This window comes from Acidovorax sp. GW458-11-26-14-TSB4, from assembly GCF_059423865.1.
The window spans coordinates 55,768-111,600 of sequence record NZ_JBWKYR010000009.1; the positions used below are offsets into that span (position 1 = coordinate 55,768).

Annotated in this window: 52 protein-coding genes (2 of these 52 cut by a window edge); 28 read left to right on the forward strand and 24 right to left on the reverse strand. The window is 68.7% G+C overall.

What is annotated here, in order from left to right; all coding sequences use genetic code 11:
- The 6 genes from AC07X5_RS18890 to AC07X5_RS18915 all read left to right on the forward strand — a co-directional run.
- Positions 1–157, forward strand: the 3' portion of a protein-coding gene (locus AC07X5_RS18890) for a hypothetical protein (protein WP_007853534.1). It extends 14 nt beyond the left edge of the window; the window shows 157 of its 171 coding nt (coding positions 15–171); its start codon lies off the left edge, out of view; its stop codon occupies positions 155–157.
- Between the two features lie 161 nt (positions 158–318).
- On the forward strand, positions 319–1,005 hold the full coding sequence (locus AC07X5_RS18895; RefSeq protein ID WP_494771381.1) for a glutathione S-transferase family protein: 687 nt from the start codon (positions 319–321) through the stop codon (positions 1,003–1,005).
- Positions 1,006–1,270: 265 nt separating this feature from the next.
- Entirely contained in the window at positions 1,271–2,377 is a 1,107-nt protein-coding gene (gene hppD / locus AC07X5_RS18900; RefSeq protein WP_494771382.1) for a 4-hydroxyphenylpyruvate dioxygenase, read from the forward strand.
- Positions 2,374–2,685, forward strand: a complete 312-nt coding sequence (locus tag AC07X5_RS18905) for a 4a-hydroxytetrahydrobiopterin dehydratase (protein ID WP_409958468.1) — start codon at positions 2,374–2,376, stop codon at positions 2,683–2,685. Before hppD ends, AC07X5_RS18905 begins: the two co-directional genes overlap by 4 nt.
- Positions 2,686–2,705: 20 nt before the next feature.
- A complete protein-coding gene (gene phhA / locus AC07X5_RS18910; protein ID WP_494771383.1) occupies positions 2,706–3,605 on the forward strand; it encodes a phenylalanine 4-monooxygenase in 900 nt (299 codons plus the stop codon).
- Positions 3,606–3,666: 61 nt separating this feature from the next.
- Positions 3,667–4,170: a low molecular weight protein-tyrosine-phosphatase gene (locus AC07X5_RS18915; protein ID WP_409958472.1), complete on the forward strand. Its 504-nt coding sequence runs from the start codon at positions 3,667–3,669 to the stop codon at positions 4,168–4,170.
- Positions 4,171–4,176: 6 nt separating this feature from the next.
- Here the strand turns inward: AC07X5_RS18915 and AC07X5_RS18920 are convergent, their stop codons facing one another.
- The 7 genes from AC07X5_RS18920 to AC07X5_RS18950 form a co-directional block, all read right to left on the reverse strand.
- Positions 4,177–5,253, reverse strand: a complete 1,077-nt coding sequence (locus AC07X5_RS18920) for an XdhC family protein (protein WP_494771496.1) — start codon at positions 5,251–5,253, stop codon at positions 4,177–4,179.
- Between the two features lie 53 nt (positions 5,254–5,306).
- On the reverse strand, positions 5,307–6,011 hold the full coding sequence (locus AC07X5_RS18925) for an SRPBCC family protein (RefSeq protein ID WP_494771384.1): 705 nt from the start codon (positions 6,009–6,011) through the stop codon (positions 5,307–5,309).
- 22 nt (positions 6,012–6,033) lie between these two features.
- Positions 6,034–7,251, reverse strand: a complete 1,218-nt coding sequence (locus AC07X5_RS18930) for a vWA domain-containing protein (protein ID WP_494771385.1) — start codon at positions 7,249–7,251, stop codon at positions 6,034–6,036.
- A gap of 1 nt (position 7,252) precedes the next feature.
- Positions 7,253–8,161 (reverse strand): AAA family ATPase, encoded by a 909-nt coding sequence (locus AC07X5_RS18935; RefSeq protein ID WP_494771386.1) that lies wholly within the window; start codon positions 8,159–8,161, stop codon positions 7,253–7,255.
- Positions 8,162–8,165: 4 nt separating this feature from the next.
- Positions 8,166–8,957, reverse strand: a complete 792-nt coding sequence (locus tag AC07X5_RS18940) for an FAD binding domain-containing protein (RefSeq protein ID WP_494771387.1) — start codon at positions 8,955–8,957, stop codon at positions 8,166–8,168.
- A gap of 12 nt (positions 8,958–8,969) precedes the next feature.
- Entirely contained in the window at positions 8,970–11,357 is a 2,388-nt protein-coding gene (locus AC07X5_RS18945) for a xanthine dehydrogenase family protein molybdopterin-binding subunit (RefSeq protein WP_494771388.1), read from the reverse strand.
- A 141-nt stretch (positions 11,358–11,498) separates the two neighbouring features.
- A complete protein-coding gene (locus AC07X5_RS18950; RefSeq protein WP_494771389.1) occupies positions 11,499–11,969 on the reverse strand; it encodes a (2Fe-2S)-binding protein in 471 nt (156 codons plus the stop codon).
- A gap of 220 nt (positions 11,970–12,189) precedes the next feature.
- Between AC07X5_RS18950 and AC07X5_RS18955 the strand changes: the two genes are divergently transcribed.
- Positions 12,190–13,332 carry a helix-turn-helix domain-containing protein gene (locus tag AC07X5_RS18955; protein WP_494771390.1) on the forward strand — a complete coding sequence of 381 codons (1,143 nt, stop codon included), beginning with the start codon at positions 12,190–12,192 and terminating at the stop codon, positions 13,330–13,332.
- A 9-nt stretch (positions 13,333–13,341) separates the two neighbouring features.
- Here AC07X5_RS18955 and AC07X5_RS18960 read toward each other — a convergent pair whose 3' ends face one another.
- Positions 13,342–14,121, reverse strand: a complete 780-nt coding sequence (locus AC07X5_RS18960) for a TOBE domain-containing protein (protein ID WP_494771391.1) — start codon at positions 14,119–14,121, stop codon at positions 13,342–13,344.
- Positions 14,122–14,144: 23 nt separating this feature from the next.
- The gene (locus tag AC07X5_RS18965) at positions 14,145–14,780 is read right to left on the reverse strand and encodes a LysE family translocator (RefSeq protein WP_494771392.1); all 636 of its coding nucleotides are present in this window, start codon (positions 14,778–14,780) and stop codon (positions 14,145–14,147) included.
- A 93-nt stretch (positions 14,781–14,873) separates the two neighbouring features.
- Between AC07X5_RS18965 and AC07X5_RS18970 the strand changes: the two genes are divergently transcribed.
- The 7 genes from AC07X5_RS18970 to AC07X5_RS19000 all read left to right on the forward strand — a co-directional run bounded on the left by AC07X5_RS18970 (position 14,874) and on the right by AC07X5_RS19000 (position 21,645).
- A complete protein-coding gene (locus AC07X5_RS18970; protein ID WP_494771393.1) occupies positions 14,874–16,574 on the forward strand; it encodes an EAL domain-containing protein in 1,701 nt (566 codons plus the stop codon).
- Positions 16,571–17,707, forward strand: a complete 1,137-nt coding sequence (locus AC07X5_RS18975; protein WP_494771394.1) for a saccharopine dehydrogenase family protein — start codon at positions 16,571–16,573, stop codon at positions 17,705–17,707. The genes AC07X5_RS18970 and AC07X5_RS18975 overlap by 4 nt, the downstream gene beginning before the upstream one ends.
- Positions 17,704–18,072, forward strand: a complete 369-nt coding sequence (locus AC07X5_RS18980) for a DoxX-like family protein (RefSeq protein WP_494771395.1) — start codon at positions 17,704–17,706, stop codon at positions 18,070–18,072. Before AC07X5_RS18975 ends, AC07X5_RS18980 begins: the two co-directional genes overlap by 4 nt.
- On the forward strand, positions 18,069–18,548 hold the full coding sequence (locus AC07X5_RS18985; protein ID WP_494771396.1) for a DUF2269 family protein: 480 nt from the start codon (positions 18,069–18,071) through the stop codon (positions 18,546–18,548). Before AC07X5_RS18980 ends, AC07X5_RS18985 begins: the two co-directional genes overlap by 4 nt.
- Positions 18,549–18,932: 384 nt before the next feature.
- Positions 18,933–19,472, forward strand: coding sequence for a TRAP transporter small permease subunit (locus AC07X5_RS18990; RefSeq protein ID WP_494771397.1), 540 nt, complete (start codon positions 18,933–18,935; stop codon positions 19,470–19,472).
- Positions 19,473–19,585: 113 nt separating this feature from the next.
- Positions 19,586–21,127 (forward strand): TRAP transporter large permease, encoded by a 1,542-nt coding sequence (locus AC07X5_RS18995; protein WP_494771398.1) that lies wholly within the window; start codon positions 19,586–19,588, stop codon positions 21,125–21,127.
- Between the two features lie 23 nt (positions 21,128–21,150).
- The gene (locus AC07X5_RS19000; RefSeq protein WP_409958504.1) at positions 21,151–21,645 is read left to right on the forward strand and encodes a hypothetical protein; all 495 of its coding nucleotides are present in this window, start codon (positions 21,151–21,153) and stop codon (positions 21,643–21,645) included.
- Between the two features lie 348 nt (positions 21,646–21,993).
- Here the strand turns inward: AC07X5_RS19000 and AC07X5_RS19005 are convergent, their stop codons facing one another.
- The 5 genes from AC07X5_RS19005 to xseB form a co-directional block, all read right to left on the reverse strand.
- Positions 21,994–23,076 (reverse strand): TRAP transporter substrate-binding protein, encoded by a 1,083-nt coding sequence (locus AC07X5_RS19005; RefSeq protein ID WP_494771399.1) that lies wholly within the window; start codon positions 23,074–23,076, stop codon positions 21,994–21,996.
- A 356-nt stretch (positions 23,077–23,432) separates the two neighbouring features.
- A complete protein-coding gene (locus AC07X5_RS19010) occupies positions 23,433–24,515 on the reverse strand; it encodes a TRAP transporter substrate-binding protein (protein ID WP_494771400.1) in 1,083 nt (360 codons plus the stop codon).
- 164 nt (positions 24,516–24,679) lie between these two features.
- Positions 24,680–26,563 (reverse strand): 1-deoxy-D-xylulose-5-phosphate synthase, encoded by a 1,884-nt coding sequence (gene dxs / locus AC07X5_RS19015; RefSeq protein ID WP_494771401.1) that lies wholly within the window; start codon positions 26,561–26,563, stop codon positions 24,680–24,682.
- A 125-nt stretch (positions 26,564–26,688) separates the two neighbouring features.
- Positions 26,689–27,621, reverse strand: a complete 933-nt coding sequence (locus AC07X5_RS19020; protein ID WP_494771402.1) for a polyprenyl synthetase family protein — start codon at positions 27,619–27,621, stop codon at positions 26,689–26,691.
- Positions 27,618–27,860 carry an exodeoxyribonuclease VII small subunit gene (xseB, locus tag AC07X5_RS19025; protein ID WP_409957623.1) on the reverse strand — a complete coding sequence of 81 codons (243 nt, stop codon included), beginning with the start codon at positions 27,858–27,860 and terminating at the stop codon, positions 27,618–27,620. The genes AC07X5_RS19020 and xseB overlap by 4 nt, the downstream gene beginning before the upstream one ends.
- A gap of 357 nt (positions 27,861–28,217) precedes the next feature.
- On the opposite strand from xseB, the gene AC07X5_RS19030 reads away from it, so the two are divergent.
- The 5 genes from AC07X5_RS19030 to flhC all read left to right on the forward strand — a co-directional run bounded on the left by AC07X5_RS19030 (position 28,218) and on the right by flhC (position 32,553).
- The gene (locus AC07X5_RS19030; protein WP_409957622.1) at positions 28,218–29,357 is read left to right on the forward strand and encodes an aromatic ring-hydroxylating oxygenase subunit alpha; all 1,140 of its coding nucleotides are present in this window, start codon (positions 28,218–28,220) and stop codon (positions 29,355–29,357) included.
- Between the two features lie 119 nt (positions 29,358–29,476).
- Positions 29,477–30,388 carry a DMT family transporter gene (locus tag AC07X5_RS19035; RefSeq protein ID WP_494771403.1) on the forward strand — a complete coding sequence of 304 codons (912 nt, stop codon included), beginning with the start codon at positions 29,477–29,479 and terminating at the stop codon, positions 30,386–30,388.
- A 65-nt stretch (positions 30,389–30,453) separates the two neighbouring features.
- Complete coding sequence (locus AC07X5_RS19040) at positions 30,454–31,356, forward strand: sulfurtransferase (RefSeq protein WP_494771404.1); 903 nt, start codon at positions 30,454–30,456, stop codon at positions 31,354–31,356.
- A gap of 248 nt (positions 31,357–31,604) precedes the next feature.
- Positions 31,605–31,931, forward strand: coding sequence for a flagellar transcriptional regulator FlhD (flhD, locus tag AC07X5_RS19045; protein ID WP_409958733.1), 327 nt, complete (start codon positions 31,605–31,607; stop codon positions 31,929–31,931).
- A gap of 61 nt (positions 31,932–31,992) precedes the next feature.
- Positions 31,993–32,553 carry a flagellar transcriptional regulator FlhC gene (flhC, locus tag AC07X5_RS19050; RefSeq protein WP_409958731.1) on the forward strand — a complete coding sequence of 187 codons (561 nt, stop codon included), beginning with the start codon at positions 31,993–31,995 and terminating at the stop codon, positions 32,551–32,553.
- Between the two features lie 100 nt (positions 32,554–32,653).
- Here flhC and AC07X5_RS19055 read toward each other — a convergent pair whose 3' ends face one another.
- Together AC07X5_RS19055 and AC07X5_RS19060 are read right to left on the reverse strand one after the other, a co-directional pair.
- Positions 32,654–33,220: a FlgO family outer membrane protein gene (locus AC07X5_RS19055; RefSeq protein ID WP_494771405.1), complete on the reverse strand. Its 567-nt coding sequence runs from the start codon at positions 33,218–33,220 to the stop codon at positions 32,654–32,656.
- Positions 33,217–33,999, reverse strand: a complete 783-nt coding sequence (locus AC07X5_RS19060; protein WP_494771497.1) for a hypothetical protein — start codon at positions 33,997–33,999, stop codon at positions 33,217–33,219. Before AC07X5_RS19060 ends, AC07X5_RS19055 begins: the two co-directional genes overlap by 4 nt.
- 220 nt (positions 34,000–34,219) lie before the next feature.
- On the opposite strand from AC07X5_RS19060, the gene AC07X5_RS19065 reads away from it, so the two are divergent.
- A complete protein-coding gene (locus AC07X5_RS19065) occupies positions 34,220–35,542 on the forward strand; it encodes an AI-2E family transporter (RefSeq protein ID WP_494771406.1) in 1,323 nt (440 codons plus the stop codon).
- Positions 35,543–35,570: 28 nt separating this feature from the next.
- Here AC07X5_RS19065 and AC07X5_RS19070 read toward each other — a convergent pair whose 3' ends face one another.
- Both AC07X5_RS19070 and ppc read right to left on the reverse strand, forming a co-directional pair.
- Positions 35,571–37,628 (reverse strand): EAL domain-containing protein, encoded by a 2,058-nt coding sequence (locus AC07X5_RS19070; protein ID WP_494771498.1) that lies wholly within the window; start codon positions 37,626–37,628, stop codon positions 35,571–35,573.
- Positions 37,629–37,718: 90 nt separating this feature from the next.
- Positions 37,719–40,508, reverse strand: a complete 2,790-nt coding sequence (ppc, locus tag AC07X5_RS19075) for a phosphoenolpyruvate carboxylase (RefSeq protein WP_494771407.1) — start codon at positions 40,506–40,508, stop codon at positions 37,719–37,721.
- Between the two features lie 116 nt (positions 40,509–40,624).
- Here ppc and hemC point away from each other — a divergent pair, with 116 nt between their 5' ends.
- The 7 genes from hemC (at position 40,625) to AC07X5_RS19110 (ending at position 46,988) form a co-directional block, all read left to right on the forward strand.
- Positions 40,625–41,578 (forward strand): hydroxymethylbilane synthase, encoded by a 954-nt coding sequence (gene hemC / locus AC07X5_RS19080; RefSeq protein WP_494771408.1) that lies wholly within the window; start codon positions 40,625–40,627, stop codon positions 41,576–41,578.
- 4 nt (positions 41,579–41,582) lie between these two features.
- Positions 41,583–42,386 carry a uroporphyrinogen-III synthase gene (locus AC07X5_RS19085; RefSeq protein WP_494771409.1) on the forward strand — a complete coding sequence of 268 codons (804 nt, stop codon included), beginning with the start codon at positions 41,583–41,585 and terminating at the stop codon, positions 42,384–42,386.
- Entirely contained in the window at positions 42,383–43,471 is a 1,089-nt protein-coding gene (locus tag AC07X5_RS19090) for a uroporphyrinogen-III C-methyltransferase (RefSeq protein WP_494771410.1), read from the forward strand. Before AC07X5_RS19085 ends, AC07X5_RS19090 begins: the two co-directional genes overlap by 4 nt.
- Before the next feature lie 18 nt (positions 43,472–43,489).
- Positions 43,490–44,767: a heme biosynthesis protein HemY gene (locus tag AC07X5_RS19095; protein WP_494771411.1), complete on the forward strand. Its 1,278-nt coding sequence runs from the start codon at positions 43,490–43,492 to the stop codon at positions 44,765–44,767.
- A gap of 367 nt (positions 44,768–45,134) precedes the next feature.
- Positions 45,135–45,710 (forward strand): cytochrome b, encoded by a 576-nt coding sequence (locus AC07X5_RS19100; RefSeq protein WP_409957242.1) that lies wholly within the window; start codon positions 45,135–45,137, stop codon positions 45,708–45,710.
- 50 nt (positions 45,711–45,760) lie between these two features.
- The gene (locus AC07X5_RS19105) at positions 45,761–46,333 is read left to right on the forward strand and encodes a YceI family protein (RefSeq protein WP_494771412.1); all 573 of its coding nucleotides are present in this window, start codon (positions 45,761–45,763) and stop codon (positions 46,331–46,333) included.
- A gap of 67 nt (positions 46,334–46,400) precedes the next feature.
- Positions 46,401–46,988, forward strand: a complete 588-nt coding sequence (locus AC07X5_RS19110) for a YceI family protein (protein WP_409957246.1) — start codon at positions 46,401–46,403, stop codon at positions 46,986–46,988.
- Positions 46,989–47,042: 54 nt separating this feature from the next.
- On the opposite strand, the gene AC07X5_RS19115 is transcribed toward AC07X5_RS19110, so the two are convergent.
- Positions 47,043–48,761: an ABC-F family ATP-binding cassette domain-containing protein gene (locus tag AC07X5_RS19115; RefSeq protein ID WP_494771413.1), complete on the reverse strand. Its 1,719-nt coding sequence runs from the start codon at positions 48,759–48,761 to the stop codon at positions 47,043–47,045.
- A 222-nt stretch (positions 48,762–48,983) separates the two neighbouring features.
- Between AC07X5_RS19115 and AC07X5_RS19120 the strand changes: the two genes are divergently transcribed.
- The gene (locus AC07X5_RS19120; RefSeq protein WP_409957250.1) at positions 48,984–49,604 is read left to right on the forward strand and encodes a VOC family protein; all 621 of its coding nucleotides are present in this window, start codon (positions 48,984–48,986) and stop codon (positions 49,602–49,604) included.
- Between the two features lie 68 nt (positions 49,605–49,672).
- Here AC07X5_RS19120 and AC07X5_RS19125 read toward each other — a convergent pair whose 3' ends face one another.
- The 5 genes in view from AC07X5_RS19125 to AC07X5_RS19145 are tightly spaced (at most 42 nt apart) and all read right to left on the reverse strand, a layout consistent with a single transcriptional unit that may run on beyond the window.
- Positions 49,673–51,343: an ABC transporter ATP-binding protein gene (locus AC07X5_RS19125; protein ID WP_494771414.1), complete on the reverse strand. Its 1,671-nt coding sequence runs from the start codon at positions 51,341–51,343 to the stop codon at positions 49,673–49,675.
- Positions 51,343–52,179: an ABC transporter permease gene (locus tag AC07X5_RS19130; protein WP_494771415.1), complete on the reverse strand. Its 837-nt coding sequence runs from the start codon at positions 52,177–52,179 to the stop codon at positions 51,343–51,345. The genes AC07X5_RS19125 and AC07X5_RS19130 overlap by 1 nt, the downstream gene beginning before the upstream one ends.
- Positions 52,176–53,132: an ABC transporter permease gene (locus AC07X5_RS19135; RefSeq protein ID WP_184856660.1), complete on the reverse strand. Its 957-nt coding sequence runs from the start codon at positions 53,130–53,132 to the stop codon at positions 52,176–52,178. The genes AC07X5_RS19130 and AC07X5_RS19135 overlap by 4 nt, the downstream gene beginning before the upstream one ends.
- Positions 53,133–53,170: 38 nt before the next feature.
- A complete protein-coding gene (locus AC07X5_RS19140; protein WP_494771416.1) occupies positions 53,171–54,742 on the reverse strand; it encodes an ABC transporter substrate-binding protein in 1,572 nt (523 codons plus the stop codon).
- Positions 54,743–54,784: 42 nt separating this feature from the next.
- On the reverse strand, positions 54,785–55,833 hold the 3' portion of the coding sequence (locus AC07X5_RS19145; RefSeq protein WP_494771417.1) for a C45 family autoproteolytic acyltransferase/hydrolase. It continues 112 nt past the right edge of the window; the window shows 1,049 of its 1,161 coding nt (coding positions 113–1,161); the start codon falls outside the window, past its right edge — the gene reads right to left on this strand; it ends in the stop codon at positions 54,785–54,787.

The window sequence follows — 55,833 nt, forward strand, 5'->3', positions numbered from 1 at the left end:
CGTCACCGAAGCAGACCGCAAGCGCACCCCCCGCCCCACGCCCGTGGCTGGCTACACCCTGCCCACCGGCGGTCGCGGCCAACGCGTGAGCCTGGAGCGCGGCGTCGCCACGCGCAGCAAGAAGAACCCTGGCAAGCGCTCCAAGAAGGGCGGCTGATCGCCGAATTGCCGTGGACGCCGGCTCTGCCCGGTCCACTCGCAGCACCTGGGCCCTCGCAAGAGGGCTTTGTGCTTTCTGGACCGCCGCAACATCGGCCAGGCGACATTGGCACCCCGGCTGACATGCGCAAACCGGGGGCCAGGCCCTAAGATGGCCGGATGATCACCGTCCACCACCTCGAAACCTCGCGCTCGCAGCGCGTCCTCTGGCTGCTCGAAGAACTGGGCCTGCCCTACGAGCTCAAGATCTACCAGCGCGACAAGGCCACCAAGCTGGCCCCGCCCGAGCTCAAGAAGATCCACCCGCTGGGCAAGTCCCCCGTCATCACCGATGGCAGCGAGGTGATTGCCGAATCGGCCGCCATCATCGAATACCTGGCGGAAACCTATGGCGCCAAGGCCACGGGCGAGCTGGCCTACCTGGAACCCGCGCGCGGCACGCCCGAATACCGCCAGTGCCGCTTCTGGATGCACTACGCCGAGGGTTCGCTGATGAACTGGCTGGTGATGAAGCTGGTGTTCATGACCATCCCGCGCCAGCCCATGCCTTTCTTCGTCAAACCCATCGCCAAGGCGCTGTGCGGCAAGGTGCTCGACAAGGTGGTGGACCCGAATGTGAACACCGCCATGGACTTCATGGAAAAGCACCTGGGCCAGCACACCTGGTTCGCGGGCGAGCACCTGACGATGGCCGACTTCCAGATGAGTTTTGCGGTCGAGGCCGCCCTGTCGCGCTCCGAAAAGGCCGGCAATTGCCCGAACCTGCAGGCCTACAAGAAGCGCATGGAGGCCCGCCCGGCCTACCAGCGCGGCATCCAGAAGGGTGGTCCGGTGGTGATGGGCTGAACCCGGTTGCGCGGACGCGCTGGCCGCGCGATGCCGACACGGCGGCAGGGCTTCTCGCGCAAGGTGCCTGTCGCCCGAACAAGCAGCAAGTTTGCGCCAATTGGGAATTTAGAGCTTTTCACATGCTCTGGATTTGATTTTTCGCATGAATCAAGCGCACACCGGGCCGGCGCGTGCCGAACTTGCAAGATAAATGCGCCCCACAGTGCCTACAGTCTCCCTATCCCCCGGCCCTAGTGCTGCCCACCGATGATGGAGATGATGTATGAGCGACCTGTTTGACAACCCCATGGGCCTGTGCGGCTTCGAGTTCGTGGAATTCGCTTCGCCCAAGCCGGGCGTGCTGGAGCCGATGTTCGAGAAGATGGGCTTCACGCTCGTAGCCAAGCACCGCTCCAAGAACGTGCTGCTGTACCGCCAGGGCGGCATCAACTTCATCGTGAACAACGAGCCGGGCAATGCCGCCTACTTCGCCGGCGAGCATGGTGCCTCGGCCTGCGGCCTGGCGTTCCGCGTGCGCGATGCGCACAAGGCCTACAACCGCGCGCTGGAGCTGGGCGCCCAGCCCATCGAGATCCCTACCGGCCCGATGGAACTGCGCCTGCCCGCGATCAAGGGCATCGGCGGCGCGCCGCTGTACCTGATCGACCGCTTCGAGGACGGCAAGTCCATCTACGACATCGACTTCGAGTTCCTGCCCGGCGTGGACCTGCACCCCAAGGGCCATGGCTTCCAGGTGGTGGACCACCTCACGCACAACGTCTACCGTGGCCGCATGGCCTACTGGGCCGACTTCTATACCAGGCTGTTCAACTTCCGCGAGATCCGCTACTTCGACATCTCGGGCGAGTACACCGGCCTGACCTCCAAAGCCATGACGGCGCCGGACGGCCTGATCCGCATCCCGCTGAACGAGGAATCGCGCCAGGGCGGCGGCCAGATCGAGGAGTTTCTGATGCAGTTCAACGGCGAAGGCATCCAGCACATCGCCCTGCTGACCGACAACCTGCTCGAATCGATCGACCAGCTGCAGATGGCCGGCATCCCGCTGCTGACCGCCCCCAACGAGGTCTACTACGAGAACCTGGCCAAGCGCCTGCCCGGCCACGGCCAGCCCGTGGGCGAGCTGCAGGCCCGCGGCATCCTGCTGGACGGCACGACCGAAGGCGGCCAGCCGCGCCTCTTGCTGCAGATCTTCTCGCAGCCCATGCTGGGCCCGGTGTTCTTCGAGTTCATCGAGCGCAAGGGCGATTACCGCGAAGGTTTTGGCGAAGGCAACTTCAAGGCCCTGTTCGAGTCGCTGGAGCGCGACCAGATCAACCGCGGCGTGCTGGCCGTGGACGAGAAGGCCCCCGCCAAGGAACCGGCATGAAGCTCACGCCCGAGCAGTTGGCAGCGCAGCTGCCTGCCCTCACGGGCTGGGCGCACGGCGCCGAGCGCGGCGGCGTGCTCACGCGCGAGTTCCAGTTCAAGGACTTCGTGCAGGCCTTCGGCTTCATGACGCAGGTGGCCCTGCATGCGGAGCGCATGAACCACCACCCCGAGTGGTTCAACGTCTACAACCGTGTGAACGTCACCCTGACCACGCACGACGTGGACGGCATCTCGGCCAAGGACATCGAGATGGCCTTGCTGATGAATGGCATCGCTGCGGCCTTTTCTGCCGCCGACAAGACCTAAAACGCGTTCAGGAGACACGCATGCTGCAGCAGCTCAAGGAAACCGCCAAGCACGGCCTGGCGGCCGGTGACGCGCACGCCCCCGAACGGCCCGACTGGACCATCGACCAGGGCTGGGCGAATTACACGAAGGAAGAGCACGGCGTCTGGCGCACCCTGTTCGAGCGGCAGTCCAAACTGCTGCCCGGCCGCGCCTGCGACGAGTTCATCCGCGGCATGCAGGACCTGCCCATCGGACCCGAGCAGATCCCCGACTTCGAGCAGATGTCCAAGGTGCTCAAGAAGCGCACGGGCTGGGAAGTGGTGGCCGTGCCCGGCCTGGTGCCCGACGATGTGTTCTTCGGCCACCTGGCCAACCGGCGCTTTCCGGCCGGCCAGTTCATCCGCAAGCCGCATGAACTCGATTACCTGGAAGAGCCCGATGTCTTCCACGACGTGTTCGGCCATGTGCCCATGCTGATGAACCCGGTCATCGCCGACTACATCCAGGCCTACGGCGAAGGCGGCCTGCGCGCCAGCCGCCTGGGCGTGCTGGAGAAGCTGGCGCGCGTGTACTGGTACACGGTGGAATTCGGCCTGGTACAGCAGAGCGACGGCCTGCGCATCTACGGCGCGGGCATCGCCTCCTCGGCCAGCGAGACGCGCTTCTCGGTCGAGAGCGATTCGCCCAACCGCGTGCGCTTCGAACTCGAACGCGTCATGCAGACCAACTACCGCATCGACGACTTCCAGGAGACCTACTTCGTGCTCGGCAATCTGGACGAGCTGCTGGAGCTGGCCAAGATCGACTTCGCGCCCCTGTACGACCGCCTCAAGGGCGCGCCCGAGCACGACGCCGGCGCGGTGCTGCCTGGCGACCGCGTGGTGACCCGCGGCACGCTGGCCTACCACGACGCCAAGCGCGAGAAGGCGCTGGCCTGAGCGCCCGCCATGCGACACTCCGGAACGGCCCCACGCGGGGCCGTTCTGCTTTGAGGCACACATGGCACCAACGACACCCGGCTATTCGGTCCTTTTTCTCTGCATGGGCAACATCTGCCGCAGCCCTACAGCGCACGGTGTGTTCCGCCACCGCGTGCGGGCTGCCGGACTCGATGGCGTGGTGCGTGTGGATTCGGCCGGCACCCACAACTACCACCCGGGCGAACCGCCCGACCACCGCTCGCAAAAGCACGCCACCCGGCGCGGCTACGACCTGTCGGACCTGCGTGCGCGGCAGATGCTGCTGGCCGACTTCGAGGCCCACGACCTGGTCCTCGCCATGGACTGGGACAACCTGGCCATGGCGCAGGAGCTGTGCCCGCCCGCGCACGCCCACAAGCTCCGGCGCCTCACGGAGTTCTGCCTGCGCATGGACAGCCCCGTGGTGCCCGACCCTTACTACGGTGGTGCCAATGGCTTCGATGAGGTGCTGGACCTGGTGGAGGATGCCTGCGAAGGCTTGCTGCAGCATGTGCAGCGGGAGTTGCAGGGCCGCAGCCGCTGAGTCCGCTCAGCGCCCCACAGCGCAGACCAGTGGCCCGGGATCGTTGTGCGCCACGTCCCGGTCGTTCTTGGCCTGGGCCACTTCCATCACGCGCGGCAGGGCCACGCCGTTCTTCACGGCCAGGATCTCGGCCATCACACTCACGGCGATCTCGGGCGGGGTCTTGCTGCCGATGTAGATGCCGATGGGTCCGCGCAGGCGCACCAGGCTGGCCTCGGTCTGGTCGAAGTGCTCGATCATGCGCGCGCGGCGCGCCTCGTTGTTGCGGCGCGAGCCGATACCGCCGACGTAGAAGGCCTCGGTGGACAAGGCCTCCAGCAGCGCCAGGTCGTCGAGCTTGGGGTCGTGCGTGAGCGCCACCACGCAGGTGCGCCGGTCTGGCTTGAAGTCCACCACCACGTCGTCGGGCATGGCGCTCACCAGGGTGGCGCCAGGCACCTTCCAGCCGTGGCGGTACTCCTCGCGCGGGTCGCACACGGTCACGGCGAAACCGTTGAACAAGGCCATGGTGGCCAGGTACTCGGCCATCTGCCCGGCACCGATGATGAGCATGCGGTACTCGGGGCCGAAGGTGTTGGTCAGTTCCTGGCTGTCCACCGCCAGTTCGGCAGGCTCCGTGGCCATGGCCAGGGACACCGCGCCATCGGCCAGGCGCACCGTGCGGCGCACCAGGCGCCCGGCCTCCAGCGCAGCGATCAGCTCGGCCAGGCGGGCGGGTTCGGGGTCGTATTCGAGCAGCAGCTCCAGCGTGCCGCCGCAGGGCAGGCCGAAGCGGTGTGCCTCGTCGGCCGTGATGCCGTACTTGACGAAGGATGGCGGGCCGTTGGGAATGCGGTGTTCGTGCCCCGGGGCCCCGGCGCGCTCCTGCGCATAGGCGCGGGTGTGGCGGTCGATCAGGTCGTCCTCGATGCAGCCGCCCGAGACCGAGCCCACCACCGCGCCATCGTCGCATAGCGCCATGATCGAACCCACGGGCCGCGGGGACGAGCCCCACGTGCGCACCACCGTGGCCAGCAGAGCGCGCCGGCCCGCCGCACGCCAGCCATGCAGGGTGCGCAGCACCATCACATCGAGGTTTTCCATCGTCATCGTGCGTAGATTGTGCCCAAGGCCCGGCGGTTCCGTGCGCCAGAGGCTTAGTTCAGCCACCATGCGAGAGCGACCAGGGCCACCGCGCCTGCCACCCAGACCCAGACCGGGATGCCGCCGCCCTGGGGCGCGGGGCCACCAGCCGGCTGCAAGCCCGCCCGCTGGCTCGGCACGAAGCCGCTCGCCGGCCCGGCATCCTCGCCCGGCTGGGTCGGAATCTCGGTGGGCACGGTGTCTGGCGGGGCGGTGGGCTCCGTATCCGGCCCTGCGGCTGATTCCGAAACGGCAGGCGGATGGCGGCGCTGCATCTCGTTGTCGAAGCGCTTGAAGAAATCCTCGGCCATGCCTTTTGCCGCGCCATCGATCAGGCGCTGGCCCAGCTGGGCGATCTTGCCGCCCACCGTGGCGTGCACGCTGTAGTGCAGCTCGCAGCGCTCCTGGCTGCCCTCGGGTGCCAGCGGTTCCAGCCGGACCTGGGCGCTGCCCTTGCCGAAACCGGCCACGCCGCCCGAGCCGTCGAAGGCGATGGTGTAGCTCTCGGGCGCCACGATGTCCGACAGCGTGATCTTGCCCGCGAACTTGGCCGAGACCGGGCCGATCTTGAGCGCCATGGCCACGCTGTACTGGTTCTCGCCCGTGGGCTCGACCTTCTCGCAGCCGGGGATGCACAGCTTGAGCACCTCGGGGTCGTTGAGCGCCGCCCAGGCCTGGCTCTGGCTGACGGACAGGGTGCGGCTGGCTTGCATTTCCATGGTGATTCCTCGGTGGTTCGGGTCATTGCCGCAGCACGGCGGCCAGGCTGCCGGCCAGGTCCTGCAGGCGGCTCAGGTCGTGCACGGCCAGCATGCCGTGCGCCTGGCGGTGCAGCACGGCGGCGCCACGCGCCGTGGGCGCATAGCCGCCAAAGCGCAGCAGCGGGTTGAGCCACAGCAGGCGCGCACAGTGCCGGCGCAGCCAGGCCAGCTCCTGCCCCAGCAGCTCGGGCGCGCCGGTGTCCAGCCCATCGGTGATGAGCAGCACCAGGGTGCGCCGCCCCACCAGCCGGCGTGCGTGCTGCAGGCGCAGGGCGCGCAGGCTCTCGCCCATGCGCGTGCCGCCGGCAAAGTCGGCGATGGCGTGGCTGGCGGTCAGCAGCATGGCGTCGGTATCGGCCAGGCGAAAGGCCGGGGTCAGGTCGGTCAGGCCGGTGCCGAAGGCGAACACGTCGCGCCGCAGCGCCCCGGCCCTGCGCGGTGCGGTGGCAGCATGCAAAAAGGCCAGCAGCAGCCGCGCATAGCGCTCCATGGAGCCCGACACGTCCACCAGCACCAAGAGCGGCAGGGGCTGGCGGCGGCGCTGCAGCAGTGGCACCTGCAAGAACTCCCCGCCCGTGCGCGCCGCCTGGTGCATGGCACCGGGCCAGTGCGGGCGGCTGCCGCGCACCCCGGGGCGGGTGCGGCGGGCCGCGTAGTCGGGCAGCGGCAGCGGAATGTCGCGCGCCAGTTGCTCCACCAGCCGGAATTCGCTGGCCGAGAGCTGATTGAAATCCGCATGGCGCAGGCGCGTGAGGTCGCTGGCCGTCATGGCGGCGTCGAAGTCGACCTTGGCCTCCTCGCGCGGCGGGGCCTTGCGCGCGGCACGCACGGGGGCCAGGGCCTCGCTCACGCGCGGGCGGCGCTTCACGGGCTCGGCCTTGGCCTCGGCGCTGGGCAGCATCTGGGCCAGCAGCTTCTGCGCCACGTTGGGGTTCTTGAAGTAGGCGTTGAACAGTTCACGGAATACCAGGCGGTCCTGCTCGCGGCTCACCAGCACGGCCTCCAGCGCGGCGGCGACATCCTGGCGCTGCAGGCCCACCAGCAGCACGGCCTGCTGGGCCAGGGCCATGCGCGCAGCGTCCACGCGCACACCGGCGCGGCGCAGGGTGCGGCCAAAGCCGGTGAGGTTGTCTGCGAGCTTGCCGGTGCGCGCGTCGCCGAGCTGGGAAGCCGCCGCCGTGGAAGGAGCGAGCACCATCTCAGGCCTCGGCGTCCTGGGGCTTGAGCAGCTCGGCGGCCATGTCCTGCGTGAGCGCGGCCACGTCCTCGCGCTGCTTGAAAAGGATGCCCGCGGTGTCCGAGACGATCTCGGGGTCCACCACCAGGGTGTCGAGCGCCACCAGGGCCTTGGCCCATTCCACGCTCTCGGCGATGCCGGGCGCGCGCTGGAAGGCATTGGCAAAGGGCTGGCTGCGCAGCCGGCCCACGAAGTCGGCCACCTGGGCGGCCAGGGCCTCGCTGGCGCCGGGCACCTGCGAGCGCACGATGGCCAGCTCGCGCTCACGCTCGGGATAGTCGAGCCAGTGGTACAGACAGCGGCGCTTGACGGCATCGTGCAGGTCGCGCGTGCGGTTGCTGGTGAGCAGGGTGACCGGGGTGGCCGTGGCGCGCACGGTACCGATCTCGGGAATGCTGACCTGGTACTCGCCCAGGTATTCGAGCAGGAAGGCTTCGAAAGGCTCGTCCGCGCGGTCCACCTCATCGACCAGCAGCACGGCGCCAGGCGCGGGCGCCTGCAGGGCCTGCAGCAGGGGGCGGCGGATCAGGTAGCGCTCCTGGTAGACCTCGGCCTCGATGTCGCGGACCAAACCCTGCTGCAATTCTGCGGCACGCATGTGCAGCAGCTGGGCCGCATAGTTCCACTCGTACAGCGCCTCGCGCTGCTCCAGCCCGTCATAGCACTGCAGGCGGATCAGGCTGCGCGCCAACACTTCGGACAAGGCCTTGGCCAGCGCCGTCTTGCCCACGCCGGGTTCGCCTTCGAGCAGCAGCGGGCGCTGCAGCCTGAGCGCGAGGAACACGGCGGTCGCCAGGCGCCGGTCGGCAAAATAGCCCACGCGCTGCAGGGCCTGGACCAGGCCGTGGATGGAGGCCAGCTCCGGCGGCAAGGCGTCAGCCCAGCATCTGCGCCACGGCCCGCTGCGTCTGCACGCTGATCAGGTTGGCACGGTAGATGGCGCTGGCGTGGATGTCGGTGTTCAGATCGCTCGCGTCCACCTTGACCGCCGCGGCCGACGCCACCGAGAAGTCCTTGTTCAGCGCCGCCTCCAGCGCCTGCTGGCGGAACACGCTGCTCGCGGCGCCGGTGACGGCCACGCGCACGCCCGCATCGGTCTGGGCGACGAACACGCCCACCAGCGAGAAGCGCGAGGCCGCCTGCTTGAACTTGAGGTAGGCCGCGCGCTTCGGGATCGGGAAGCGGATCGCGGTGATCAGCTCGCCCTCGTTCAGCGCCGTGGTGTACATGCCCACGAAGAAGTCGTCGGCAGCGATCTCGCGCTGGTCGGTGATGACGGTGGCGTTCAGCCCCAACACGGCACTGGGGTAGCAGGCCGCGGGGTCGTTGTTGGCCACCGAGCCGCCCAGCGTGCCGCGCGCGCGCACCTGCCGGTCGCCGATGTGCGCGGCCAGGTAGGCCAGGGCCGGAATGGCGGCCTGCACCTCGGCGCTGGCGGCCACGTCCATGTGCCGCGCCATCGCGCCGATCACCAGGGCATTGCCCTCGCGGCGTATGCCCGCCAGCTCGGCGATGCCGTTGAGGTCCACCACCTGGCCGGGGTTGGCCAGGCGCAGCCGCATCGAGGGCAGCAGGCTCTGCCCGCCGGCAATGGGCTTGCCGCCCGCGCCCGCCAGGCGCACCGCATCGGCCACGCTGGCCGGGGTTTCATAGGTGAATGCATACATGGTGTGCTCTCCTCAGGCCTTGGCGTTTTGAATCGCTTCCCACACGCGATGGGGCGATGCCGGCATGTCGAAATCCTTCACGCCCAGCGGGCGCAGGGCGTCGAGCACGGCATTGATCACCGCAGGTGGCGAGCCGATGGCTCCGGCCTCGCCGCAGCCCTTGGTACCGAGCGGGTTGTGCGTGCAGGGCGTGCAGACATGGCCGAGCTTGAACTCGGGGAAGTCGTCGGCGCGCGGCATGGCGTAGTCCATGAAGCTGCCGGTGAGCAACTGGCCCGTCTCGCGGTCGTACACGCAGTTTTCCAGCAGCGCCTGGCCGATGCCCTGCACCAGGCCACCGTGCACCTGGCCCTCCACGATCATGGGGTTGATGATGGTGCCGAAGTCGTCCACCGCGGTGAACCTGTCCACCCGGGTGCTGCCCGTGGCGGGGTCTACCTCCACCTCGCAGATGTAGGTCCCGGCCGGGAAAGTGAAGTTGGTCGGGTCGTAGAAGGCCGTTTCGTTCAGCCCCGGCTCCAGCTTGTCCAGCGGGTAGTTGTGCGGCACGTAGGCCGTGAGCGCCACCTGGCCAAAGGGGATCTTCTTGTCCGTGCCGCGCACGCTGAACTCGCCGCCGCTGAAGTCGATGTCGGCGTCGCTGGCCTCCATCAGGTGGGCCGCGATCTTCTTGGCCTTGGCCTCGATCTTGTCCAGCGCCTTCATGATGGCCGCACCGCCCACGCTGATGGAGCGCGAGCCGTAGGTGCCCATGCCGAAGGGCACACGGCCCGTGTCGCCGTGCACGATGTCCACGTTCTCCACCGGAATGCCCAGGCGCGCCGCCACCACCTGGGCGAAGGTGGTCTCGTGCCCCTGGCCGTGGCTGTGCGAACCGGTGAACACCGTGACGCTGCCCGTGGGGTGCACGCGCACCTCACCGCATTCGAACAGGCCGGCGCGTGCGCCCAAGGCGCCCGCGATGTTGGACGGCGCGATGCCGCAGGCCTCGATGTAGCTGCTGTAGCCCACGCCGCGCAGCAAGCCCTTGGCGGCGCTGGCGCTCTTGCGCGCCTCGAAGCCGGCCACGTCGGCCAGCTCCTGGGCCTGGGTCATGCAGGCGTGGTAGTCGCCCACGTCGTACTGCAGCGCCACCGGCGTCTGGTAGGGGAAGCTGGTGATGAAGTTGCGCTTGCGGATCTCGTCCTGCGACAGGCCCAGCTCCCAGGCGCAGCGCGTGACCAGGCGCTCCAGCAGGTAGGTGGCCTCGGGCCGGCCCGCGCCGCGGTAGGCATCCACCGGCGCGGTGTTGGTGAACCAGGCGTCCACCTCCACATAGACCTGGGGCGTGGTGTACTGGCCCGCCAGCAGCGTGGCGTACAGGATGGTGGGCACGGCCGTGGCGAAGGTCGACAGGTAGGCACCCAGGTTGGCGTCGGTGTGCACGCGCATGGCCAGGAACTTGCCGTCCTTGTCCATGGCCATTTCGGCATGGCTCACGTGGTCGCGGCCATGGGCGTCCGAGAGAAAGGCCTCGCTGCGGTCGGCCACCCACTTGATGTTGCGGTTGAGCTTCTTTGAGGCCCAGGTCAGGCACACGTCTTCGGCGTACAAAAAGATCTTGGAGCCGAAGCCGCCGCCCACGTCGGGCGCGATCACGCGCACCTTGTGCTCGGGCAGGCCCATCACGAAGGCCGTCATGAGCAGGCGCTCCACGTGCGGGTTCTGGTTGCTCACGTACAGCGTGTACTCCTCGGTGGCACGGTTGTACGAGCCGATGGCCGCGCGCGGCTCCATGGCGTTGGGGATCAGGCGGTTGTTGACCAGGTCGAGCTTCGTGACGTGCGCGGCGCCGGCAAAGGCGGCATCCACCGCGCCCTTGTCGCCGATGGCCCACTTGTAGCAGTGGTTGTCGGCCGCGATGTCGTGCAGCGCGGCGCCGGCCACGCTGTTGGCCGCGGCATCGGCCACGCTGACCACGGCGGGCAGCACGTCGTAGTCCACCTCCACCAGCTCGGCCGCATCGCGCGCCTGCTGCTGCGTGAGCGCCACGACGATGGCCACGTGGTCGCCCACGTAGCGCACCTTGCCCTGCGCCAGGATGGGGTGCGGCGGCTCCTTCATGGGCTGGCCGTCGGTGCTGGTGATGAGCCAGCCGCAGGGCAGGCCGTTGATGTTGTCGGCCGCCACGTCGGCACCGGTGAACACGCCCAGCACCCCGGGCGCCGCCTTGGCGGCATCGGTGTTGACGCTGTTGACGCGCGCATGCGCATGCGGCGAGCGCACGAACACGGCATGGCTCTGCGCGGCCAGCACCACGTCGTCGGTGTACTGGCCCGCGCCGGTGAGGAAGCGGTAGTCCTCCTTGCGGCGGAGGGCTTCGCCGATATGCGGCAGCTTGGAGAAGTCGGAAGCACCCATGGTCTTGTCTCCTGGTGTGTGAGTTCTGGACTGACTTGTGCGGGTTTGCATTCGGCCGGATAACTAGGCGGGGAGCCGCCGACAGTGCTCTAGCACGGCAAGGCGCCCCAACGACGGTAGCCGGTCGAAGGCAAGCCCGCCTCAGGCGGATGCCATGGCTTTTTGGCCGTGCTGTACGGCCCGCACGATGTTCTGGTAGCCGGTGCAGCGGCAGATGTTGCCCTCCAGCAGTTCGCGGATCTCGCCCTCGTCGGCCTTGGGGTGGTGGGTGCACAGGTCCACCGCGCTCATCACCATGCCCGGGGTGCAGAAGCCGCACTGCAGGCCATGGCACTCCTTGAAGGCCGCCTGCATGGGGTGCATGGTGCCGTCGGCCGCGGCCAGGCCCTCGATGGTCTGCACCTGGGCTCCCTGGGCCTGCACGGCCAGCATGGCACAGGACTTCACCGCGCGGCCATTGACGTGCACCGTGCACGCACCGCACTGGCTGGTGTCGCAGCCCACGTGCGTGCCGGTGAGCAGCAGGTGCTCGCGCAGCGCGTGGACCAGCAGGGTGTTGGGGGGGACGTCAACGCTGGCCGCGCGGCCGTTGACGGTGAACTGGACTTGCATCTGGCTGTCTCCTCGGGAGGGTGTTGGCTGGATCTGCAAGCCGCATCTTGGGCCGGCGGCGGGGCCGGATTCCTAGGGTGAACCCTAGATTGGCGCGGGCCGGGCGCGGATATTCTCAAATTGAAACATGCTGCAGTGCACACCGGCGCATCATGCGCACTGCACACCGGGCACCTCAGAGAAGGTGCGCCGCCCCGCCACCCCACGGGAGTCGTAATCCATGCTGTCCGCCGCTGTCGTCACGCCATCGCTCGACGAGCGCCAGGCCTTGATCGCCCGCGCCCGCACCGCCCTGTTCAGCCAGGGCCAGGTGCCTGCCGCGCTGGGCATCGAGCCCTGGATCGTGCGCTCCTGGCAGCGCTGTGTGGCGCAGGGCCAGTCGCCGCGCCAGCGCGTGGCCTTCGACCTGGTCAGCGCCGCCACGCTGCGCGGCGTGGCCGAGCAGCACCGCCACCTGCTGCAGGCCGCGCGCCCGGTGCTGGGGCACCTCACGCGCGCCATTGCCGGCATGCACTACTTCGCGGTGCTGACCGATGCGCGGGGCGTGGTGGTCGACGTGCAGGGCGCCATCGACCACCGCGATGCGCGGGTGCACGCCATCGGCCGTGTCGGCATCGACCTGTCGGAGGCGGCCGTGGGCACCACCGCCATCGGCGCGGCCCTGGCCGAACTGCAGCCCGTGTGGCTGCACCGGGGCGAACATTTCTTCGACGACAACACCCACTACAGCTGCGCCGGCGCGCCGCTGTTCGACCCCGAGGGCCGCTGCGCCGGCATGCTGGACCTGACGGGCGTGGACGTGCCCGAGCGGCCCGAGCTGCGCCACCTGGTGGACCGCTCGGCCCGCGCCATCGAGGACGCCCTGCTGCTGCAACGCCCCCATGCCCTGCTGCTGCGCCTGAACTGGCCCGGCAGCACGCTGGGCGGCGAAGGCGACGGCCTGGTGCTGCTGGACGCCGATGGCTACCTGCTGGGCAGCAACCGCACCGCGCGCCAGCTGGTGCCCCAGCCCTTGCGCGCGCCCGGCACTCGGGCCCATGCCAGCGAACTGCTGGCCATGCCCTGGCCCCTGCTGTTCGACGCGGCGCAGCGCCAGGGTACGGGCGCCGCGCCGCTGGACCTGCCACTGTGGTCGGGCCTGCGCCTGCAGGGCATGGCACTGGCACCACGCCAGGTCAGCACTCTGCGGGCAATGCTGACATCGGCGCCTGGCGTGGCCGCCGCACCGCTGCGCGAGGCCGAGACGGCCCTGATCCGACAGGCGGTGACCGAGGCGCGCGGCAATGTGGCCGAAGCCGCACGTGCCCTGGGCATCAGCCGGGCCACGGTGTACCGAAAATTGGGAACCCCGAAGGGACACTGAGCTGCGCGCTCAGCCCTGCGCCAAGGCGATTACCACGGCGTTGTCCTCCACCACCAGCAGCACCCGGCTGCCGGTGCGCAAGCCGCTATGGGGTGCGGCAAAACCCACCATCTGGATGCCGCCCGCGAGTTCGGCTGAAACCTCATCGCCCGACTCACCGCGCACCACCCGCACGGCCTTGGCGGGCAGGCAGCTGACGCCGGGCCCTGCCGGTGGCATATCGGCCCCCGCGCGCTTTACGCGCACCGCCGTGGCCTTGCACAGGGCCTGCACCACCAGGCCGGGCACCAGGCCCAGCAGCTCGACGCTCTCCAGCGTGATGCGGGCGCTGAGGAAACCTTCTTGATCGGCTTCGGTACGCCCCAGGTGCACCCGCACGATCTGGCCCAGAGGCTCCAGCCGCTGCACGGTGCAGGGGCACTGGTTGCGCATGCTGGTGCGCACCGCCAGCCGCGCGGCTGCGGGGCCGGCGCGGCCTTCCCAGCGGGCCAGCACGGCGCTGCGCGCCTGCGCCATGGCATCGGCCGCGGCCAGCAGCTGATGGCCAGCCTCGGTCAGTTGCGCGCCGCCGCCGCCGGCACCACCCACGGCGCGGTCCACCAGCGGCGTGCCGGCCAGGTTGGTCAGGGTGTCCAGGGCCTGCCACGCGGCCTTGTAGCTCACGCCGACGGCGCGCGCCGCCTGCGAGATGGAGCCGCCCGCACCGATCTCGCGCAGGATGGCGATGCGCTTGTCGGCCATGTCATGGCTGAGCGCGCCCGCAAAGGAGACGGGAGGGGTGCCAGGCATCAGGGTGCGGGCGGCAGCAGCGCCTAGCGCCGGTTGCCCAGCGCCAGCACCGAGATGCCCGAGGCGATGAAGGTGATGCCGGCCCCGTTGTTGAGCCACCTGGTGGCGCGCGGGCGGCGCACCAGCCAGCCCGAGAGCTGCGCCGCGCAACTGCCCAGCACCGAGAAGATGATCGCCGTGAGCACCGCGAAGATGGCGCCGTACACCAGCATCTGCGTGGCCACCGGGCCGCGCGCGGCATCGACGAACTGGGGAATGAAGGCTAGCACGAACAGCCCGGGCTTGGGGTTGAGCACGTTGGAGAACAGGCCCACGCCGAATACCTTGGCCAGCGGCTGGCGCGCGGCAGGCGCGAACGAGATCAGGTTGCCCGCCGTGAGCGCCTTGTAGCCCAGGTACAGCAGGTAGGCCGCACCCGCGATCTTGACGGCCCAGAAGGCCAGCGGCGAAGCCTGCACGATGAGCGTGAGCCCCAGCGTGGCGGCCACCGTGTGCACCATGATGCCCAGCCCTGCGCCCACCGAGGACAGTACGGCTGCCAGGCGCCCCTGGCTCAGGCCGCGGCTGATGGCCAGGATGTTGTCCGGCCCCGGCGCGAAGACCACGACGATCACGGCAACAAGGTAGGCGGCGAGGATTTCGGGGGGGAACATCGTCATGGTGCTCCAGTGTAGGGGATGCCGCCGCCCGGGACCTGCCACCGCCAGGTCGTATGATGACCACCCAGAATTGGGGGGAAGGGACAAGAAAGAATGTTTTCAATCGGACACGATGCCACGCAGATGTTTGCGGTGGGCTTTCCACCGCTGCTGCACAGCCTGCTGTTCTGGATCTTCGCCTCGCTGGTGGTGCATGTGTGCCAGCGGCTCGTCGAGCACACGGCCTTTGCCATCGACCCGTCGAGCCGGCGCATCAGCGCATCCCATGCGGCCCTGTGCATAGGCTGCATCGTCTGGGCGCTGGACGTGGTGGGCATGCTCATGTATGCCGAGCTGGCCGGCCACGTGCTGGGCCTGGTGCCGGCGCTCACGGGCCTGGTCGTGATGGCGCTGAGCGCGCGGCTGACCGTGCCCACACTGAGCACCAGCGCCAGCAAGGCGCGCATCCTGCTGGCGGGCGCAGGGCTGTCGCTGGGCATGCTGGCTGCGCATTTCACCATCTCCGAGGGCTATGTCTCCAGTTATGCGCGGGTGAACGGCCTTGCCACCGTGCTGGCCCTGGCCACCGCCATCGGCATTGCCGCCTACACCGCCATACGCCACCGCGCGGCCAAGATGCGGGCGCTGACGCGCATCTACATTCCGCAGACATGGCAGGACAAGCTGCTGGCCGGCGCCGCCATTCTGGTTCTGCACTGGCTGCTGGTGAACACCTTTCCCCTGGAATGGCCGGACAGCTCCGCCGCATCCGACGGGGTGGCGCTGCTGGTGATCGTGCTGCTGTTCGGCATGGCCATCGCCACCGAGCAGTTGAGCAACATGCGCTTCGACCAGGCGCGCCAGCAGTTGCTGCGCCGCGGCCTGTCGCTGATGCGCACTTCCAGCCACCAGATGCAGCCACCCGAAGGCGACATCCAGCTGTCGCTGATCGCGGACCAGTTGCCCGTGCTGCTGCAGCCCGACCAGTTGGCTCTGCACTTCCAGCCGATTGCCGACCTGCACCGCGGCGAGGTGCAATTCGAGGCGCTGTTGCGCGTGCGCAGCGAGCTGCTGGGCCCCCTCCACCCCGAGGCCTTCCTGCTGGTCTGCGAGCTGCAGGGCAAGACACCCCTGGTGGACCGGCTGATCCTCACCAATGCGATGGCCTGGGCATGCCGGTGGCGCAGCCAGGGCATGGCACAGACGCAATTCAGCGTGAATGTGGCACCGGCCACCCTGCTCGAAGAAGACTTTGCGCCCTGGCTGCAGGCCGAGCTCGCGCGCCATGCCCTGCCCGGCGGCGCGCTCAAGCTGGAGCTTACCGAACACGCACTGATCGCCAGCGGCCCGCGCATGCTCGACTCCATCCGCCAGTTGCAGGCCATCGGCGTGGGCGTGCTGATGGACGACTTCGGCGCCGGCTACTCCTCGCTGGGCATGCTGGCCGATCTGCCGATTGCCGGCATCAAGTGCGACCGCCTGTTCGTGCGCCAGCTGGCGCAGGACGCGCGGCGCCAGTCCATGCTGCGGCATGTGGGGGCGCTGGCCAGCGAGTTCGGCCTGTCGGTGGTGGTGGAAGGGGTCGAGACCCCGGCCGAGCTGCAGACCCTGGCGGCCTGCGGCCTGCCCACGATCCAGGGCTATGTGTTCTGCAAACCCATGCCGGCCGCCGACGTGCCCGGCTGGCACCAGGCCCAATGGCCCCAGCACCTGGCCGCACTGCGGGCCCATGCAGGCACCGAGAACCCGGCCCCGCGTGCTGACCCAGCGGCAACAACGGCCGCCTGGATGCAGCCCCAGGAGGCCCGGCGATGACGGGCTCCGCGCCGCTGACCACCTTGGTGCTGGGGGGCTACGGCAACTTCGGCGCCCGCATCTGCCGCGCACTGGCCGGCGACCCCGGCATCCATCTGCTGGTGGCCGGCCGCAGTGCCGCCCAGGCCCAGGCCCTGGCGGCCACACTGGGCCCGCTCGCGCAGGGCGTGGCCCTGGACCACAGCGCGCCCGGCCTGGTGCAGGCCCTGCAGGCGCTCGGCGTGGGCCTGGTGGTGCACACCGCCGGGCCGTTCCAGGCGCAGGGCTATTCGGTGGCCGAGGCAGCCGCCGATGCCGGCGCGCACTACATCGACCTGGCCGACGGGCGCCGCTTCGTCTGTGACTTCCCGGCAGCCCTGAACGCCCGCTTCACCGCGGCCGGGCGCACGGCGGTCTGCGGCGCCAGCACGGTGCCGGCCCTGTCCTCGGCCGTGGTGGACGAACTGTGCGCCGGCTGGCAGCGCATCGACAGCATCGATATCTGCATCGCCCCGGCCCAGCGCGCGCCGCGCGGCCAGGCCACGCTGGCGGCCGTGCTGAGCTACTGCGGCGAGGCCATTGCCGTGTGGGAGGACGGCCGCTGGCAGGACCGGCTGGGCTGGGCAGCACCCACCCCGGTGCGGTTCCAGCGCCTGCGCCCGCGCCTGGCGGCGGTGTGCGACATCCCCGACCTGGAACTGCTGCCCGCGCGCTACCGCGTCACGCAGCGGGTGAGCTTTCGCGCAGCGCTCGAAGTCGGCCTGGCCCAGCGCGCCTTTGCCGCCATCGCCGCGCTGCGCACCTGGGGCCTGCTGCGGCGGCCCGAGCGCCTGGCCGGGCTCATGCACCGCACGGGCGGCATCTTCGACTTCCTGGGCACGCCGCTGGGCGGCATGGTGGTGCGCGTGGCCGGGGCCGATGGGGAGGGCGTGGCGCGCCGCCGCGCCTGGCACATTGCCGCCGACAACGACCACGGCCCCGAGATCCCGTGCATGGCCACCATCCTGCTGGCGCGCCAGCTCGCGCGCGGTGCGGCCTTGCCTGTGGGCGCCCACACCAGCACCAGCCTGCTGCCATTGGCGGACTTTGCGCCCGAGTTCGCCAAATGGGGCATGGTGACGGACGTGGTGGAAGAGGACGCCCCCATCCCATGAGCTCGGCAAACCATCGACTGCTGCGCTGGAGCCTGGTCTTCGTCTGGCTCGCCACTGCGGTGGTCAGCGTCTGGGAGCTCGATGGCCAGAGCCGCCAGTTGCTGGCCACCCTGCCCTTCAACAGCCCGCAGGTCGTCACCGCCCTGGTGCTGGCCGGTGCCGCCGCCGATGCCGTGGTGGGGCTGTGGATCGCCCTCAAGCCCGGCCGCGCGGCCTACGCCGCGGCCCTGCTGCTGATGGCGGTGATGACCTTGCTGGCCAACGCCATCGAACCCGGATGGTGGCTGCACCCCTTCGGCCCTCTGACCAAGAACCTGCCCATCGCCGCCATCCTGGTGGTGCTGTTGCGCGAACCTCCAGCATGAGCCTGTACCTGACCCTCAAGTGGATCCACATCCTCTCCAGCGTGCTGCTGGTGGGCACGGGCCTGGGTTCGGCCTACTACATGTTCTTTGCCAACCGCAGCGGCAATGTCCAGGCGCAGGCCGTGGTCAGCCGACTGGTGGTGCGGGCCGACTGGTGGTTCACCACGCCCACGGTGTTCATCCAGCCGGCCACCGGCCTGGCCATGGTGCACATGGCCGGGCTGCCCCTGTCCACCCCCTGGCTCGCCGTCTCGCTCGGGCTCTACGTGCTGGCCGGCCTGTGCTGGCTGCCCGTGGTGTGGCTGCAGCTGCGCATGCGCGCACTTGCCCGGCACGCGGCCGACGCCGGCGGCGATGCCCTGCCCGCCAGCTACTGGCGCTATGCCCGCTGGTGGGAAGCGCTGGGCTACCCGGCCTTCGTGGCCATGGTGGTGGTGTTCTACCTCATGGTGGCCAAGCCCAGCCTGGCGTTCTGAAGTGGAACACCCCCTGAGTCGCTTCGCGCCTTCACCCCTCTCTCATATTGCTGCGCAATCTGGGAGGGGGACGCCCCCAAGTGCACGCAAGCGCAGCGCCGCCTGCGCGGCTTGGCGGCCCTTGCACGGGGGCACTGGCTTGGGCCGCGCCAGTTTCGTTCAATGGGGGGTGGCGCACAGCGCAATGGACAACTGATACGGAGTTGCCTTCAAACGTCCAACGTCGTTGTCCAGCCTCCGTGGGCGGCGGCTGATTGAGGAAAACCCTATCTTCGCGCGTCAGGCTTTCTTCAGCGCGCAGGGGGTACTATCCGCGTTACTTTCAGACACCCGGCAGCGCTTCGGGTGCGTCTGCGCTCTTTTCAAAAACCCAGGAGACACAAGGTGTCAGCACTACTCAGATTGGCTTTGGGCATGGACTGGATCTCCAGCCAGCTCAGCAAGGTGGCAACGTGGACCGTGCTCGCAGCGGCCCTCATCTCGGCGGGCAATGCCTTTGTCCGCTATGGCCTGGACTACAGCTCCAACGCCTGGCTCGAAATCCAGTGGTACCTGTTCGCCGCCACCGTGATGATGGGCGCGCCCTTCGTGCTGTACATGAACGAACACGTGCGCGTGGACATCATCTACGGCAAGCTGCGCGGCAACAAGCAGGTCTACGTGGACATCATGGGCCTGGCGCTGTTCCTGCTGCCCGCCATGGGCCTGATCGCCTACCTGAGCTGGCCTTTCTTCCTGCGCGGTTTCCTCTCCGGCGAAATGTCCGGCAACTCCGGCGGCCTGATCCGCTGGCCCGCCCTGCTGCTGCTGCCCGTGGGCTTTGGCCTGATGTTCCTGCAGGGTGTCTCCGAGATCGTCAAGCGGGTGGCCCACCTGCGCGGCATCTACCAGATGAACACCCACTACGAAAAGCCGGTGCAATAACGGGGGCCGATGACCACCCCATCGTGACTCTGCAGTCCTTGCTGCGCAGCCCGCCGGCCCACCCCGCCCACTGGCGCTGACTGCCCCCATTCCCGGAATTTCAGGAACAAACTATGCATATGGAAAACTTTGCCCCGATCATGTTCGCGGGGCTGGTGCTGGTGATGCTGATCGGCTTCCCCGTCGCCTTCTCCCTGGCCGCCCTCGGGCTCGCGTCAGGCTTCTTCGCCATCGAGATGGGCTGGTTCCCGGCCGTCTTCATGTCCAACCTGCCGATCAACATCTTCGGCATCCTGAGCAACGAGCTGCTGCTCGCCATCCCGTTCTTCACCTTCATGGGCGCCATCCTGGAGAAGTGCGGCCTGGCGGAGGACATGCTCGACTCCATGGGCCAGCTGTTCGGCACCGTGCGCGGCGGCCTGGGCTACTCGGTGATCATCGTGGGCTTCATCCTCGGCGCCATCACCGGCACCGTGGCCGGCCAGGTGATCGCCATGGCCCTCATCTCGCTGCCCGTGATGGTGCGCTATGGCTACAACATGCGCTACGCCACCGGCGTGCTGGCCGCCTCGGGCACCATCACCCAGTTGGTGCCGCCCTCGCTGGTGCTGATCGTCATGGCCGACCAGCTCGGCCGCTCGGTGGGTGACATGTACCGCGGCGCATGGGGCCCCTCCATCCTGCAGGTGCTGATCTTCGCAGGCTACACCTTCATGCTGGGCGTGTTCAAGCCCCACTATGTGCCTGGCATCCCCAAGGAAGCGCGCACCATGTCGGGCGCCAAGCTGTGGCTCAAATGCCTGCGCGGCATCATCCCCTCGGCGCTCTTGATCTTTGCCGTGCTGGGCTCCATGGGCGGCCTACCCGGCATCGACACCGCCATCGCCACGCCGACCGAAGCCGGCGCCATGGGCGTGGTGGGCGCCATGATCCTGGCCGCCATCCACAAGCGCCTGAACTGGGCCCTGATGTGGGAGGCCATGCAGGGCACCATGCGCCTGACGGCCATGGTGGTGTTCATCCTGATCGGCGCACGCGTGTTCTCGATGGTGTTCCAGGGCGTGGACGGCGCCAAGTGGGTCGAGCACATGCTCTCGGGCCTGCCGGGCGGCCAGATCGGCTTCCTGATCGCGGTGAACCTGTTCATCTTCTTCCTGGCGTTCTTCCTCGACTTCTTCGAGATCGCCTTCATCATCCTGCCCATGCTCGGCCCGGTCGCCGACAAGCTCGGGATCGACCTGATCTGGTTCGGAGTGCTGCTGTGCGTCAACATGCAGACCAGCTTCATGCACCCGCCCTTCGGCTTCGCGCTGTTCTACCTGCGCGGCATCTCCAACACCCTGTTCAAGGAGGGGCGCATTCCCAAGCCCATCCTGTCGAGCGACATCTACATGGGCGCCATCCCCTGGGTGATCATGCAGCTGCTGCTGGTGGCCATCGTGATCTTCGTGCCCCAGACGGTGACCATGTTCCTGCCCAAGGCCGAGGTCATCGACACCGACAAGGTGCAGATCGAGGTGCCTGCGGACGACCTGATGAACAACAACAACGACGCACCGAGCGCCGGCGAGAACCCCTTCGGCGATACCGCCCCTGCCGCCTCGGACGCAGCCCCTGCGGCCGCAGCGCCTGCCGTCTCCGACGCCAAGCAGTGAGCATGCAAGTGGCAAGCCTCTCCATGCTGAACCAGACCCCCATGATGGCGCCGGAGCCCTTTCGCTTTACCCCGCAAGGGGGTGAAGTGGTCGGTTCGGCCTTTTCGCCCACCTTCCGGGCACTGGCCACGGTCATCGTGGGCGGCTGCGCCATCTGGTTCGCCCAACTGTGGTCGCGCGGCGCCCTGGGCTCCAGCACCGGCGTGAGCACCGGCGCGGGCTGGTTCATCGCCGGCCTGGTGCTCATGGCCTGGACCTGGTGGAGCATCATGGTCAGCCGCACGCGCATCAGCAAGGACGGCCTGCACCAGCGCTGGGTCTGGGACAAAGCCCTGCCCTTCGACGACCTGGCCTACGCCAAGCTGATCCGCGTGCGCGGCCTGGGCTGGCTGATCGCGCCGCGCCTGTACGTGCGCACGCTGGCCGGCAAGTTCACCGTGTTCTACGGCGCCACGCCGGCCCTGATCCAGGAATTCGAGCGCCTGGGAGCCGAGCTCAAGGCCTTCCGAAGCTTCTGAAGCGTGCGCCTGCACAAGGCAGACAACAACCGCGCCCTGGCGCGGTTTTTTTGTGCCCTTGTCACGCCCTTGTCACGTCTTTGTCACGCCTTTGCGCGCCTTTGCGCGCACCGATTGCGCTCGCAGCCAGCCATCGCGCCCGCCAACGCCAGGGGCTGCGCACTTCTCGGCGGGCTCCGCACTGCGCCTTCATCCACCAGTCAGACTGCTGGCCACTACCACCACGGCATGGCCGGGGCCTTGCAACGCCGCACGGAGATCCGCCACCCGCCTCGCACCCAGGCTGCAGGCATAAAAAAACCGCGCCGAAGCGCGGTTTTTTGGAAGCCAGCACAGGCCGGGGCCGTATCAGAGCTTGACGGTCTGCATGTAGCTGTCGAAACGGCTTTCGGCCACACGGAACCATGCCACCTGGTCGCGCTGGAAGGCGCGGAAGTCGGCAAAGATCTTCTTCCACTCGGGGCTCTTGGCGTCGTTCTCGGCGTACACCTCTTGCGAGGCCTTGAACGAAGCGTCCAGCACGTCCTTGGTGAAGGGCAGGAGCTTGATCTTGGCACCGATCAGCTGCTTCAGCGCCACGGGGTTGCGGGCATCGTACTTGGCCAGCATGTCCACCGAAGCCTGGGCCGATGCGGCTGCCACGATGGCCTTGTTCTCGGGCGACAGCGCGTCGAAGGCCTTCTTGTTGATGTAGAAGTCCACTTCAGGACCGCCTTCCCACCAGCCGGGGTAGTAGTAGTGGGGCGCGACCTTGTTGAAGCCCAGCTTCTGGTCGTCGTATGGACCCACCCACTCGGCCGCATCGATGGTGCCCTTTTCGAGGGCCTGGTAGATTTCGCCGCCAGGCAGGCTCTGGGGCACCACGCCCATCTTGGTCATCACGTCACCGACCAGACCGCCGCCGAGGCGCATCTTCAGGCCCTTGAGGTCGGCGACCGACTTGATTTCCTTGCGGAACCAGCCACCCATCTGGGTGCCGGTGTTGCCGCCGGCAAAGCTCAGCATGCCGTAGCCGGCATAGAACTCGTCCATCAGCTTGCGGCCGTTGCCATGCAGCATCCAGGCGGTCATCTGGCGTGCGTTCATGCCGAAGGGAATGGCCGAGCCGATGGCGAACGCGGGGTTCTTGCCGTAGAAGTAGTAAGGCACGGTGTGGCAGGCTTCCACCGAGCCTTGCTGCACGCCGTCCACCACGCCGAAGGCGGGCATCAGCTCGCCGCCGGCATGCACGGAGATCTCGAACTTGCCGCCCGACATGGCCTTGACCGCATTGGCGAACACTTCGGCACCGCCATAGATGGTGTCCAGCGGCTTGGGGAAGCTCGATGCCAGGCGCCAGCGAACGGCAGCCTGCGCATGCACGGCAGGTGCCACACCTGCGGCCAGCACACCGGCGATACCGGCATGCTTGATGATAGAACGACGATCCATGAGTTTCTCCGAATACTTGTGATTGCACACCCTGGCGCACAGGCCGGTCGCCCGACGCCAAGAACCTTCTGGCCCGATTGATTGTAGGAACATGCCCCCCTGTGGATTTGCGGGTTTTCCCGTGAAAAGCCAGCAGCACCGAGAGGGCTTCAGGGTTCTGCAAGCATCGAGGGGCAAGCCCGTCGCAACCGGCGCGCCCCAAGCCAGGGCAGCCGTGCAAGGGCCGCCCCGCCGCACTGGCTGCGCCCCCCTTCCCGAATGGCGCAGCCATTCGGCAGAAGGGGCTGAGGGCCGCGGCCCCAAGCCTGCCTGCGCAGGCTTGGCCGTGCCCGAAGAGCCGCCGCCTCAGGGGGTTGTCAGATCTTTTGCGCCGACATGAAACTGTCGAAGCGCACTTCCGCAAAGCGGAACCACAGGATCTGGTCGCGCTGGAAGTTGCGCATGTCCGCATAGATCTTCTTCCACTCGGGGCTCTTCGCATCGTTCTGTGCGAAGGTCTCCATCGATGCGCGGAAGGCCGCGTCCAGGATGGCCTGCGAGTAGGGAAGCACCCGGGTCTTGGCAGCCACCAGCTGCTTGAGCGCATTGGGATTGAGCGCGTCGTAGCGGGCCAGCATGTCGGTGTGTGCGATGGAGGCCGCCGCTTCGATGATGAACTTGTACTCGGGCGAGAGCGTGTTGTAGGCCTTCCTGTTCACGTACAGGTCGACCTCGGGCCCGCCCTCCCACCAACCGGGGTAGTAGTAATACGGCGCGACCTTGTTGAAGCCCAGCTTCTGGTCGTCGTAGGGGCCGATCCACTCGGCCGCGTCGATGCTGCCCTTTTGCAGCGCCTGGTAGATGTCGCCGCCCGGAAGGCTCTGCGGAACGGCGCCCAGCCGCGCCATGACCTCGGCCACCAGGCCGCTGCCCACGCGGATCTTCAGGCCCTTGAAATCGGCCGGGTTCCGCACCTCGCGCAGGTACCAGCCGCCCATCTGCGTGCCGGTGTTGCCGCAGGCAAAGCTCACGATGTTGAAGCCGGCATAGAACTCGTTCATGAGCTTGCGGCCATTGCCGTGCAGCATCCAGGCACTCATCTGCCGGGCATTGAAGCCGAAGGGCACGGTGCACCCCAGGGCGAACGCCGGGTTCTTGTCATAGAAATAATAGGGCACGGCATGGCACATCTCGATGGTGCCGTTCTGCACACCATCGACCACGTCGAAGGCCGGCATCAATTCACCGCCGCCATGCACGGAGATCTCGAACTTGCCATGCGACAGGATGCGCACAGCGCGGGCAAACACCTCCGCACCGCCGAAGATGTTGTCCGAGGAGCGGGGAAAGCTCGATGCGATCCGCCACCGCAGCGTGGCCTGTGCATGCACGGCCGGCGCAACGCCCGCAGCCAGTACGCCCGCCAGGCCAGTGTGCGTGATGAGCGAACGGCGATCCATACAGCGTGTCTCCTGTTTCCGCGGGGGTAGGTGCGGCAGCGAGCGCTGCGCAGGGAGGGATGCGCGTGCAGATCCTTGCAGCGCGCCTGCATTGTAGGAGGTACCCCGCCAACCTGCTGTGCGGGTTTTCGGCAGGCGCCGTGAGGCCGCGCCTGCCGTGCCGTTCAAGTCAGAAAGCGCTCGCGCACCGCGCGCTCGATGCCGGCGGCGTCGAGCCCCTGCAGCGACAACAGCTTGGCCGGATCGCCATGCTCGATGAACACATCGGGCAGGCCCAGCTGCAGCACCGGGCGCACGATGCCGGCGGCGTTCAGCGCTTCGGTCACGGCGCTGCCCGCGCCGCCCATCACGGCGCCCTCTTCCACCGTGACCAGCACGTCGTGGCGCCCGGCCACATCGCGCAGCAGTTCCACGTCGATGGGCTTGGCCCAGCGCATGTTGGCCACCGTGGCATCCAGGGTCTCGCCGGCCTCGAGCGCGGCGTACAGCAGGGTGCCGAAAGCCAGGATGGCAATGCGCGGTCCACCCTCGCCGGCCGCGGCCTTGCGTTCGCGCCGGATCTCGCCCTTGCCGAAAGGCAGGCCTTGCAGGTCCGCGAGCGGCGCCACGCCGGCACCGCTGCCGCGCGGGTAGCGCACGGCCACGGGGTGGTCCTGCTCGAACGCGCTGGACAACAGTTGGCGGCACTCGCGCTCGTCGGCCGGGCAGGCCATGCTCATGTTGGGGATGCAGCGCACGAAGGGGATGTCGTAGGCACCCGCATGCGTGGCGCCGTCGGCCCCCACCAGCCCCGCGCGGTCGAGTGCGAACACCACGGGCAGGTTCTGCAGCGCCACGTCGTGGATCAACTGGTCGTAGCCGCGCTGCAGGAAGGTGGAGTAGATCGCCACCACGGGCTTGAGCCCTTCGCAGGCCATGCCGCCGGCGAAAGTCACGGCATGCTGCTCGGCAATGCCCACGTCGTAGTAACGCTCGGGAAAGCGCTTTTCGAACTCCACCATGCCCGAGCCTTCGCGCATGGCGGGCGTGATGCCCACCAGGCGCTGGTCCTTGGCTGCCATGTCGCACAGCCACTGGCCGAAGACCTGGGTGAAGGTCTGCTTGGGTGCCGTCGTGCTCTTGACCAGGCCCACGGCCGGGTCGAACTTGCCCGGGCCATGGTAGGCCACCGGGTCGGCCTCGGCCAGCTTGTAGCCCTGGCCTTTTTTGGTGACCACGTGCAGGAACTGCGGGCCCTTGAGGCTCTTGATGTTCTCGAGCGTGGGGATCAGCGAATCGAGGTCGTGGCCATCGATGGGCCCGATGTAGTTGAAGCCGAACTTCTCGAACAGCGTGGCCGGCACCACCATGCCCTTGGCCTGCTGCTCGAAGCGCTTGGCCAGCTCCAGCAGCGGTGGCACGGGGCGCAGCACGGTCTTGCCCACGTTCTTGGCCGCGGCGTAGAACTGGCCGCTCATGAGCTGGGCCAGGTAGCGGTTGAGAGCGCCCACGGGCGGGCTGATGCTCATGTCGTTGTCGTTGAGCACCACCAGCAGGTTGGCATCGGCCACGCCGGCGTTGTTCAGTGCCTCGAAGGCCATGCCCGCGGTCATGGCGCCGTCGCCGATGATGGCCACGGCATGGCGGTTCTCACCCTTGGTCTTGGCGGCCAGGGCCATGCCCAGGGCGGCCGAGATGCTGGTGCTCGAATGCGCGGTGCCGAAGGTGTCGTAAGGGCTCTCGGCGCGCTGTGGAAAGCCCGAGATGCCGCCCAGTTGGCGCAGCGTCGTCATGCGGTCGCGCCGGCCGGTCAGGATCTTGTGCGGGTAGGTCTGGTGGCCCACGTCCCACACCAGCCGGTCTTCGGGCGTGTTGAACACATGGTGCAGGGCCACGGTCAGCTCCACCGTGCCGAGGTTGGAACTCAGGTGCCCGCCCGTCTGCGAGACGCTCTCGAGCACGAAGGCGCGCAGCTCGGCGGCCAGGGCCTTGAGGTCGGCCCGCGGCATGGCGCGCAGGTCCGCCGGGTCGTTCACGTTCTGCAGCAGGGGGTAGGAGGTCGTGGACATGGGGTGTTGTTCTTGAATGGTTCAGTGCGCACGGGGCAGGCGCCATCCGCTGGCGAGCGCCAGCGTCTGCGGGTGGTGCATCGTAGCAACCAACGCGAGAGACACAGAAGGTCTTGCCACAGCCGTCAGTGGGTCCTGTCCACGACCATATCGGCCAGGGCAGCCAGGGCACGCGTGTCGGCCAGGCCGCTGCGCGCCAGGGCGGCATGGGCCTGCACCTGCAGCTCGCGGGCATAGGCCTGCGCGGGCGCCAGGCCCAGCAGGGAGACATAGGTGGGCTTGTCGCTCGCCGCATCCTTGCCGGCCGTCTTGCCCAGTGTGGCGGAGTCGGCGATCACGTCGAGGATATCGTCCACCACCTGGAAGGCCAGGCCCATGACGGCGCCGTAGTCGGACAGGGCCTCGTGCGCCTGCGCGCTGGCCGGGCCACAAGCCACGCCCATCATCACGCTGCCCTGCAGCAGCGCGCCGGTCTTCAGGCGGTGCATATGGCGCAACTGGTCTTCGGTGAGCGCCACGCCCACGCTGGCCAGGTCGATGGCCTGGCCGCCGGCCATGCCGGCCGAGCCGGCCGCGCGCGCCAGCAGGCGGCACAGCGTGGCCTGCATCGCGGCGGGCACGCTGCCATCGTCGGGCGTGAGCAGCTCGAAGGCAAAAGCCTGCAGGGCATCGCCGGCCAGCAAGGCCTGCGCTTCGCCGAACTGCACATGCACGGTGGGCTTGCCGCGGCGCAGCACGTCGTTGTCCATGCACGGCATGTCGTCGTGCACCAGGGAATAGGCATGGATCAGCTCGACGGCACAGGCGGCGCGCAGCGCCGCACCGTCGGACACGGCATGCGCAGACGGCGCGATGTCGGCGCCGCTGCAGACGGCCTCCTCGGCCGCCAGCACCAGCAGCGGGCGCAGGCGCTTGCCACCGTCGAGCACGGCATAGCGCATGGCCTCGCCGAGGCCGGCCGGCGCGCCCTCGCCCACCCAGCGGGACAGCGCTTCCTCGACACGGGACAGGTGCCGCTGGCTCCAGGCAAGCAGCTCGAAGGAGGGGGCGGCGCTCATTCAGGGGCCCAGGCGTTCAAGCCCGTCTCGTCCAGCACCTTGATCTGGTCCTGGACGGCATCCAGGCGCTTGCGGCAAAAGGCCAGCAGCGCGGCGCCACGCTGGTAGCCCGCGAGCATCTGGTCCAGGGGCAACTGGCCCGATTCGATCCGGCCCACGAGCTGCTCCAGCTCTTCCAGCGCCGCTTCGTAGCTGGCGGGTTCTGCGGGGGGCGCGGTGGTGGCGGAGGCCTTGGGCATGGGTGGAGGCGGCAACAGGCGCCGCGAATGAAGGAAAAACCACTGATTTTAGGCCCAGCGCATGGCACCCCACGCGCAGCCCACCGGTTTGGGGAGCACAGCCGCCAAAGGCGGCCACCGTGGCCCCCGCGAACCCGCCGCGCCAGCGCATCGGCGCACAGGACACTGCCCCATCCCGGCGCGGGCCGCAGCCCGGGCGCCAATACACGCAGGGGGGGTGCGGGAATGTGACGGGCGAATAACCCCATTGGCTATAATCCCATTCTCGTTCAGCCGGCCTTGGAGCCGGTTTCTTTTTTCCTCCAGATGTGCCGCATGGCACACCTCCCTGTGGGGAGTCTTTAGGTCAGGTCACCCATGTCTGATTTAAGTCTTCAACTGCAGCAGGCCGCAAGCCAACTACCAGTTTCAAGCTACTTTGACCCAGCGCTGTTCCAGCGCGAGCTGGACACCATCTTCCAGCGTGGGCCCCGCTATGTGGGGCACCAATTGGCCGTGCCCAATGCCGGCGACTTTTACACCCTGCCCCATGAGGGCCAGGGCCGTGCCCTGGTACGCAACGCGCAGGGCGGGGTGGAGCTCGTCTCCAACGTCTGCCGCCACCGCCAGGCCGTCATGCTCAAGGGCCGTGGCTCGCTGTACACGCAGCAAAAGGGCAGCGCGGGCGGCAACATCGTGTGCCCGCTGCACCGCTGGACCTACAGCCCCAAGGGCGAACTGCTGGGTGCGCCGCACTTTGCCGACGACCCCTGCCTGAACCTCAACAACTACCCGCTGCGCGAGTGGAACGGCCTGCTGTTCGAGGACAACGGCCACGACGTGGCGGCCGACCTGGCCCAGATGGGCCCGCGCGCCGACCTGGACTTCGGCGGCTACGTGCTCGACCACGTGGAGCTGCACGAGTGCAACTACAACTGGAAGACTTTCATCGAGGTCTACCTCGAGGACTACCACGTCGGCCCCTTCCATCCAGGCCTGGGCAGTTTCGTCACCTGCGACGACCTGCGCTGGGAGTTCGGAAAGAACTACTCGGTACAGACCGTGGGCGTGGCCAACCGCCTGGGCAAGGCCGGCAGCCCTGTCTACGAACGCTGGCACGAGGCCCTGCTGGCCTACCGTGACGGCAAGCCGCCCAAGCACGGCGCCATCTGGCTCACGCTGTACCCGCACATCATGGTGGAGTGGTACCCGCACGTGCTCACCGTGTCCACGCTGCACCCCATCAGCCCGACGAAGACTCTGAACATGGTGGAGTTCTACTACCCCGAGGAGATCGCCGCCTTCGAGCGCGAGTTCGTCGAGGCGCAGAAGGCTGCCTACATGGAGACCTGCATCGAGGACGACGAGATCGGCGAGCGCATGGACGCCGGCCGCAAGGCCCTGCTGGCGCGCGGCGACAACGAGGTCGGCCCCTACCAGAGTCCGATGGAGGACGGCATGCAGCATTTCCATGAGTGGTACCGCGCCGCCATGCAGGATGCCGTGCCGAAGCGTTGAACTGGGACGCAAACCTCCCCGAGTAACCGGGTTTGCCCGGAATGCTCTCATTACAATAGCTGCCAGTGCTTGTTCTTCAAGCACGGCAGCTATTTTCATTTTCGAGTACCGATTTCCCCATGCAAGCCCTCTGGATGGTGTTGGCCGCGTTCCTTTTCGCCACGATGGGGGTGTGCGTGAAGATCGCTTCGGCCCATTTCAATGCGGCCGAACTGGTCTGCTACCGGGGCCTCATCGGCATGGGCATCCTGTGGCTGCTGGCACGCTCGCAGAAGGTATCGCTGGCCACGGCCTACCCAGGCATGCATGCCTGGCGCAGTTCGGTGGGCGTGGTCTCGCTCGGGGCCTGGTTCTACGCCATCGCCCACCTGCCGCTGGCCACGGCCATGACCCTCAACTACATGAGCAGCGTGTGGATCGCGGCCTTCCTGGTGGGTGGCACGCTGCTGGCGTGGCGCCCTTCGGCCGCCACGCCGCGCCCGGCGCTGCAGGGCACGCTGATCGTCACCGTGCTCGCGGGCTTCGTCGGCGTGGTGATGATGCTGCGCCCCAGCCTGGACCAGAACCAGGCCTTCGCCGGCATGATCGGGCTGATGTCGGGCCTGTCGGCCGCGTTTGCCTACATGCAGGTGGTGGCCCTGTCGCGCCTGGGCGAGCCCGAGTCGCGCACGGTGTTCTATTTCGCGCTCGGCTCGGCAGTGGCTGGCGGCGGGGCCCTGCTGTTCACCGGCACCTCGGCCTGGCCGGGCTGGCAGGCGCTGTGGCTGCTGCCCATCGGCATCCTGGCCGCGGGCGGCCAGCTGTGCATGACCCGCGCCTACGCCAGCGCCAAGACGCAGCGCGGCACCCTGGTGGTGGCCAACCTGCAGTACTCGGGCATCGTCTTTGCGGCCCTCTACAGCGTGCTGCTGTTCGGCGATGTGCTGCCGCCCATCGCCTGGGTGGGCATGGTGCTCATCGTGGGCAGCGGTATCGCCGCCACGGTGCTACGGGCGCGCGCGGCCCCAGGAACCCCCGCGGAAGAACATTGATACGTTTGTGAACGCCGACCATTGACACAATGCACGGTATCCACTGCTCCTGACCACCCGCTGCCATGACCTACACCACCCTGATCTCCGCCACCGAACTGCAATCCCTGGCCGCCAGCGGCGCGCCCCTGATGGTGTTCGACTGCAGCTTCGACTTGATGCACTCCACGGCCGGTGCGCAGCAGTATGCGCAGGCCCACATCCCCGGCGCGGTGTATGCCGACCTCAACGAGAACCTGAGCGCCAAGCACGGCATGCCCGGCGCCTCGGGCGCTGTGTTGACCGCGCAGGAGGCCGACATGCCCGCCTCGGGCGGCCGCCACCCATTGCCCAGCCGCGAGCGCTTTGCGATCTGGCTGTCGAGCGTGGGCTTCGCCAACGGCATGCAGGCCGTGGTCTACGATCGCCAGGGCGCCAACTACTGCGGCCGCCTGTGGTGGATGCTCAAGTGGGCCGGGCACGATGCCGTGGCCGTGCTCGACGGCGGCCTGCAAGCCTGGCAGGCGGCGGGCGGCGCCGTGGCCAGCGGCGAGGAGCCGGCGCACTTCCAGTCCAACTTCGAGCTCAAGGAGCCGCTGCGCCGCCTGGCCACGGCCAGCGATGTGCTGGTCAACCTGCAGCAGCCCGGCCAGACGGTGGTCGATGCGCGCGCCGCGCCGCGCTACCGCGGCGAGGTGGAGCCGCTGGACCCGGTGGCCGGCCACATCCCCGGCGCACTGAACCGCCCCTTCGTGGACAACATCGGCCCCGATGGCAAGTTCAAGCCCGCTGCCGTGCTGCGCGCCGAGTTCGACACCCTGCTGGCGGGGCGCGACCCGGCCAGCGTGGTGCACCAGTGCGGCAGCGGCGTGAGCGCGCTGCCCAACCTGATCGCGATGGAGGTCGCCGGGCTCGGAAAATCCGCGCTTTTTGCCGGCAGCTGGAGCGAATGGGTGAGCGATTCTTCGCGCCCGGTGGAACGCGGCTGAGCCTCGCCGCGCGCCCGGTTGCTGCTTTTTGCAGCAGGCCGCCACGCTCTGGCAAGTAGTACCTCCGCTTGGGGTTTTGTAGGGCAAATTCCTACACGCACCACCTCTGTGCCAGACACGCTGCACAGAGCTGCGCCGACTTAATTTCTGATTGGCCTGGTTTCACAATCCATTTCAACGGATCGCGCAAAACATGCAACCCGCATGGCAAGGCGAAGACCCGGGAACTGGAACAAAGGAACCCTGCCATGACGAACGAACAGCTGCTCGCCGAAATCCGCGAAGCCAACCTGACCTACCTGATGCTGGCGCAGAACCTGATCCGCCACGACAAGGCAGAAGCTGTGTTCCGCCTGGGCATGAACGAAGAAGCTGCCGATATTCTGGCATCGCTGTCCGCCGCCCAAGTGCTGAAATTGGCCTCCCGGAACACGCTTCTTTGCAGCTTCCGCGTGGACGACAACCTGGTGTGGAGCTTGCTGACCAACCACACGGCCAAGAAGGTGGGCAACGAAGCCACCAACACGCTGCACGCCAACATCCTGATGGCCAGCCGCGTGTCGGAAGTGCTCTGAACACACCGCCCCTTTCCTCCGTCCCGTTCCGCCCGTTCACCGCTTCCCCCGAAAGCCTGCCATGACCACCACGACTGCCGCCGCCAAAGCCCCAGCCAAGAGCGTCCTCAACGAATCCAAGCAGATCGAACGCGCTGCGATGCTGATCGGCATGGGCGCCCGCATGCAGGTCCTGGAATCCGAAACCACCCTGTCCTACGAACGCCTGATCCGCCTGTACAAGGAGATCGCAGGCAAGTCGCCATCCAAGGGCCAACTGCCCTTCTCGACCGACTGGTTCCTGACCTGGCAGGAAAACATCCACAGCTCGCTGTTCCTGAACATCTACGAATACCTGTCCAAGGGCGTGGACCTGGACTCGGTGGAGCTGCTGACCAAGGCCTACCGCCTGTACAGCGAGCAGGTCAGCACCGCCGAGATTGAGCCCCTGCTGTCCTTCACCCGCGCCTGGCGCCTGGTGAAGTTCGTGGATGCCGGCATGCTCACCCGCACCCAGTGCGCGGACTGCAAGGGCCAGTTCGTGACCGAACTCTACGAAAACCGCCACTACACCTGCGGCCTGTGCAACCCACCCGCCCGCGCCGGCAAAAGCAAGAATGCTGGCGCCCTGATGTTGCACTGATCCGCTGCCCGGCGATGCCGGGCCGCCCACAAAAACACCAAAGCCCCGCCGGCCATGCCGTGCGGGGCTTTTTTTGGATGAAGGCTTGGCGGCCCGCGATCTACCGCGCGGCGAGCAGCGAGCGCACGTTCTCGTCGATGGGCATGGAATAGTCGTGCGCGGCCACTACGGCGTTGCCCACGGGGTTCACGATCTTGAGACTGATGAACAACGTGGTGGTGGAGACGGCGTAGGTGCCCACCACCACGGCCTGTGCGTCGTGCGCGCGGCTGACCTCGCGCACCTCCCGCGAGAGCAGCAACTCGCCGGTGCCGCGCTGCATGGCCACGTTCTCGCGCAGCTTGAGCTCGGTCACGCGCAGGCCGCGCTGCACCAGGCGCGAGCCGACCTGCTCGGAGAAGATGCGCCCCAGGCGCGAGGATTCGGTGAGCCGGTCCACATTCACCAGCGTGGCCACCAGCACGGCGTGCTGCGGGTCCAGCGGCGCCTGCTGCAGCAGCGCATCGACGGCGCGGTGGTTGCGCTCGATGGTCGTGGGAGTGATCAGGTCCATGAGCCCGCCACCGCTGCCACCAGCCTTGTCGCCGTAGTAGTACGAGGCACAGCCGGTCAGGGCCAGCACCGGCAGCAGCGCACCGGCGCTGCGCAGGAGGGTGCGGCGCTTCATGGCGCCACCACCATCATCGCCGGGGGGCTCACCACCTGCCAGGTCTTGACCGGGGTGGGCGGTGGAGGGGGGGGCGGCGGCGGAGCCGGCTGCTGGACCTGGTAGAGCGCGGCGTCGTCCTGCTCGATGTAGTACACGTCGGAGGTGCGGGCCAGGTAGCGGTCGCCGCTTTCCAGCGAGGTCGTGATGAGCACCTCGGTGCGCGTGGGGCCGCCTGCGGCGGGGCCGTCGGTGGTGTACTGCGCGGCGTCGGCCAGTGCCCCGATGGCGATTGTGCCAGCCACGATGGATCCGGCGCCGGGCGCCCGGTGCGCCCAGTCGCGTGCCACACCCACGCCCAGGGCCAGCCGGGTCCAGGGCATGGGCAGGCTGTTGGAGACGCGGCCCGGGTGCTGCACCAGCTGGGTCTCGAACGCCAGGGTCACGGCCGAAGGCTGGTTGGTGAGCACCACCCCGCGGTCCAGCAGGCGGGTGATCAAGAGCTTGCGAAAGCCGTTGTTGAAGCTCGTATCGCCCGAGGCGGACACGTAGATCGGGTGCTCGCCCGCAGGCCAGTCGCGGATCTTGCCGGCGATGCGCGTGGCCACGTCGTCGGCCAGCACGTCCCAGTGGTGCACGGCGCGCGCCTTCTTCTGGTTGGTGGCGGGGTAGTTGTCGGCCCGCGGCACGTCCAGCGACGAGCAACCGCCGGCCAGCAGCGTGGCCACCGCCAACAGCGGCACGAGCACACGGTGCACCACAGGCCGGGCACGGACATCATCGCGCGCAGGCGCCGCCATACCGGACTGCCCGGCGGGTAGTCGTCCTTGGGAGGGGCCCTGCGGCAGGCCGCCGGGCAATGGTTCAACTTGCATGCAGCCATGCTAGCGGCCTGGCCGCGAGCCCATCGCGCGAATAGCGAGGCAATTGCGTTGCATTTGCGCGGCAGGCGCCGGACGGCCTGCGCGATGGCGCGGGCACCTACACAACATTTGCTCACAGTGCGTGACAATCCCCGGCATGACCGCCGCGACAGCCCCCTCCGACCCCAGCGCCCCCTCCACCACCCAGCCGCCGCAGGCACCGGCGGCCGCCGCAGGCACCGACATGGAGCCCGGCGCCCTGCAGGCACCGGCCCTGGCGGCCACAGCAGTGCCACCGGAGCCTGGCCCCGCTGGCAGCCCTGCTGACGCCACCGCTGCGGCGGCTCCCCCCACCCCACCGCCGCTGGCAGCTCACGCCCCGCTGATGCTGCAGATGCCGGTGGACGTGCGCAACCTGTCCCTGGCGCTGCTGGCCCTGTTTGCCGGCGTGGCCCTGCTGCACTGGGCCAGTGCCGTGTTCATACCGCTGATGCTCAGCATCCTGCTGACCACGGCGCTGCGTCCGGCTGTCAACACCCTGCGCCGCTGGCACATCCCGCGCCCCCTGGGCGCCGCCGTGCTGCTGATCGCCATCGTGGGGGGCATGGCCAGCATGGCCTGGTCCCTGAGCGACCAGGCGACGCAGCTCGTCGACTCACTGCCAGTGGCTGCCAAGAAGGTGCGCGACAACCTGCGCGCGCGCGCCGGCATGCCCAGCACGCTGGACACCATGCAAAAGGCCGCCGCCCAGATCGAGCAGGCCGCCGCCGAGAGCGCGGCCGCCGCCCCCTACCGGCGCGGCGTGCAACGCGTGGTGGTGGAGCGCCCGCCCTTCAACATCCGCGACTACCTGTGGAGCGGCACCATGGGCCTGGTGTCGGCGGTGGGCCAGCTCACGGTGGTGGTGTTCCTGACCTACTTCGCCCTGGCCTCGGGCAACCTGTTCCGCCAGAAGCTGGTGCGCATCGCCGGCAGCAGCCTGGAGCGGCGCAACATCACCATGCAGGTGCTGGACGACATCACCGGCCAGATCCAGCGCTACCTGCTGGTGCAGGTGTTCACCAGCATCCTGGTAGGGCTGGCCACGGGCTTTGCCTACTGGGCGCTGGGCCTGGAGAATGCCGCCGTCTGGGGCGTGGTGGCCGGCGTGCTCAACCTGGCGCCCTACATCGGCTCGGCGCTGACGGCCGGCGCCTCGGCCCTGGTGGCCTTCCTGCAGTTCGGCACCATCGACATGGCCCTGGCCATCGGCGGCGCCTCGCTGGTCATCCACACCCTCATCGGCAACCTGCTCACGCCCTGGCTCACCAGCCGCACCAGCAGCATGAGCCCCGTGGCCGTGTTCGTGAGCGTGCTCGCCTGGGGCTGGCTCTGGGGGCTGTGGGGGCTGCTGCTGGGCATCCCCGTCATGATGGCCGTGAAGGCCATCTGCGACCGGGTGGAAGACCTCAAGGCGGTGGGCGAGCTATTGGGGGATTGAGGCCGACGGCGCACTGCAGGGTGCGCCGTCACGCCGCCTGGGCCGCCGCGCCGGCCACGCAGCGCTGCACGAAGGCCGGCAACGCATCGGAAGCCATCGCACGGCTGTAGTACCAACCCTGCACCTGCAGGTCCATGCCACCGGGCAGGGCCTGCAATTGCTCCAGCGTCTCCACCCCCTCCACCACGATGCCGACCTCCAGGCTCTGGCAGAAGTGCAGCAGGCCCTGCAGCAGCCGAGCACCGCGGGGCTCTGCGCTGGCCACCACGAAACTGCGGTCGATCTTGATCGTGTCCACCGCAAAGGCGTGCAGGTAGCTGAGCGACGAGTAGCCCGTGCCGAAATCATCGATCGCCACCCGGGCCCCCACCGCGTGGATGCGGGCGATGGCGTCGCGCATCTGGCCCACGTCCGCGGCCAGCGCGTCCTCGGTGAGCTCGACGCTGATGCAGCCGGCGGCCGGCGCGATCAGCGCCACCAGCCGCTGGCAATGCGCAGCCGACATCAGCGTAGGCCCCGTGACGTTGATGGAGATGGGCAGCACGAAGCCCGCATCGCGCCAGCGCCGGTACTGTTGCAAGGCCGCATCCGCGACCCACAGGTCCACGTCCTTCATCAGCCCGGCCTCGGTCAGCCAGGCCAGGAAGGCCCCCGGGGACTGCGTTCGCCCCGTGGCATCCCGGGCGCGCAGCAAGGCTTCGCAGCCCACGCATTCGCCCGTGCGCGGCGACACCTGGGGCTGGTACTCCAGGAAGAATTCGTACTCGCCCATGCGGCGCACCTGGGCCAGCAGTTCGTCGCGGCCTGCCTGGCGCTGCTGCGCCAGCACCACAGGGTCGCTGGCATACAGGCGGCCCTGCTCCTGCAGGCGCGAGAAGGTCGTGTCCAGCCCCGGCAGGTGCACCGTGGTGGCATTGTGGCGCTCCAGCGCCCGCACCGCCGGTGCGTAGATGCAGGCGCCCAGCAGCACCAGTGCCAGCTGCAGCGCCACCGCCGGCCAGGAGCCCTGGGTGCTGGCATAGGCGTTGAAAAGCACCGGGGCATTGAGCGGCATGGACGTGGCGGCCACCGGCACCCAGCCCGCCTGCACGGCAGCGAGCGCCAGGCAGGCGTTGACGGCCGGCACCAGGATGAAGGGCAGCAGCAGGCGCGGATTGAGGATCAGCGGAATGCCGAACAGCAGCAGCTCATTCACGTTCAGCAGGGCCATGGGCAGACTGGCCAAGGCCAGCAGGCGCAGGCCGGGGCTGCGCGCGCGCCACAGCACGGCCACCACCAGCGACAGGGTCGCGCCCGCCCCGCCGATGAAGGCAAAGGCCCCGAGCATGCCGGCGTTGAGCAGGTAGGGAGGCGGCTGGTCGGCCAGCACCTCGATGGCGTTCCATCCCACAGCCATCTCCAGCACCTGGAACAGGGGCTGCAGGGCATGGTAGCCATGGATGCCGAAGAACCACAGCAGCGAATTCACGCCCGTGATCGCCACGGCATTCAGGTACGGCCGGTCCGGGTCCACCACGTCCAGGGGCAGGCTCCAGTGCGCCAGGCCTTGCCATTGCTGCAGCAGGGTCAGCACCCCGACCAGCAGGCCCGCCGTCAGCACGCCCGGGAGCACCATGTTCATGGCATCTTCCACGTTGTCGCTGACCAGGGAGCCGCGCGACAGCTGCAGCCAGCGCACCCGCATCAGCCGGGCCATGAGGGGCACATTGACGATGGGCGAGGCGATGGCGATGAACAGCACCAGGGTGGCGGCGGCACGCGGCTGCCCGCGCAGCAGGTAGGCCGCCAGCGCCACATAGACAAAGCACAGAAAGGCCACGGGCAGGCGCGGCAGGCTGTGCCGGATGGCCAGCATGTAGCCGATGGAGGCGGCGATCAGCAGCGGCAGGATGCGGCTGATCTCGGCATGCAGGCCGGCCAGCAGATCGGTGGTCTCGGTGGGCAGGCCCAGCATGCGCGTGAGCACCGACGAGACGAGGAACACCGCCGACACCATGAGGCAGGGCAGCACCCACAGCAGCCCCTCGCGGATGGCGCGCATGGAGTCGGCGCGCGCAACGGCCTGCAGCCGCAGCGACAGCCGCATTTTCAGGGCCGCAACATCAATGCCCACACCATGCCCTCCCGGTGCCCATGCTAGCAGGCGGACGCCGGATGGCAAAGCGGGGGCGTCGGCTCAGCCCGTGTTGCGCAACCCGGCCGCGATGCCGTTGATCGAGATGTGGATACCCGTCTGCACGCGCTCGTCGCCCTGGCCCGCGCGCCAGCGGCGCACCAACTCGACCTGCAGGTGGTGCAGCGGGTCGATGTACGGAAAGCGGTGCTTGATGGAGCGCGCCAGCGCCGTGTTGTGCGTCAGGCGCTGCTTGTCGCCGGTGATGCGCGTGAGCGCCTCGGCCGTGCGGTGCCACTCGGTCTCGATGGCGGTGAAGACCTTCTTGCGCAGGCGCGCGTCGGTCACCAGCTCGCTGTAGCGCGAGGCCAGCGCCAGGTCGCTCTTGGCCAGTACCATGTCCATGTTGGACAGCAGGGTGCGGAAGAACGGCCACTGGCGGTACATCTTCTGCAGCAGCGCGAGCTGCGCCTTCGGGTCCTTGCCCTCGGCGTTGACGAAGGCATCGACCGCCGCGCCGAAGCCGAACCAGCCCGGCAGCGTGAGGCGGCACTGGCCCCAGCTGAAGCCCCAGGGAATGGCACGCAGGTCCTCGATCTTCTGGCTGGCCTTGCGCGAGGCGGGGCGCGAGCCGATGTTGAGCTCGGCGATCTCGCGGATCGGCGTGGAATTGAAGAAGTACTCGGTGAAGCCCGGGGTCTCATACACCAGCGCGCGGTAGGCGCCCATGCTGGCCAGCGAGAGTTGCGAAGCCGCCTCCAGGAAGGCCTTGGTGGCCGGCTTGGTCGGCTGCAGCAGCGTGGCCTCCAGCGTGGCGGCGACCAAGGTTTCGAGGTTGCGCCGGCCGATCTCGGGGTTGGCGTACTTGGAGGCGATGACCTCGCCCTGCTCCGTCAGGCGGATCTGGCCGCGCACGGTGCCCGGCGGCTGGGCCAGGATGGCCTGGTAGCTCGGGCCGCCGCCGCGGCCCACGGTGCCGCCGCGACCATGGAACATGCGCAGCTGGATGCCGTGGTTGGTGGCCAGCTCGTCGAACAGCTCCACCAGCGCGATCTCGGCGCGGTACAGCTCCCAGTTGCTGGTGAAGATGCCGCCGTCCTTGTTGCTGTCGGAGTAGCCGAGCATGATGTCCTGCTCGCTGCCGCTCCTGTGCACCAGGCCCGCCACGCCGGGCAGGGCGTAGAACTCGCGCATGATGGGCGCGGCATTGCGCAGATCCTCGATGGTCTCGAACAGCGGCACCACGATGAGGTCGTTGCGCGCATCACCGTCGAGCGTGCCGCGCATCAGGCCCACTTCCTTTTGCAGCAGCAGCACTTCGAGCAGGTCGCTCACCGTCTCGGTGTGGCTGATAATGTAGTGGCGGATGGCCTGGTGGCCGTAGCGCTGGCGCATGGCCAGGGCCGCCTCGAAGATCGCCAGCTCGCCGCGGGCATGGTCCGAGTAGCTGGCGCCCACCACGCGCAGCGGGCGCGCGTCGTTGAGCAGGCGCAGCAGCAAGGTGCGCTTGTCGGCCTCGGCCAGGGCGGAGTACCCGGTTTCGATGCGCGCCGCGGCCAGCAGCTCTGCGACCACCTCCTCGTGCTTGTCGGAGCTCTGGCGCAGGTCCACCGTGGCCAGGTGGAAGCCGAAGACCTCCACGGCGCGGATCAGCGGGTGCAGGCGCTCGGTCGACAGGGCCTCGCCGTGGTGCGATTTGAGCGATGCCTGGATCACGCGCAGGTCGGCCAGGAAGGCTTCGGCGCTGACATAGGGGTTCTGCGGCGCCACGGCATGGCGCGCGGCCTCGCCGCCGGTCAGCTCCTTGAGCGAAGCGGCCAGGCGCGCGTAGATGCCGGTCAGCGCACGACGGTAGGGCTCGTCCTGGCGGTGCTCGTTGGTGTCGGGCGAGCGCGCGGCCAGGGCCTCCATCTCGGCCGACACCTGCACCAGGCGGGCCGACAGCGACAGCTCGCCGCCCAGGTAATGCACCTCGGTCAGGTAGTGGCGCAGGGCCACCTCGGCCTGGCGGCCCAGGGCGTATTGCAGGGTCTGTGCGGTCACGTTGGGGTTGCCATCGCGGTCGCCGCCGATCCACTGGCCCATGCGCAGGAAGCTGTGCACGGGGTACTGGCCCAGCTCGGCCTCCAGGTCCGCATAGATCTTGGGGATCTCGCGCAGGAAGGTGGCCTCGTAGTACGACAGCGCGTTCTCGATCTCGTCGGCCACGGTGAGCTTGCTGTAGCGCAACAGGCGCGTCTGCCACAGCTGGGCCACGCGGGCGCGCAACTGGGCCTCGTTGGCGGCCAGCTCGCGCGGGGTGAGCGCGTCCTTGGCGGTGTTGTACAGCTGGGCACGCACCTGGATATCGTCGCGCGCGGCCAGCAACTGGGCAATGTCGCGCTCGGCGTCGAGGATGCTCTTGCGCTGCACCTCGGTCGGGTGGGCCGTGAGCACCGGCGCCACATAGCTGCCGGCCAGGGTCTGGGAGATGGTCTTGGGCGCGATGCCGGCCCAGCGCAGGCGCGACAGGGCAACCTCGATGCTGCCCTCCTGCGTGTCGCCCGCGCGCTCGTGCACGGCGCGGCGGCGGATGTGGTGGCGGTCCTCGGCCAGGTTGGCCAGGTGGCTGAAGTAGGTGAAGGCGCGGATCACGCTCACCGTCTGGTCGCCCGACAAGGCCTTGAGCAGCTTCTTGAGCGCGCGGTCGGCCTCCTGGTCGGCATCGCGGCGAAACGCCACGGAGAGCTTGCGCACCTGCTCCACCAGCTCGTAGGCGGCCACGCCCTCCTGGTCCCGGATCACATCGCCCAGAATGCGGCCGAGCAGGCGGATGTCGTCAATCAGGGGCTGGTCCTTGTCGGATCGTCTCATGCGTTGGGTCTCCGGGAATGGGGAAGGCCACTGCAGGCGTCCCCCTGCACCGGCCACGAGTGCGGGCGCATGCTAGCATCCAGCGCCCCTGAATGATTACAAACAGGTTACGAATCTTGAGCCTCGCCGCGCCTTCCCTGCCCCATCCCATCGTCATCGCCACGCGCGAAAGCCGCCTGGCCCTGTGGCAGGCCGAGCATGTACAGGCCCTGCTGCAAGCCCGCGGCCACACGGTGGAACTGCTGGGCATGACCACCAAGGGCGACCAGATCCTGGACCGCTCCCTGTCCAAGGTGGGCGGCAAGGGCCTGTTCGTGAAGGAACTGGAAGTGGCACTGGAAGAAGGCCGCGCCCATATCGCCGTGCACTCGCTCAAGGACGTGCCCATGGAGCTGCCCGAGGGCTTTGCCCTGGCCTGCGTCATGGAGCGCGAAGACCCGCGCGACGCCTTCGTGTCCCCCCGCTACGCATCGCTCGCCGAATTGCCCCAGGGCGCGGTGGTCGGCACCTCGAGCCTGCGCCGCCAGGTGCTGCTGCAGGCGCTGCGGCCAGACCTGCGCATCGAGCCCCTGCGCGGCAACCTCGATACGCGCCTGCGCAAGCTCGACGAAGGCCAGTACAACGGCATTGTGCTCGCAGCCGCCGGCCTCAAGCGCCTGGGCCTGGAAGCGCGCATCCGCACCGCGTTCGACGCCACCACCATGCTGCCCGCCGCCGGCCAGGGCGCCCTGGGCATCGAGGTGCGCAGCGACCGGCAGGACCTGATTGCCGCACTGGCGCCGCTGGCCCACCAGGCCACCTGGCTCACCGTCGCCGCCGAGCGCGCCGTGAGCCGCGCCATGGGCGGTAGTTGCTCCATGCCGCTGGCCGCGCATGGCACGCTGGGTGCCAACGGTACGCTGCACCTTGATGCGGCCTGGGGCGACCCCGAAGCTCCCCATGCGCCTCTGGTGCGCGCCCAGGCCAGCGCCACCGTGGCAAGCTTGGCCCAGGCCGAGGCCCTGGGCGACGAAATTGCCCGCCGCCTGCGCGAAGCTGGCGCGCGCGGCGTGGATCCGGCCTCTGCCTGACGCCATGGCCCCCGTGGCGCCCCGGCTGATCGTCACGCGGCCCGAGCGCGAGGCGGCCGAATGGGTGGCACAGCTCACCACACGCGGACTGGCCGCCACGGCACTGCCGCTGATCGCCATCGGCCCCTGCACCGACCCCGCCGCCGTGCAGGCCCTGGCCGATGCACGCGAACGCCTGGCCCAGGCGCCCGGCTACCGTGCGCTGATGTTCGTGAGCAGCAATGCGGCGCTGTATTTCCTGCCAGATGCCCTGCCGCTGCCGGCCGGCACCCGGGCCTGGGCCCCTGGCCCCGGCACGGCACGTGCATTGGAGCAGATGGGTGTGCACGCCGCCGCCATTGATGGCCCGGCCCCCGATGCCCCGCAGTTCGACTCCGAATCGCTGTGGCGGCAGGTGGGCGCCCAGGTGCGGCCCGGCGACCGCGTGCTCATCGTGCGCGGCCGCTCGGCCGGGGTGCATGAATCCGCCGAGGGCTCGGGCCGCGACTGGCTGGCCCGCCAGGTGCAGGCCGCGGGCGGCCTGGTGGACTGGGCCGTGGCCTATGAACGCGGCGCACCCCGCTTCACGCAGGGGCAGAAGGCACTGGCACAAGCGGCGCTGCAGGACGGCTCGCTCTGGCTGCTGAGCAGCTCCGAGGCCGTGGCCCACCTGGGCGAGGCCCTTGCCGGCCAGTCCTTTGCGGCCGGCCGTGCCCTGGCCACCCACCCGCGCATTGCCCAGACCGCTCGGGCCATGGGCTTTGGCCATGTAAGGGAGTGTCGGCCGGCGCTGGAAGACGTGGTGGCCTCGATAGAATCGGCCCCATGAGTTCCGCGCCCCTTCACGACCTGCCCGCCGCAGCCCCCTCCACTCCCGCCGCCGCTGCCCACCAGCCCCCGGTGGTGGTGCGCGGCAGCAGCCTGCCCACCCTGCTGGTGGGCGTGCTGGCCGTGGCGGCCGTGGCCAGCAGCGGTCTGCTGTGGCAAAAGCTCAGCGTGATCCAGGAGCAGCTGGCGCGCCAGTCAGCCGACTCGGGCGCCCTGGCCATCGAGGCGCGCACCATGGCCCGCCAGGCCGAGGAACTGGTGCGCGAGACGGCGGCCCGCCTGTCGGTGGCCGAGGCCCGCGTGAGCGAAGTGGCGCTGCAGCGCAGCCAGCTCGAAGAACTGATGCAGAGCCTGTCGCGTTCGCGCGACGAAACCCTGGTGGTGGACATCGAATCCGCCATCCGCCTGGCGCAGCAACAGGCCCAGCTCACCGGCAGCCTGGAGCCGCTGCTGGCCGCACTCAAGACCGCCGACCAGCGCATCGAGCGCGCCGCCCAGCCGCGCCTGACCCCGGTGCAGCGCGCCATCGGCCGCGATATCGAGCGCATCAACCGCGCCCAGGTGACCGACACCGCCGGCCTGCTGGCCCGCCTGGACGATCTGGTGCGCCAGGTGGACGAACTGCCCGTGCTCAACGCCGTGGCCCAGGCGGCGGCCAGCCGGCGCCTGATCGCATCGCCGCCCAGCGGCTCAGCGCCCAGCGCCGACACGCCTTGGTGGCAGGCCACGCTGCAGCGCAGCTGGGAGGTGGTGCGCGACGAGGCACGCCACCTGGTGCGCGTGAGCCGCGTGGACCAGCCCGAGGCCGTGCTGCTGGCCCCCGAGCAGACCTTCTTCCTGCGCGAGAACCTCAAGCTCAAGCTGCTCAATGCGCGCCTGGGCGTGCTGGCCCGGCAGTTCGACTCTGCCCGCGCCGACCTGGCTGCGGCGACCACTGCGGTCAACAAATACTTCGACCCGGCCTCGCGCCGCACGCAGACCGCGGCCACGGTGCTGCAGCAGGCCCAGGCCGGCATGAAGGCGGCCGATCTGCCGCGCCCCGACGAAACCCTCTCCGCCCTGGCCACGGCCGCGGCGGGGCGCTGAGGCGAAGGGGCAGCACGCATGCGCGCAGCACTCTGGCTCCTGGCGTTGTTTGGCGTGGCCGTGGCGGCCGCGCTGTTTGCGGGCAACAACCAGGGCACGGTCACCCTCTACTGGCCCCCGTACCGGGTCGATCTGTCGCTGAACCTGGTGGTGCTGCTGCTCGTGGGCGGCTTCGTCACGGTGTACGCCGCCCTGCGCGCGCTGGCCGCCCTGCTGGAGCTGCCGCACCAGGCGCGCCGCTGGCGCCTGCAGCAAAAGGAACGCGCCATGCACAGCGCGCTGCTCGACGCCATGACGCACCTGCTGGGCGGGCGCTTCATCCGCTCGCGCAAGGCCGCCGTGGCCGCCCTGGCCCAGGAAAACGCCCTGGCAGCGGCCGGCGAATCGGTGCCGCACAGCCACCAATTGCGCTCCCTGGCCCATCTGGTGGCGGCCGAGGGCTCCCATGCCCTGCAGGACAAGGCCACGCGCGACAGCCACCTGCAGCGCGCGCTCGAAGACGCCCCCGCGCGCGGCACCGCGCTGGAGCTGGAGCTGCGCGAAGGCGCCCAGATGCGCGCCGCGCGCTGGACGCTGGACGACCGCGACGCCGATGCCGCCCTCGAATGGCTGGCCGCCCTGCCCCAGGGCGCCGCGCGCCGCACCCTGGCGCTGCGCATCAAGCTCAAGGCCACGCGCCTGGCACGCCAGACCCAGGAGGCGCTGGACACGGCCCGCCTGCTGGCCAAGCACCGCGCCTTCTCGCCCGCCGCGGCGCAAAGCATCGTGCGCGGCCTGGCCACCGAACTCATCCAGAGCGCCCACGACACGGCGCAGCTGCGCCGCGTGTGGGACGACCTGGAGCACAGCGAACGCAAGATGCCCGAACTGGCCATCCAGGCCGCCCAGCGCATGGCCGCCCTGGGCGGCGATGCCGCCCAGGTGCGCGCCTGGCTGCTGCCGGTGTGGGAACGCATGGTGGACCTGCCCGACGCGCTGGCCGAGCAGCACGCCCTCAAGCTGGTGCGCACGCTCGAGTCGGGCCTGGACGCCCTGGACGCCCCCTGGCTGGCGCGCATCGAAGCCGCCCAGCAGGCCAACCCGCGCGACGCACGCCTGCAGTACCTGGCCGGCATGGCCTGCCTCAAGCGCCAGCTCTGGGGCAAGGCCCAGCAGCTGCTGACCCAGGCTGCCGGCCAGCTGTCCGACGCCAGCCTGCGCGCCAGCGCCTGGCGCTACCTGGCCGAGCTGGCCGAGCAGCGCGGCGATGAGCCCGCCGCCGCGGAGGCCTGGAAGAAGGCGGCGCTGGCGAGGTGAGCCCGGAGGCGCTTCGCGCCTCCCTGCCGCCAATGGAGGCGGCCCTTGCGCCGGGACACCGGCTTTTGCTTGCGCCCGCTTTCTTTTCCATGTACACGGTAGTGCGCAGTGCCGTAACCATGCGGGCAATCCAGCCATCCGACCGCCGGGCGTCGGCCATCTACCGCCCATCCATTTGCCCGCATTTTTTCCAAGCATTGGGGAACTTTGAGCGGCCAGGCCTTATCGATTCAGTTTTTTTGAATCAAAGCATCAATCCTGTTGAAGCCGAAGCGGCTGGCAACTCCTACACTGCGCTCACGGCGGGTCTCTGTGCATTCGGCACGGGGGCGCGGCGTGCTTACACCCACCACCGCCAACGACCACGATGCCCTCGCCCACCCCCTCCCCCGCCAGCCGACCGGCCCGCTACACCCGCACCGCCATGCTGCTGCACTGGGTGCTGGGCCTGGCCCTGATCGGTGCCTTCTGCGTCGGCCTGTACATGACCAGCCTGCCGTTCTCGCCAGCGCGGCTGAAGCTGTACAACTGGCACAAATGGGCCGGCATCACCATCCTGTCGCTGTCGGTGCTGCGCATCCTGTGGCGCGCAACGCACCGCCCGCCAGCCCTGCCGGCCGCCATGGTGCAGTCCATGCCGCGCTGGCAGACGCTTGCGCACCATGCCACGCACGGGCTGCTGTACATCCTGTTCCTGGCCGTACCGCTGATCGGCTGGGCCTACAGTTCGGCGGCGGGCTTTCCCATCGTCTTCCTGGGCCTGTGGCAACTGCCCGACTTCGTGCCCGTGGACAAGGAACTGGCCGAGGCGATCAAGCCCTGGCACCTGTACACCGCCTGCACCATGGCGGGTCTGGTGGTGCTGCACGTGGCCGCCGCACTCAAGCACCAGTTCATCGACCGCGACGGCCTGATCGGCCGCATGATGCCCGGCCCGCGCTGAGCCATCCCGGTTCCTATCGTTTTCACACACCCGAATTTCCAGGAGTCTTCATGAACGCCACTTCCTTCGTATCGAGCCTCGTGCTGGGCGCTGCCGTGCTGGCCACGCCAACGGCCTTCGCCCAGCAGCAACTGGTCCCCGCGCAGAGCCAGGTGCAGTTCACTGCGCGCCAGATGGGCGTGCCGCTCGAAGGGCACTTCAAGAAGTTCGATGCCAAGGTGGCCTTCGACCCCGCCAAGCCCGACACCAGCAAGATCAGCTTCACCGTGGACACCGGCAGTGCCACGCTGGGCTCGCGCGAGACCGATGCCGAGCTGCCCAAGCCCACCTGGTTCAACGTGCCCAAGTTCCCGCAGGCCATGTTCGAATCCACCACCATCAAGGCGCTGGGCGGCGGCAAGTTCGAAGTGGCCGGCAAGCTCACCATCAAGGGCACGGCACAGAACGTGGTCGTGCCCGTGGCGCTGGCCCAGAGCGGCGCCACCACCACAGCCACCGGCACCCTGCCCATCAAGCGCCTGGCCTTCAAGATCGGCGAGAACGAGTGGGCCGACACCTCCATGGTGGCCGACGACGTGACCGTCAAGTTCAAGCTCGCGCTGACCGGCGTGGCCAAGCTCTGATCAAGCCCTTTTGCTTTCCCTTCGCGTTCCCTTTCCCTTGACCCATCCTTTTTCAGGAGTCCTTTCCATGCGCAAGTCTTCGTTCGCCCTGCTCGCCCTGGCTGCAGCCGCCGTCCTGTCCACGGGCGCAGCCCAGGCCCAGAGCGCCGCCTACGCCATCGACCCGTCGCACACCTTCGTGACGTTCGAGATCAGCCACTTCGGCGCCACGACCAACCGCGGCCGCTTCGACAAGAAGGAAGGCACGGTGCAGTTCGACCGCGCCGGCAAGACCGGCAAGGTGGAGATCACCGTGGACACCACGTCGATCAACTCCGGCACGCCTGCGTTCGACAAGCATCTGCAAAGCCCTGACATCTTCAACGCGGCCAAGTACCCCACGATCAAGTTCGTGTCCGACAAGTTCACGTTCAACGGCGACAAGGTCAGCGAAGTGGCCGGCCAGCTGACGCTGCTGGACAAGACCCACCCTGTGACTCTGAAGGCCACGCAGTTCAACTGCTACCAAAGCCCCATGCTCAAGCGTGAAGTCTGCGGCGGCGACTTCGAAGCCACCATCGACCGCACCCAGTGGGGCCTGGACTACGGCGTGCAGTACGGCTTCCCCAAGAACGTGCGCCTGGTGGTGCAGATCGAAGCCATCAAGCAGCAGTAATCCACCGGCCTTGCGCCCACAAGCCACCCGCGGCACGGCCACGGGTGGCTTTTTTCATACCAGGCGCGCATCGAGCCACCAGCCGCCGGCCTGCCATGCCCAGACATGGGTGGGCGCCAGGGCCGACAGGAAATGCAGGTCGTGCGAGACCACCAGCAGCGCGCCCGTGAGGCCTTGCAGCGCGGACTGCAAGGCCTCCACCGAAGCCAGGTCCAGGTGGTTGGTGGGCTCGTCCAGCAACAGCATCTGCGCGGGCGCGCCACACCACAGGGCACAGGCCAGCGCGGCCTTGATGCGCTCGCCGCCGCTGAGCACGCCAGCCGGGCGCTGCACGCGGTCGACATCCAGGCCCAGCTGCGCCAGGCGCGTGCGCAAGGTGGATTCGGGCAGGGGCGAACCGAGTTCGGCCAGCCGCTGCAGCACGCTGGCATGCGGGGGCAGCAGTTGCGCGTTGTGCTGGTCCAGCCAGGCGGCGCGCACGCCGCGCACCACGCGGCCTGCCACTGGCGCCACGTGCCCGGCGACCAGGCGCAGCAAAGTGCTCTTGCCGCAGCCATTGGGCCCGGTGATGGCGATGCGCACGGGGCCGCTCCAGACCCCGCTGAGGGCAGGCTGGCCGGGCGGCGCGAACGGGGTCCGCACCTGCTCCAGCGCCAGCACCTGCTTGCCCGCGGGCACCGTGCTGCCCGGCAGTGCCAGCGCCACGGGGGTGTGGGCCGGTGCGTGGCGCGCGGCCTCGCGCACGGCGGCATCGAGCTGCTCGCGGGCCTCCTGCTGGCGTTCGTGCTCGCGCCCGGCATGGGCCTCGGCATTGTTCTTCATGCGGCCCAGCAGGATGGGCGCCAGATTGGCGGTGCGGGCCATCTGGCGCCCCTGGGTTGCGCGGCGCTGCTGCGCGCCGTGTTCGCGCTGCAGCGCCTTGCGGCCCCGGTCGCGCTCGGTGCGCGCATGGTCCAGCGCCGCCTGCGCAGCCGCCCGCTCCTGCGTCCGCTGCTCCTCGTACAGGCCCCAGTTGCCGCCGTAACGCCGCAGCCCCGCAGGCGACAGCTCCACGATCGCATCGACCGCGCCCAGCAGCTCCCGGTCATGGCTGGCCACGACCACGCCGCCCTGGCGCGCGGCCAACTGGTCCAGCAGCCAGCGGCGCGCGCCGCGGTCCAGGTGGTTGGTGGGCTCGTCGAGCACCAGCACCTCGGCATCCGAGACAAAGGCACCGGCCAGCGCCACGCGCATGCGCTCGCCGCCGCTCAGTTGCGCCGCATCGCCGCCAGCGGGCAGGTGCCCCAGGCCCAAGGCCTGCAGGGCGCGCTGCCAGCGCGTGGGCAGGTCCCACTGGCCGTCGGCCAGCAGCAGGTCGTCGGGCGTGCCGCTGCCCGCCTCCAGGTGATCCAAGGCACGCAGCACCGGGGCCAGGCCCGCCAGGTCGGCCACGGTGCAGCCGCAGGCGCCCTGCACCTCCTGCGCTACGGCATGCAGGCGCGCGCCACAAAGCACCGTGCCCGTGGCGGGGGCCAGTCGGCCCAGCAGTAGCTGCAGAAACACGCTCTTGCCCGCGCCATTGGCACCCACGATGCCCGTGGTGCCGGCGCCCAGCGCCACGGTCAACGGGGTGCTCCACAGCGGCTGTCCATCGGGCAGCAGCCAGCCGACGGCCTGGAACTGAAGGGAAAGAGAAGAAAGGGAAGCAGCCCTGCTGCCTGCGGACTGAAAGGCGCAAGCAGCCCTGCTGCCTGCGCGGGCGCGCTGGCCCGAAGAATCGTTGGTCGTCGCCATGCCTGAAGCACTCCACGGTCACCACAAAGCCGCACCTGCGCACAGGCAAGGGCGGAACGGCGTGAAAGTGGCTTACAGGCGCATCGGTGAAAACACCTCGGGTGGTGGACGAGAGGCGCAATGTACCGCAAATACCCACGCCCTCAAAATTCCCTTTACGTAAATTGATTACGAATAGTAGAATTTCCACATCGACACGCACCGACCCAAGGAGACAAGCGCATGAATGCCGTTCTGAAGCCCGACCTCGCCAGCCTGCCCGCACCGGCCGCCTTCCAGCAGTTGCACCACTACGCCTACAAGGCACGCGACGCGGAGGAAACGCGCCAGTTCTACGAGGACATCCTGGGCCTGCCGCTGTACCACATCATCCAGAGCGACCACGTGCCCAGCACGGGCGAGTACTGCCCCTACACGCACTTCTTCTTTCGCTTGAAGGACGGCTCCTTCATCGCCTTCTTCGACCTGGGCGACGACGTGAAGGCCGAGCCCTCGCCCAACACGCCACTGTGGGTCAACCACATCTCCTTCCGCGTGGACACGGTGCAGGAACTGCAGAACACCAAGGAGCGCCTGGAGGCCTTCGGCATCGAGGTGCTGGGCGTGACCGACCACCACATCTTCAAGAGCATCTACTTCTTCGACCCCAACGGCATCCGCCTGGAGCTGACTGCCCAGTTGGCCGATGCCAACGCCATGGCCAAGGACAGCACCGTGGCCCATGCGCGCCTGAAGGAATGGACGGCGCGCAAGGAGCAATGGCGCAAGGAACGCGCCGAGGGCAAGGTGGCCCAGCCGCTCAAGCCCCAGACCAACGACCGGCCTGAATTCGCCAAGGGCTGAAGCCGGCCTCAGCAAAAAAGGCGCCACCCTCGCGGGCGGCGCCTTTTTCTTTCGGCGCGGTCCGAAAGCTACACCGCGTCCAGCTCGGCCAGCAGATCGCTGGTGGTCGCAGCCTCCAGCAGCGCACGTGTGTAGGGCTGCTGCGGCCGGTCGAAGATGTCGGCCACGCTGCCCTCCTCGACGATGCGGCCGTTCTCCATCACGACGATGCGGTCGGCGATCTCGGACACCACGGCCAGGTTGTGCGAGATGAACAGGCAGCCGAAGCCGCGCTCGGCCTGCAGGCGCTTGAGCAGGTCAAGCACCTGTTTCTGGATGGTCATGTCCAGCGCCGACACCGGCTCATCGGCCACCACGAAGGCCGGCTTGCGCACCAGTGCGCGTGCAATCGCCACGCGCTGGCGCTGCCCGCCCGACAGGGCATGCGGGTAGCGCTCGCCAAAGCCGGCCAGACCCACCTCGGCCAGCATCGCATCCACCGTGGCGCGCAGGGCATCGCGCGTGAGCGGCGGGCCGTGGCGCAGCGGCTCGGCCACGATGTCGAAGACGCGCTGGCGCGGGTCGAGCGAAGAGTACGGGTCCTGGAACACCAGCTGGCAAGCCAGGCGGAATTCGCGCCGGCCCGCGGCATCGGCACTGCCCAGCGGCGTGCCGCGAAAGCACACATCGCCACCCGCCACGGGCAACAGGCCGATCATGGCGCGGCCCAGCGTGGTCTTGCCCGAGCCCGAGCCGCCCACCACGGCCACCACCTCGCCCGGCTGGATGGTCAGCGACACGCCGCGCACCGCGAGCTTGGGCACGGCCTTGGACAGCCAGCCCTGGCGTGCGCCCGGAAAGCTGACCTGCACATCCCGGGCCTCGATCAGCGGCGCCTGCGCGGGCCGCGCCGGGCGCTGGGCGCTCCGTTGGGGCAAAGCGTCGATCAGGCTCTTCGTGTAAGCCTCGCGCGGGGCGGTGAGCACGCTGCGCACGGGGCCGGTCTCCACCAGGCGGCCTTTTTCGAGCACCACCACCGACTGCGCGTAGCGCGCCACCAGCCCCAGGTCGTGGGTGATCAGCAGCACGGCCGTGCCCTCGGTGCGCGTGAGCTCGGCCATGATCTCCATCACCTCGCGCTGGCTCAGCGAATCGAGCGCCGTGGTGGGCTCGTCGGCGATCAGCAGGCGCGGCTTGAGCAGCATGACCGAGGCCAGCATGATGCGCTGGCGCATGCCGCCCGAGAACTGGTGCGGGTACGAGGCCAGGCAGCGCTCGGGGTCGGCGATCTGCACGCGGCGCAGCATGGCGATGGAGCGCTCGCGCGCCTGGGCCGTGGTGACCTTCTCGTGCAGGCGCAGGCCCTCGAAGAGCTGCTCGGCAATGGTCATCGCGGGGTTGAGCGAAACCATGGGCTCCTGGAACACCATGCCCACGTCACAGCCGCGCAGCGCGCGCAAGGCGTTCGCCGACATGGACCCGACGTCGCGCCCCTGCAGCAGCACGCTGCCGCCGCTCTGGCGCACCTGGGGCGGCAGCAGGCCAAGCACGGCGCGCCCGGCCATGGTCTTGCCGCTGCCCGATTCGCCCACCAGGGCCACCACGCCGCCCGCAGGCACGTCGAAGGAGACGGCATCCAGCAGCGGGCGCTCCAGCGGGCCGTGCACGGTGAGTTCGCGCACGGACAGCAGCGGCGGCGGGTTCTTCTCGGTCGTCGTCATGTCGGTTCTTTCCGCCACGGTGTGAATGGATGGGCGCATCAGTGGTGCTCCATGCGCGGGTCGAGCCAGTCGCGCAGCGCATCGCCCAGCAGGTTCACGCCGAGCAGCGTGAGTGCGATGCAGGCGCCAGGCGCAATGCCCAGCCAGGCAGCGGTCTCGATGTAGGGCCGGCCCGAGGCCAGCATATTGCCCCAGGTGGGCGCAGGCGGCGGCACGCCCAGGCCCAGGAAGCTCAGCGCGCTCTCGGCCAGGATGACCCAGCCGAACATCGACGTGGCCAGCACCACCAGGGGCGCCACGCAGTTGGGCAGGATGTGCGCGAACACCGTGCGCAGGCCGGAGTTGCCGATGACCTCGGAGGCCTCGATGTACTCCTTCTCGCGCAGCGAGAGCACCGAGCCGCGCACCACACGCACCGCCGTGGGCGCATAGGCCAGGCCCAGCGCGACGATGATGCCCCACTGGTTGGCTCCTACGATGACCATCACCCCGAGCGCCAGCAGGATGCCGGGGAAGGCCAGCAGCGCATCGTTGAAGACCATCAGCACCCGGTCCAGCCAACCGCGGAAGTAGCCGGCAACGAGGCCGATCACCACGCCCAGCGCCAGGGCCAGCGCCACGGTGAGCGCGGCCACCACCAGGCTGGTGCCAGCCCCGGCCATCAGGCGCGAAAGGATGTCGCGGCCGAACTCGTCGGTGCCCAGCAGGTAGGCGCCCGAGGGCGGCTGCAGCCGCTGGCGCAGCGCCACGCCCATGGGGTTATAAGGCGTCCAGAACACCGACAGCAAGGCCATGGCGCCCACCAGGCCGACCAGCAGGCCGCCGACCAGCGCATTCGCCCGCAGGCGTTTCATCCAGCGTTTCACAACCATCATGATGCGGACACCCGGGGATCGAACAGGGGATAGCACAGGTCCACCACGAGGTTGACCAGCACGTAGATCGCGGCCGTGAACAGCAGGCAGCCCTGCACCACGGGGTAGTCGCGCGCGAAGATCGCGTCCACCAGCAGACGGCCCAGGCCGGGCAGCGTGAACACCGTCTCCAGCACGGCAATGCCGCCCAGCAGGTTGCCCAGCACCAGGCCGATCATGGTCCAGGTGGGCGCGAAGGCATTGGGCAACACATGGCGCAGCAGCACGCGGCGCTCGGCCAGGCCCTTGGCGCGGGCATGCGTCACGTACTCCAGGCGCAGCACCTCCACCGCGCTGGCGCGCGCCATGCGGGTCAGGATGCCGAGCTCGATCAGCGCCAGCGTGATGGTCGGCAGGATCAGGAAGGTGAGCGCCGAACGCCAGTCCTCGCTGAAGGGCACGTACCCCACCACCGGCACCAGGCCGAGCTTGAGGCCCACGAAGAGCAGCAACAGCAGGCCCAGCCAGAAGCTCGGGATGGACAGAAAGAACGTGGCGGCAGCCACCACCATGGTGTCGAGCACGCTGTTCTGCTTCCACGCGGCCAGCAGGCCGGCGGGCACGGCCAGCAGCGCTGCCAGGGCCACGGCCACGAGCACGATGGCGGCACTCACCTGGAAGCGTTCGAGCAGCAGCGGCAGCACGGCCTCGCCGCTGGTGATGGACTGGCCCAGGTCGCCCTGCAGCACCCGGCCGAGCCAGAGCGTGAACTGCACGGGGATGGGCCGGTCGAGCCCGAACTGCGCATGCAGGTCGGCCAGTTGCTCGGGCGTGGCGCTGTCACCCAGGATGAGCAGCGCCGGATCGCCCGGCACCAGGCGCATGAGCACGAAGACCATCAGGCTCACGAGGAACAGGGTGGGCAGCGTCCACAGCAGGCGCCGGCCCAGGTAGGCAGGAAAGGAGGAACCCATGGCGGATCTGGATCGTCAGTTCGGCAGTGCCATGCGCATCACGGTGCACGCAGGGTGACACCCCAGGCACGCGGCGTTCCCAGGGCCCAACCCTTGTAGCCCTTGGCATAGGAGCGGGCGGCGCTGGTGTTCACGGCCGAGTACATGAAGACCGCGGGCACGTCCTCGCGCATGCGGGCTTCGAGCCTGTCGAACAGCGCCTGGCGCTGGGCCGTGTCGGTGGTCTCCATGCTCTTGGCCAGCAGTTCGTGCGCCTGCGGGTCGTCCCACACCTTTCGCGGCTGCTTGTCCTTGGGGCCCGTGACCATCTCGTACGACAGGGCCGGGTCGAGCCGGGCTGAGAACGTGAAGCCCATGGCCTGGTAGTTGCCCTTGTTGTAGCGGTCCAGCAGCGTGGCCCAGTCGAGCACCTCGACCTCGGCCTTGATGCCGGCCTCCTGCACCATGGCCTGAGTCAGCACGGCGATGTTGAACACGCTGTTGTAGCGCTTGGTGGCCAGGATCTTGATGGGCTCGCCCTTGTAGCCGGCCTCGGCCAGCAGCTTCTTGGCCTGGGCCAGGTTGCGCGCGGGCACCGCCGCCTGCGGCTTCTTGTAGAAGGCACTGGGCGTGGGCACGACCGAGCGGCTGGGCGGTGCATTGCCCGAGGTGACGGCGGCCACCAGCTCGGGCATGTCGAGCGCGAGCGCGATGGCGCGGCGGATGCGCGCGTCCTTGAGCAGCGGGTCGCGCGTCTGGAACAGCAGGCCCTGCACGTTCATCGTGGCCTGGGTCTCCATGAGGATGTCCTTGCGGCCCTTGTACTCGGCCATGTCCTCGTCGTTGATGTCGTAGTTCAGGTCGATCCCGCCCGAGAACAGCGCCGCCTTGGCCGCCGACGCATCGGGGATGACGATGAAGCGCACCTTGGGCGTCTCGGCGATCTTGGCGCCGGTGTTGCCGTCGCGCGGGCCCGGCAGCGCGGCATAGCCGTCGTTGCGCAAGAGCTCGATGTACTGGCCGCGCTTCCATTCGCCCAGCTTGTAGGGGCCGGTGGCCACGGGCTCGCGCCACTTGCCGTCGGCTTCGAGCGAGCTGCGGTGGTAGATGCCGGTGCCGCCGCAGTCCACGCGCGCCAGCGTGGCCAGGAACAGGGCCGAGGGCTTGTCCAGCGTGTAGACCACGGTGGCCGCATCGGGCGCCTCCACCTTGAGCACCTTGGCCAGGCCGCGCCCGTCGAACTCCGCCAGGCAGCGCCAGTTGTTGGCCGGGGCCATGTAGCGGTTCCAGGCAAAGAGCACATCGTCGGCCGTGAGCGGCGCGCCGTTGTGGAACTTGACGCCCTGGCGCAGCTTGAAGGTATAGGTCTTGCCGTCGGCCGAGGTGCTGACCGACTGTGCCAGCAGCGGCGCCACGGAGGCATCCTCGCGGTAGGCCACCAGGCCTTCGAGCACGTGCATCATCACCGCGTCGGTGTTGTTGTCGCGGTTGATGCCGGGGTCGGTGGAGCGGATGTCGGCGTTCAGGCGGATGCGCAGCGTGTCGGGCTGCGGCTGGGCCTGGGCGACGGAGCACAGGCCGGCCAGCAAGGCCAGGCCACTGGACAGCCAGCGCGAGGGGGCAGTAGTCATCTCGAGGTCCTTTCTTCGTGGGTCAGGCAGGTGCGGACAGCCTCAGGCCAGCGCCAGTTGGCGCTCCATGTCCAGGGTGTACGACGCGAAGCTGCGGCTCAGCGCGGGCAGCATGGCCACTTCCATCTCGCCCAGAGCCGGCTCCATCACCACCATGGCCACGGTGGCCGACAGGTTGCTGCTGGAGTTGGGGCGCGGCGGGCGGCACACCGACCAGGGCGACTGGAAGTCGTCGAACAGCGCGGTCTTGATGTGCTCGCGCGTGAGCGTACCGATGTGCGGCTCCACCAGTTCACGCACACGCAGGTCGCGATACAGCGAGTCGGGTGTGTTCACGATGCCCATGTCGCGGACCTTGCCCAGGGCGATCGGGCTCTGGAAGTGGTTGGCATGCACGATGACGCCGCGCTCGGGGTGGACCTGGAAGGTTTCGTCGGGCGCGCACTCGAAGTCGATGGCCACGCCCGTGGCGTGCGAGACCATCACGTTGTTGGAGGCTGACTTGGGCGTGCAGTACACGATGCGCATGGCCAGGGCCAGTTGCACCTGCTCCAGCGCCTTGCGGCGCAGCAGGGCCAGTGGCACACCGAGCTGGCGGTAGTCACGGTCGGATTCCAGGTAGTTGGCGGTGATGGAGATGCCCGCAGAATTCATGCCCGAGCGGGCCAGGCCGCCGGCCTCGGTGAAGGTCAGGAGATCCGGTCCGTCCTCGCGCAGCACGCGCAGCACGATGGCGGTCTCGGCGCACTCGGCCTTCCAGTCCCAGTTCTGGGCGTGGATCACGCGGCCCGAGGCCGTGGCCTGCGGCATGGCAACCACGCCGGTGCAGCCATCGGGGTCGATCTGCGCGGGCTGGCCCTTGCGGCGGCGGTCGGCCAGCTTGAGGATCTCGGTGCGCGCATTGAGCATCACGATGGCCTCGTACGAGACCCCGGCGCCCTCGGCAATGCCGCGCATCTCGTCCAGGTAGGCTGCCTCGAAGGCCTCGATGGTGGGCTCGAAGGTCTGCACCAGTGTGCCGATCTCGGGCCAGCCGAGTTTGCTGGCTTCGAGCTGGGTGGAGTAATGTTCGATGCCGCGCAGGATGCGCG

Excerpts from the sequence above, each read along its gene's own strand:
- AC07X5_RS18895 (WP_494771381.1), top strand. The coding sequence starts at position 319 with ATGATCACCGTCCACCACCTCGAAACCTCGCGCTCGCAGCGCGTCCTC.
- hppD (WP_494771382.1), top strand. The coding sequence starts at position 1,271 with ATGAGCGACCTGTTTGACAACCCCATGGGCCTGTGCGGCTTCGAGTTC.
- AC07X5_RS18905 (WP_409958468.1), top strand. The coding sequence starts at position 2,374 with ATGAAGCTCACGCCCGAGCAGTTGGCAGCGCAGCTGCCTGCCCTCACG.
- phhA (WP_494771383.1), top strand. The coding sequence starts at position 2,706 with ATGCTGCAGCAGCTCAAGGAAACCGCCAAGCACGGCCTGGCGGCCGGT.
- AC07X5_RS18915 (WP_409958472.1), top strand. The coding sequence starts at position 3,667 with ATGGCACCAACGACACCCGGCTATTCGGTCCTTTTTCTCTGCATGGGC.
- AC07X5_RS18920 (WP_494771496.1), bottom strand. The coding sequence starts at position 5,253 with ATGGAAAACCTCGATGTGATGGTGCTGCGCACCCTGCATGGCTGGCGT.
- AC07X5_RS18925 (WP_494771384.1), bottom strand. The coding sequence starts at position 6,011 with ATGGAAATGCAAGCCAGCCGCACCCTGTCCGTCAGCCAGAGCCAGGCC.
- AC07X5_RS18930 (WP_494771385.1), bottom strand. The coding sequence starts at position 7,251 with ATGGTGCTCGCTCCTTCCACGGCGGCGGCTTCCCAGCTCGGCGACGCG.
- AC07X5_RS18940 (WP_494771387.1), bottom strand. The coding sequence starts at position 8,957 with ATGTATGCATTCACCTATGAAACCCCGGCCAGCGTGGCCGATGCGGTG.
- AC07X5_RS18945 (WP_494771388.1), bottom strand. The coding sequence starts at position 11,357 with ATGGGTGCTTCCGACTTCTCCAAGCTGCCGCATATCGGCGAAGCCCTC.
- AC07X5_RS18950 (WP_494771389.1), bottom strand. The coding sequence starts at position 11,969 with ATGCAAGTCCAGTTCACCGTCAACGGCCGCGCGGCCAGCGTTGACGTC.
- AC07X5_RS18955 (WP_494771390.1), top strand. The coding sequence starts at position 12,190 with ATGCTGTCCGCCGCTGTCGTCACGCCATCGCTCGACGAGCGCCAGGCC.
- AC07X5_RS18960 (WP_494771391.1), bottom strand. The coding sequence starts at position 14,121 with ATGCCTGGCACCCCTCCCGTCTCCTTTGCGGGCGCGCTCAGCCATGAC.
- AC07X5_RS18965 (WP_494771392.1), bottom strand. The coding sequence starts at position 14,780 with ATGACGATGTTCCCCCCCGAAATCCTCGCCGCCTACCTTGTTGCCGTG.
- AC07X5_RS18970 (WP_494771393.1), top strand. The coding sequence starts at position 14,874 with ATGTTTTCAATCGGACACGATGCCACGCAGATGTTTGCGGTGGGCTTT.
- AC07X5_RS18975 (WP_494771394.1), top strand. The coding sequence starts at position 16,571 with ATGACGGGCTCCGCGCCGCTGACCACCTTGGTGCTGGGGGGCTACGGC.
- AC07X5_RS18980 (WP_494771395.1), top strand. The coding sequence starts at position 17,704 with ATGAGCTCGGCAAACCATCGACTGCTGCGCTGGAGCCTGGTCTTCGTC.
- AC07X5_RS18985 (WP_494771396.1), top strand. The coding sequence starts at position 18,069 with ATGAGCCTGTACCTGACCCTCAAGTGGATCCACATCCTCTCCAGCGTG.
- AC07X5_RS18995 (WP_494771398.1), top strand. The coding sequence starts at position 19,586 with ATGCATATGGAAAACTTTGCCCCGATCATGTTCGCGGGGCTGGTGCTG.
- AC07X5_RS19000 (WP_409958504.1), top strand. The coding sequence starts at position 21,151 with ATGCTGAACCAGACCCCCATGATGGCGCCGGAGCCCTTTCGCTTTACC.
- AC07X5_RS19005 (WP_494771399.1), bottom strand. The coding sequence starts at position 23,076 with ATGGATCGTCGTTCTATCATCAAGCATGCCGGTATCGCCGGTGTGCTG.
- AC07X5_RS19010 (WP_494771400.1), bottom strand. The coding sequence starts at position 24,515 with ATGGATCGCCGTTCGCTCATCACGCACACTGGCCTGGCGGGCGTACTG.
- dxs (WP_494771401.1), bottom strand. The coding sequence starts at position 26,563 with ATGTCCACGACCTCCTACCCCCTGCTGCAGAACGTGAACGACCCGGCG.
- AC07X5_RS19020 (WP_494771402.1), bottom strand. The coding sequence starts at position 27,621 with ATGAGCGCCGCCCCCTCCTTCGAGCTGCTTGCCTGGAGCCAGCGGCAC.
- xseB (WP_409957623.1), bottom strand. The coding sequence starts at position 27,860 with ATGCCCAAGGCCTCCGCCACCACCGCGCCCCCCGCAGAACCCGCCAGC.
- AC07X5_RS19030 (WP_409957622.1), top strand. The coding sequence starts at position 28,218 with ATGTCTGATTTAAGTCTTCAACTGCAGCAGGCCGCAAGCCAACTACCA.
- AC07X5_RS19035 (WP_494771403.1), top strand. The coding sequence starts at position 29,477 with ATGCAAGCCCTCTGGATGGTGTTGGCCGCGTTCCTTTTCGCCACGATG.
- AC07X5_RS19040 (WP_494771404.1), top strand. The coding sequence starts at position 30,454 with ATGACCTACACCACCCTGATCTCCGCCACCGAACTGCAATCCCTGGCC.
- flhD (WP_409958733.1), top strand. The coding sequence starts at position 31,605 with ATGACGAACGAACAGCTGCTCGCCGAAATCCGCGAAGCCAACCTGACC.
- flhC (WP_409958731.1), top strand. The coding sequence starts at position 31,993 with ATGACCACCACGACTGCCGCCGCCAAAGCCCCAGCCAAGAGCGTCCTC.
- AC07X5_RS19055 (WP_494771405.1), bottom strand. The coding sequence starts at position 33,220 with ATGAAGCGCCGCACCCTCCTGCGCAGCGCCGGTGCGCTGCTGCCGGTG.
- AC07X5_RS19060 (WP_494771497.1), bottom strand. The coding sequence starts at position 33,999 with ATGGCGGCGCCTGCGCGCGATGATGTCCGTGCCCGGCCTGTGGTGCAC.
- AC07X5_RS19065 (WP_494771406.1), top strand. The coding sequence starts at position 34,220 with ATGACCGCCGCGACAGCCCCCTCCGACCCCAGCGCCCCCTCCACCACC.
- AC07X5_RS19070 (WP_494771498.1), bottom strand. The coding sequence starts at position 37,628 with ATGCGGCTGTCGCTGCGGCTGCAGGCCGTTGCGCGCGCCGACTCCATG.
- ppc (WP_494771407.1), bottom strand. The coding sequence starts at position 40,508 with ATGAGACGATCCGACAAGGACCAGCCCCTGATTGACGACATCCGCCTG.
- AC07X5_RS19085 (WP_494771409.1), top strand. The coding sequence starts at position 41,583 with ATGGCCCCCGTGGCGCCCCGGCTGATCGTCACGCGGCCCGAGCGCGAG.
- AC07X5_RS19090 (WP_494771410.1), top strand. The coding sequence starts at position 42,383 with ATGAGTTCCGCGCCCCTTCACGACCTGCCCGCCGCAGCCCCCTCCACT.
- AC07X5_RS19095 (WP_494771411.1), top strand. The coding sequence starts at position 43,490 with ATGCGCGCAGCACTCTGGCTCCTGGCGTTGTTTGGCGTGGCCGTGGCG.
- AC07X5_RS19100 (WP_409957242.1), top strand. The coding sequence starts at position 45,135 with ATGCCCTCGCCCACCCCCTCCCCCGCCAGCCGACCGGCCCGCTACACC.
- AC07X5_RS19105 (WP_494771412.1), top strand. The coding sequence starts at position 45,761 with ATGAACGCCACTTCCTTCGTATCGAGCCTCGTGCTGGGCGCTGCCGTG.
- AC07X5_RS19110 (WP_409957246.1), top strand. The coding sequence starts at position 46,401 with ATGCGCAAGTCTTCGTTCGCCCTGCTCGCCCTGGCTGCAGCCGCCGTC.
- AC07X5_RS19115 (WP_494771413.1), bottom strand. The coding sequence starts at position 48,761 with ATGGCGACGACCAACGATTCTTCGGGCCAGCGCGCCCGCGCAGGCAGC.
- AC07X5_RS19120 (WP_409957250.1), top strand. The coding sequence starts at position 48,984 with ATGAATGCCGTTCTGAAGCCCGACCTCGCCAGCCTGCCCGCACCGGCC.
- AC07X5_RS19125 (WP_494771414.1), bottom strand. The coding sequence starts at position 51,343 with ATGCGCCCATCCATTCACACCGTGGCGGAAAGAACCGACATGACGACG.
- AC07X5_RS19130 (WP_494771415.1), bottom strand. The coding sequence starts at position 52,179 with ATGATGGTTGTGAAACGCTGGATGAAACGCCTGCGGGCGAATGCGCTG.
- AC07X5_RS19135 (WP_184856660.1), bottom strand. The coding sequence starts at position 53,132 with ATGGGTTCCTCCTTTCCTGCCTACCTGGGCCGGCGCCTGCTGTGGACG.
- AC07X5_RS19140 (WP_494771416.1), bottom strand. The coding sequence starts at position 54,742 with ATGACTACTGCCCCCTCGCGCTGGCTGTCCAGTGGCCTGGCCTTGCTG.